We start from the raw sequence: 56287 nt of genomic DNA on the forward strand, positions 1-56287 counted from the left end.
GCCGCGATCGCGGCGGCGGCGTGGTCCTGCGTCGAGAAGATGTTGCACGAGGCCCAGCGAACCGTCGCGCCCAGCGCCTGCAACGTCTCGATCAGGACGGCGGTCTGGATCGTCATGTGGAGCGAACCGGCAATGCGCGCGCCCGTGAGCGGCTTGTCGGTGCCGAACTCCTCGCGGCAGCTCATCAGGCCGGGCATTTCGGTTTCGGCGATGTCGAGTTCCTTGCGGCCCCAGTCGGCCAGCGAAAGGTCCTTCACGACATAATCAACGGCTGCGCTCATGCCTCGTTCTCCTTCAGGGAGCGGGCGGCGTTGCGCCCCGCTCGCGGAACATCGGGCCGCAGCAGGGCGACCTCGGCTCGCCATGGCTGTAGCAGCCTCGGCGACAAAAGGATATAACGAATTGCTTATATGATTATCTGAACCCTGACGCGCGGCGTAGCGAGGGGGGCGCGCATCGCTTGCGGGCGGAGTGCGCGCGACGATTGCGCGACGAGGGGAGAGACCGGTCTTGCTCGAAGGGAGGGGCGTGTGCTGTCCGAGCCCCCGGTACGAGAGGGGGGCTTAAGGAGCAAACGGCTGCTAAGAGCCGTATCCGACGGGTGAGACGAAACTGGACGTAACCGCCGTTTCAGCGGCCTGTCAGCATTCCTCGCCGAAGCGATTGGCGACGAGATCGGCGATGGCCTGCATGGCCGCTTCCGCCTCGCGCCCTTCGGCGCTCACGTCGATCGTCGTGCCTTGTCCGGCCGCCAGCATCATCAGCCCCATGATCGACTGGCCGCCGACCGACATGCCGTCGCGCGAGATGGTGATCTCGGCGTCGAAGCTCTCGGCCAGTTGCACGAACTTGGCGGAGGCGCGGGCATGGAGTCCCTTACGATTGACGATGGTCAGGGTTCGGGCTGTCGTCACGGAGGTCTCGTTTGCTCGCGCCGCATTCGCCATGGCTTGTGTCTCCGCGCCGCCTGAATCCTGATCGCGATAGGTCATGTCACTTATTGCCCGCTCAGGATGCGACTGGCGACGGCGATATATTTGCGCCCCGCGTCCTGCGCCGCGACCAGCGCCAAGTCCATCGGCTTTTCGCCGCGCACGCTGGCGAGCTTGATCAGCATGGGCAGGTTCACGCCCGCCAGAACGTCGATCTGCCCCTCGTCCATCACGGAAATGGCGAGGTTGGATGGCGTTCCCCCGAACATGTCGGTGAGAATGATCACGCCCTTGCCGCGATCGGCATCCCGAACAGCCTGAACGATGTCCAGGCGGCGCTTTTCCATATCATCGTCGGGTCCGATGCAGATCGTCTCGAACGCCTCCTGCTGACCCACCACATGCTCCACGGCGAGTTTGAATTCGCGTGCGAGCTGGCCGTGTGTCACCAGCACAAGTCCTATCATCCGTTGTCCGCTCCGGGCTCCGTCGCCACATTCGTGGGCATACAATTGTGCGCCTGCTGCCGGTCCCCCGCAAGGCAGCAAGAGGCCTTCCTTGTTGGAATTCTAAGGCTAAAAAGTGAACATCGGTCTCGCTGGGCCCTCCCAAGCAGGCTTTGGAGGCCTGCCGCACCTCTGAGCAGCCGATGCGGCAGGATTGGGCAATCTCTTCGGCCCGCTTTCGCGTCCCGTCGAGAATCATTCAAATTCCCGTGAGACGGTTGGGGAGGGGCTGCTACGACGTCAGTCCATTCCCTGCATCGCCATTCGGGCGAAGGCGCTCAGAATGGCGCGCTCCTCGGCACCGAAGAGATAGTACGGCTGATGGTGACAGACGCTGACGGCCCCGATCGCCTCACCGGAGCGCGGGTCGATCATCGGCGCGGCGGCATAGAAGCGCGCGCCCCGATCGCAGGTCACGAAGGGATTCTGCGCAAAGCGCGGGTCGATGGACAAATCCGCGACCACCATCGGCTCCTGGGCTTGAACCGCATATCGGCAGAAAGACGCGTCCTTGGAGCTGGTAGCCAGCGTGATGTTGTGGCGGCCGACAAGTTCGACTTCGTTTCGATCGTAGAGCGAGATGAAACCGACCGGCATCTTCAGGAGATCGGCCACATGTTTGGCGAGCGTGTCGAGTTCTTCACGCCCATTGGCGAGCTTGAGCACGCGAAAGCGCTCGACTGCTTCGCGCTGCGGATAGTCGGTCGGCGCAGCGGGAAGGGGCTGCGCCTTGCGCAGGATCAACCGGCTGGCGACGCGATTGCGGCCCGTCCGCTTGGCTTCGTAAAGCATTTGATCGGCTTCGCCGATCAGCGGTTCCAGCACGTCGGCTTGGCAGGGGCGCTCGGCGCAGCCGATGCTGAGCGTCACGATCGCGCCATTCGTCTCGTTGCCGGCATGGGGAATGGCGAGCGCCTCGACCGTCGCGCGAATGCGCTCGGCCACGATCTGAGCTTGCGCCAGCGTGCGGCCGGGCAGGATGAGGGCCATCTCCTCACCGCCGATTCGCGCGGGCACGGCGTTCTCGCTTTCCATCGCAGTCCGCATGGCGCCGGCCACCGCGCGCAGGCAGCGGTCCCCTTCGGGGTGGCCATAGGTGTCGTTGAACAGCTTGAACCGATCGATATCCATCATCAGAAGGCTGACCGGCGCGCCGTCGCCCTTCGCCGCGAGGTCCAAAAGCATCTCGTCGAAATGGCGACGATTGGACAGGCCGGTGAGCGGGTCTGTGTTGACGAGCGCCGTCAACTCGGCATGGGCAGCCGCGAGCTTGGCTTCCACCATTCGGCGCTTGGTGATGTCGCGCAAGACGGCGATGAACCCACCGTCGCTCGGCACGTAGCTGTAGCGGCCTTCCACCCAGATGTAGCTGCCGTCTCGGCGGCGAAGGCGATAGCAGTCTTCCGTTCCACCCACCGCCTGACGCGCGTTGTCCGCAATGCGCAGCACGATGGGCCAGTCATCGGAATGGATCAGCGTTCGCGCGTTCTGGTCCAGCATCTCGTCCGGCTCGTATCCGAGAAAGCGCAGGGCCGCCGGAGACACGTAGCGCCGGTTCATTTCCGCATCGAGGCGAATGATGAGGTCGGTCGAATGGTCCGCCAGAAGCCGGTATTGTTCTTCGCTGCTGCGAAGCGTGTTTTCCGTCTCGATGCGTCGGCGAAACTCGCGCCGAATCTGGAAAGCCAGGAACAGCGTCATACCGGCGAGAAGGCAGAGAACCAGTCCGATCGTCTGCGCTCGTCGGTTCCAGGAGGCGAAGATATCGTCTTCCGACAGCCCGACGCTGAGCAGCAGCGGCATGTCGCGCAGATGGACCGCGCTGAAGATCCGTTGGATATGGTCGAACTGGGAGCGGGAGGTGAAGCCCTCCGGCGGTGCGCTCAGAAAGAGCGAGGCGTCGGGCACCGACGAGACGTCTCGTCCCACGATGCCCGGAAGCGAGGGGGACCGCGCCAGAAAGATCCCATCTTCCGAAACCAGATTGACCACGTCGTTCGGACCCAGTGTGGCTCCGCTCATGATGTGTTCGAAAAGATCCAGTCGCACCAGCGCGGTCACCAAGCCGTCGAAGGATCCGTCTCGCGTTTCCAGGCCGCGGCTGATGGCGACGACCATATCCGGCGCACGGCCATGCAGCACCAAAGGGCGACTGATCAGAAGACCATTGCGGATGGCTGCACGCTGCGCCTGAAAATAGGGTGTGTCGGAGATGTTCGTCTCCGCGCCGACGCCACCTCGTCGGCTCCAGCGGACCCGGCCAGTGGCATCGGCGACGATGATATCGGCCAGCGCGGAATCCACCAACGCCCCATCGAACAGGACGGCCTGCTGCGAGATCCAGTCGATCTGCGTGAAGGCATCGTCGCCTGCGGCTTGGGCGATGGAGCGCAGCACGCTGTCATAGATCTGGAAGCGGCGTGAAATTTCGAGCGATTGGGCCAACGCCAGGCTGCGAGCGCTGTTGGCGGCGCGCTGCCACGTGTCGTTGCGCAACTCCACCAGCGTCATGATGGAGACCGTGCAGAAGGACAGAAGCAAGGCCACCAGCGCCGCCCAGAAGATGAAGGCGCGCTGACGGTGCGCCGGCCAGCGCGAAGCGGAACGGCTTTCGGTCGCAGGAGCGGCTGCGGCAAGGCTCATACGCGGAGGTCGCCATAGGAAGCGACCGGGCGAGGTCGCGAGGTTTAAAGACGGCGGACAGGCCTGTCCTCACCGACTTTAACAATGCCCCGATTGAAGAATGGGTGAACCGCGCAATGGCTTAGTTCGGTCGTGAAACCTTACGATCGTCAAGCTTAACGAATGTTGAAGGGGCTCGCCTGCTCCAAGGCGAGGCGCTGTCTCCATCAGGCCCTGCCGTATCGCGCCACGGCGAGATCGCGCGCGTCGATGTCCGCTGTTCGGCCGCTAACGAGATCGGCGAGGAGCCGGCCCGATCCCGACGACATGGTCCAGCCCAGCGTTCCATGGCCGGTGTTGAGGAACAGGCCGGCGATCTTGGTGGGGCCGATCACGGGGGTTCCGTCCGGGGTCATCGGCCTCAGACCCGACCAGAAGCTCGCCTGTTTCACGTCGCCGCCGGGGAAGAGGTCGGTGACCGAATGCTCCAGCGTGCGTCGGCGCGCTTCGGCGAGATCGTTGGTGAAGCCGGAAATCTCGGCCATGCCGCCGACGCGGATACGGTTGCCGAGGCGCGTGATGGCGATCTTGTAGCTTTCGTCCATCACGGTGGATTCGGGCGCGCGGGCCTCGTCGACGATCGGGATGGTCAGCGAATAGCCCTTCACGGGATAAACGGGCAGATCGATGCCGAAGGGTTTCACCAGAAGCGGCGAGTAGGAACCGAGCGCGACGACGACGGCATCGGCCGCCTCGAAGCCCCGATCCGTCTCGACGCCAAGGCACCGCCCGCCCTCGACGCGAAGCCCCTGGATCGTGCGCCCATAGGCAAAGCGTACGCCGCGCGCTTCGGCCCGCTCGGCGAGGCCATTGGTGAACTTGAAACAGTCGCCCGTCTCGTCATTGGGCGTCAGCAGCCCGCCGACGATCTTCTCGCGCGCATGGGCGAGCGCCGGCTCCATGCGGATGCAGCCTTCGGGGTCGAGCACCTCATAGGCGATGCCGTCCTCTTTCAACGCCTTCTGGTCCTTCAGCGAGGCGTCGAGCTGTTCGCGCGTGCGGAAGAGCTGGAGCGTGCCCTTCATGCGCTGGTCGTATTCGATATTGGTGTCGCGGCGCAGCTCGGCGAGACTCGTGCGGCTGTAATCGGCGAGTCGCAGCATCCGGCTCTTGTTGATGGCGTAGCGCTCGGCCGTGCAATTGCGCAGCATCCGCGTCAGCCAGCGCAGCATGGCCGCGTCCATCTTCGGCCGCAGGATCAGCGGCGCGTGCTCCATCATGAGCCACTTGATCGCCTTTTTCGGAATGCCGGGCGCAGCCCAGGGCGAGCAATAGCCGAAGGAGACCTCGCCCGCATTGGCGAAGCTCGTTTCCAGCGCCGGCCCCGCCTGCCGGTCGATGACGGTGACCTCGTGCCCGGCCTTGGCGAGATACCACGCCGACGTGACGCCGATGACGCCCGCGCCCAGAACCGCGATCTTCATGCCAGCGCTCCTTCAGCATAGCGCCGCTCGAATCTCTGGCCGAGGGCGGTGAGGATTTCATAAGGGATGGTGCCGGCCGTGGCGGCCACTTCGCCCAAGCTCTGATGCGGGCCGATCAGTTCCACGAGATCGCCGGGCTTGAGAGCCGCCGAGCCGATATCGAGAATGACGGAATCCATGGAGACGCGGCCGGCCGCGCCGAGCGGCTGCCCGCCATGATAGGCGCCGAGCCGATTGCTCAACGATCGCGGCCAGCCATCGGCATAGCCAATGCCGATGGTCGCAAGGCGCATGGCGCCGGGGGTGACGAGGCTCCAGCCATAGCCGACGCCCGCGCCCGCCGGCACCTCGCGAATCTGGATGACGCGCGCGTCGAGCCGGGCGACGGCGCGCATCGGGTTCTCCGGCCCCTCGAAGGGCTGGCCGCCGTAAAGCGCGATGCCGGGGCGGCAGAGGTCGAAATGGAAGTCCGGGCCGAGAAACACGCCGGCGGAATTGGCGAGCGAGCGCCTCGCCTCCGGCAGGCGGGCTGCGAGCGCTTTGAAGGCTTCGAGCTGCGCGCGGTTGGCCGGGTGCTCCGGTTCGTCGGCGCAGGCGAGATGGCTCATCACCAGGGTCACGTCGACCCCGGCAAGATGCGCCGGGTCGGCCGCGATCGCCGCGACCTCCTCGGGCGCAAGGCCGAGCCGCGCCATGCCGCTGTCCACCTGTAGAGCGGCGGGAAGCGGGCGGCCGAGCGTCTGAGCCAGCGCGCCCCAAGCGGAGAGTTGCGTGCCGGAATTGATGACGGGCGTCACATGGGCCTCCGCGCAGCGGCGCTCGTCGCCGGGCGCGAGCCCATTCAGAACGAAGATTTCCGCCTCAGAAGGCAAAGCCGGGCGCAGCGCCAAGGCTTCGGAAAGATGCGCCACGAAGAAGCTGCGGCAGCCTTCGCTCCAAAGGGCGGGCGCGACGCGCTCGGCCCCGAGCCCATAGGCGTCGGCCTTCACGACGCCAGCGACCCGCGCGCCGCCGGCCTCGCGGCAGAGGCGGCGATAATTGGCACGCAGCGCCGACAGATCGATCGTCAGAACGGCGCCGGCGCTGACAGCGCCTGCCGCTGAAATGGGCAGAACGGGGGATGAAGCGGACGAGATCACGAGCATGCGCGCCTCCAATCGGAACTCCCCGAATTGTGGCGCAATCATTCTTGAATGTACGGCCGATCTCACGCACAAAATTCGAAAGATAGCTCCTCAATGCCATTTTCTTCGAAGGCTGCGCCATTTCATGCCGGACCTCGACAACACCGACCGCAAGATCATCCGCGCCCTTCGCCGCGACGGACGGATGACGAATGTTGCTTTGGCGGGCGAGGTCGGTTTGTCACCATCGGCCTGCCTGCGGCGTGTGCAGATTCTGGAGGAAAGCGGCGTCATCCGGGGATACACCGCCATCGTCGCCGGGGCCGAGGGGCGCGAAGGTCATGTGGTGATCGTGCGCATCAGCCTGGAGCGGCAGACCGAGGATGTGCTGCGCCGCTTCGAAGCGGAGGTTCTGAAACATCCCGAAATCCGCGAATGCTATCTCATGACTGGCGAAGAGGATTATCTCCTTCGACTCGAAGCCGCCGGCGCGGGAGATTACGAGCGCATCCACAAGGAGGTGCTTTCGCGCCTGCCGGGCGTCCAGCGGATCAATTCGAGCTTCGCCATCCGCAGCGTTCTCTGAAAACCAAAAAAGCCCGCCGCTCGGGATCGAGCGACGGGCTTTTCGAATGCCGAACAGGTGGTCGGCTTATTCGCCCGAGGTGTCACCGGCCGCGACGGCGCGGCTTTCCTGCGTCTTCAACTCGTCCAGCGCGGGCATGGACATGATGTTGTAGCCGGCATCCACGTAGTGGATTTCGCCCGTCACGCCCTTGGACAGGTCCGACAGGAGATAGAGCGTCGAGTTGCCGACTTCCTCATGCGTCACGTTGCGGCGCATGGGCGCGTTGCGGCGCTGATAGTTCAGCATCAGGCGCGCGTCGGAGACACCCGCGCCCGCCAGCGTGCGCAAGGGGCCGGCCGACACGGCGTTGACGCGGATGTCGCGTGGGCCGAAATCGGCCGCGAGATAGCGCACGGAGGCTTCCAGCGCCGCCTTGGCAACGCCCATCACGTTGTAGTTCGGCATGACGCGCATCGAGCCGCCATAGGTCAGCGTCACCATGGAGCCGCCCTCGTTCATCATCGCAGCCGCGCGCTTGGCGACTTCGGTGAAGGAGAAGCAGGAGATCACCATGGTGCGCGAGAAGTTCTCGCGCGTCGTGTCGGCGTAGAGGCCCTTCAGCTCGTTCTTGTCGGAAAAGCCGATCGCGTGTACCAAGAAGTCGATCTGGCCCCATTCCGCTTTCAGCGTCTCGAACAGGGCGTCCACCGAGGCGATGTCCTCGACGTCGCAATCCACGAGCAGGGTCGAGCCGATTTCGGCCGCCAGCGGGCGCAGGCGCTTGCCGAAGGCTTCGCCCTGATAGCTGAAGGCGATCTCGGCGCCCTGGGCCGCCATGGCCTTGGCCGCGCCCCAGGCAATGGAATTGTGGTTCGCGACGCCCATCACGAGGCCGCGTTTGCCCTTCATCAGATCATTCATCGAAAGGGCTTTCTCAGTTGGGTACGCGCTGGAAGACCAGCGTGGCATTGGTGCCGCCGAAGCCGAAGGAATTGGACAGGGCGATGTCGATCTTGGCATCGTCGATGCGCTGGCGCACGATCGGAACGCCCTCGAATTCCGGGTCGAGCTCCTGAATATGGGCGCTTTCGCCCACGAAGCCCGCCTGCATCATCAGAAGCGAATAGATGGCTTCCTGCACGCCAGCCGCGCCCAGCGAATGGCCGGTGAGCGATTTGGTGGACTGGATATGCGGGATGGCGTCGCCAAACACTTCGCGGATCGCGCCGATCTCCTTGGAATCGCCGACCGGCGTCGAGGTGCCGTGCGTGTTCACGTAATCGACCTTACCGTTCACCGTGGCAAGCGCCTGACGCATGCAGCGGATGGCGCCTTCGCCCGAAGGGGCCACCATGTCGTAGCCGTCCGAGGTCGCGCCGTAGCCGACGAGTTCGGCATAGATCTTGGCGCCGCGCGCCTTCGCCCGCTCGTATTCCTCCAGAACCACGACGCCCGCGCCGCCCGCGATCACGAACCCGTCGCGGTTCTTATCATAGGCGCGCGAGGCCGAGGCCGGCTGGTCGTTGAAGTTGGAGGACATGGCGCCCATGGCGTCGAAGAGGTTCGACATGGTCCAGTCGAGGTCTTCGTGGCCGCCGGCGAACATCACGTCCTGCTTGCCCCACTGGATCATCTCCGCCGCATTGCCGATGCAATGGGCCGAGGTCGAGCAGGCCGAGGAGATCGAGTAGTTGACGCCGTGGATCTTGAACCAGGTCGCCAGCGTCGCCGAGGCTGTGGACGACATGGCCTTGGGCACCGCGAAGGGGCCGATGCGCTTGGGGCTGTTGTTCTTGCGCGTGATGTCGGCGGCCTCGATCAGCGTGCGCGTCGAGGGGCCGCCCGAGCCCATGATGATGCCGGTGCGCTCGTTGTTCGAGATGTCCTTCTCGTCCAACCCGGAATCGGCGATCGCCTGCTTCATGGCGACATGGTTCCAGGCGCCGCCCTGGCTGAGGAAGCGCATGGCGCGACGGTCCACGAGGTCGGTCACGTCGAGATTGGGTTTGCCCCAGACGCGGCACTTGAAGCCGTTCTCGGCGAAATCCTCGGAGAAGCTGATGCCGGACTTCGCCTCGCGCAGTGAGGCCGTGACCTCACTGAGATCGTTGCCGATCGAGGACACGATGCCCATTCCGGTCACGACGACCCGCCTCATGGCCTAACTCCTTCTTGGGGTCCGCTGGGACCGCCTATAATCTGTCAGTGTTTGCGCTCAGCCGCCGACCGAGGCATCCGCTTCGCCGTCCTTGAACAGGCCGACGCGCAGGTTGCTGGCGCGGTAGATGACCTCGCCATCGGCCTTCATCCACCCTTCCGCGATGCCGAGCTTGAGCTTGGAGCGCATGACGCGGCGGAACTCGACGCCGTATTCCACGAGCTTGACCTTCGGCGTCACCTGGCCGGAGAACTTCACCTCGCCGACGCCGAGCGCGCGCCCGCGCCCTTCCTCGCCCAGCCAGCCGAGATAGAAGCCGGTGAGCTGCCAGAGCGCGTCGAGGCCGAGGCACCCCGGCATGACCGGATCGCCCTTGAAGTGGCAGTCGAAGAACCAGAGATCGGGCGAGACGTCGAACTCGGCACGGATCGAGCCCTTGCCGAACTCGCCGCCATCCGTCGTCACCTCGGTGATGCGATCGAACATGAGCATGGGCGGCAGCGGCAATTGCGCGTTGCCCGCACCGAACAGTTCGCCCCGGCCGCAGGCCAGAAGATCGTCCTTGTCGAAGTGGGTCTTGCCTGTCGTCATTACCTTGCCCGTTTCCTCACGGCACTCTCGAAGGCCGCGTTCGTCGCGAAGCCCTTAGCACGGGTGCGTTCAAGGGCAAATGCGTCAGCTCTCGCTTGGATTCAACGTTTCTTCAATCTTTCCTCTCGCCTTTCTTGCGCCCATCTCCCCGCGTCATGCAGGCAGATGCCCGGCGGACAGGGCGAAACGAGGGGGGAGATGGATGGCGTATCAGGGGTTTGCGGCCGGGGCGGCGCTGATGCTGGCGCTGACGCTGGCTGGCGCTGCGCGCGCGCAGGAATGGCGCGGCGAGACGGCTGGCGGATCGGTGCGCGCCGCCTATACGCAAAAGGGGCGGCCAGCGGGCGTGCAGTTCGAATGCGAAGCGCCGGGGCGGCTTCGCACCATCGTCTCGGGCACCGGCGCGCGCTTCCCGGAAGGCCGCCCGGCGACGCTGGTCTTCAGCGTCGACGGCGTGGCGACCCTGCTGCCCGCCAAGGCCGAGGCCGAGCCGCACGGGCCGGGCTCGCGCTTCGTGCGCTCCGACAAGGCGGCCGAGATGAAGCCGCTCTTCGATCGGCTGAAGCGGGGCAAGGAACTGGAACTTTCCAGCCCGGCGGGGTCCTTTCGCCTGCCGCTCAAGGGCTCGGGCAAGGCTCTCGCGCTTCTTGCGGAGCGGTGCAGCTGATGCGCGCGAGGCGCAATTGTTCTTTTAGGCCGAGGGGATTATGCTGTCACGAGAACGCGGTCTTGCGGTGCAGCGCACGGGGCCGTAAAAGCGGAATATAAGACTCAACATTACGGCGAAGCATCATGGACAATCGGGCCAAGCCCTCGCAGGACACATCACGGGACGCCCATCGGGCATCGTCGTTTTGTGTGTTCGAACGTCTGCGCTCCGCCGGCCTGCGGCCGACGCGCCAGCGCGTGGCCCTGTGCAATCTGATTTTCGGCGCAGGCGATCGGCATCTGTCGGCCGAAGAGTTGCACGAGGAGGCACACCGCGCCGGTGAGCCCGTCTCGCTCGCCACCGTCTACAACACCCTGCACCAGTTCACCGATGCCGGCCTTGTGCGTCCGCTCTCGGCGGAAGGCCAGCGCACCTATTTCGACACGAACACGTCGGACCATTTCCACTTCTTCGTGGAATCCGACAACACGATGATCGACATTCCCGACGGCGCGATCAGCGTCGAAAACATTCCCGCGCCGCCCGAGGGCATGGAGATCGTCAATATCGACGTGGTGGTGCGCGTGCGCCGCAAGCGCGAGAAGACCAGTCTCTCCTGATGGCGAAAGGCGGCATCGGCTGCCTTTTTCATGTTCTCGCGAGGATCGCATGAAAAAAGGCCGGGCCCATGGGGCGCCGGCCTTTTTCCGTTCGGGCATTCCCGCCGTCGGTTCAGAACCGCTCGTCGGGATACACACCCCACATTTCGTTCTGCGAGACGAAGCCGCGACGCCCGCCCGCTTCCACTTCGCACCAGCTGAAGGAGCACTCGCGCACCTTGGCAACGACACCCGGCTCCATTTCGGCCACCACGGAGGAATCGGCGGCGGCCGAGCGGTGCACCGTGACCAGCGCGCCCTTCTTGCTCTTCAGCCAGGGAGCGGCCAAAGCGGTGCGTTCGCCCGACAGAAGCGAGTGATAGACCCAGCCTTCCGTCCCGTCCGCATCGCGGATACGCCGCCAGAGGTCGTATTCCTGGATGATCTCGACCGGCAGGCCGGGCTTGGTGAAAAGCCAGGACACCGCGTAGTCCTTGCCGGGGCCGACGCGCAGGTTCACGCGGGCCGACTTCAGCGACACGAAACGGGGCAGGGGCAGCTTCCGGCTCATGTCCGGGTCCTGTCCTTCTTCCGCGGCGGCGGGCATGGCCGACTCGGGCCGCGTCGCGGCGGCGGCGGGCGTCTGAGCTTGCGCATGCGAGGCGAGCGTCAAAAGGGCGAGGGCGGGCAGGAGCGAGCGACGGAGCGAAACGGAGGGGAACATCAAGGCTTTATGAACTCCGGCAGGAACCTCTCCACCATCGCTCATCGCGGTTAACGAACCCTTCCCGAAGCTGATCTTCTTTTCGTGAACCTGAGCATCAGGAATAAGACTCCGCTAACGCTGCCGCGCGCCGGGTCTCAGCCTACAAGAGATTCTCAACTCGAAAAGGTTGTAATGCCTCACTTACGTTCGAAGGGGCAGGTCATGCGGTTTACGATCAGGCAGAAACTCGCGGGCGGTTTCGCGATTGTTTTGGTGGCCATGGCGGCGGTTGGCTTCATTGGGATCGACAGCCTCGGCCGGTCCAATGATCGATTCATGAACTTCCACGACCGGCCCTTCGCGCAGAGCCTTCGGCTCGCCGACATCCGCGCCGATCTGTTGGACGCCGGGCGCGTCGTCAATCGCTCGCTTCTCGTCACCGACCCGGCCCGTCACAGCGAGATGGATCGGACCATCGATGCGGCGCTGGCAAGGGCGAAAGCCGGTATCGACACCTATCGTTCCCACACCCGCCTTGCGGTCGATCAGGTGGACACGCTACGCGATGCCGTCGCGCGCTATGAGGCGGCGACAACCCACGCGCGCAAGCTGCGTGGAACGCCGGAAGCGCTTGGGATCATCGAACGCGAGGCGGTGCCCGCTATGAAGGTCATTCTGAACAGCGTCGGCGCGCTTTCGCAACTGCAACAGCAGACCGCGGCCGAGGAGACCCAGCGTTCGGAAAGCGCCTATTACTCAACCCGCAACATTCTCGTCGCGATCGTCACCGCTGCCGTTCTCCTCGGCCTTGGCGCAGCCGTCTGGCTGAGCCTTCTCGTCAACCAAGGGCTTTCCGTCGCCATCGCACAAACCGAGCGGCTCGGCAGGGGCGAGATCGCCGAGGCCATTCGCCATGGGCGCCGCGACGAGATCGGCACGCTGCTCGACCGGTTGGAAGAGACGCGCGCCCGCCTGCGGGACATCTTGTCCGAGGTGCGCGCGTCGGCCGATCAGGTGGCCGCAGGCTCCAGCCAATCGGCCGTCGCGGCCGAGCAATTGTCGTCGGGCGCGACGGAACAGGCCGCCGCCTCCGAACAGGCCTCGGCCGCGGTGGAGGAGATGACCGCCAATCTGCGCCAAAGCGCCGAGAACGCCGGGCAGACCGAGGCGATCGCGCGGCGCGCCTCGCAATCGGCCCGCGAGACGAGCGAGGCGATGATCGGCTCCGTTCAGGCGATCCACACGATCTACGAGCACATCCGCATCGTGCAGGACATCGCGCGCCAGACCGATCTCCTGGCCCTGAACGCCGCGATCGAGGCGGCACGCGCCGGTCAGCACGGCAAGGGTTTCGCTGTGGTCGCCTCCGAGGTGCGCAAACTCGCCGAGCGTTCGCAGCACGCGGCGAGCGAGATCGCAACGCTGTCGGACTCGACGCGCCGTGCGTCCGACGAGGCGGGCCGCAAGCTCGCCGAAATGGTGCCCGACATCGAGCGGACGGCCGAACTCGTCATGGAGATTTCCGCTGCCGCGCGAGAACAGTCGGTCGGCGTCAGCCAGATCAACCAGGCGATCCAGCAGCTCGATCAGGTCACGCAGTCGAACGCCGGGGCGTCCAACGAATTGTCCGCGACGGCCGTGCAACTGGCCAGCGAGGCGTCCCGCCTCAACGAGCGAGCCAGCTATTTCCAGATCCATGCCAAGGACGACGCGCCGGCAGACATCGCTAAACGCGGGGCCGCCGGCAGGGCGTCGCCTGAAACCGTCACGGCATCGCGGGACGATAACCTGCTCCCGGACGCCGACGAGCGGCCTGTCGCCCTGCGCCGCCGCGCATGAGCATCCGTGGGTGCGGCAGCGCTAGACCCGGACCCTTTTAATGCCTCAGCCCTTCGCCTTCGGGCGACGATAGCGGATTTCCTCGAAGCGCATCCGCAGCGTATCCACCAGAAGCAGGCGGCCGATCAGCGGCTCGCCCGCGCCGGTCGCCAGCTTGATCGCCTCGCAAGCGGCAAGCGTGCCGAGAATGCCGGTGACGACGCCCAGAATGCCGGCCTCCGCGCAGGTCGGGACGAGACCGGCGGGAGGCGGCTCGGGGAAAAGGTCGCGGTAGCGCGGATGAAGCTGGCCTTCGCCATTTTCTCGAAAGGGCACGAGCACGGTGAGCGAGCCGGAGAAGCGCTGCACGGCCGCCGTCACCAGCGGCTTCTCCAGCTGCTCGCAGAGATCGGCCAGCGCATAGCGCGTCGCAAAATTATCCGAGCCGTCGATCACGATGTCGTAACCGGCGATGATGGCCGCTCCGTTCTCGCCGTCCAGCCTGGTTGCGTGGGGCTCGACGGTGACATGCGGGTTCAGGCGCGCCAGCGCATCCCGCGCGCTGTCGAGCTTCGGGCGTCCGATATCGGGCGTGCCATGCAGGATCTGGCGCTGGAGGTTGGAGAGCGACACGGTGTCGTCGTCCACGATCCCCAGCGTGCCGACGCCCGCCGCCACCAGATACAAGGCGACCGGCGAGCCGAGACCGCCCGCGCCGAGAACCAGAATCCGCGCCCGCTTCAGCTTCTGCTGGCCCGGCCCGCCGATATCGGCCAGCACGAGATGCCGGGCGTAGCGTTGCAACTCGTCGCCCGAAAGGGGAGGGGCATCCGTCATAGGGCGGCTCCGTTGCGGATTTCGACCATTTGTGCGCGGCCGGCCAGCGCGTCGAACAGGCCTGCGTCCGTGCCGGTCAGGAAGGCCTGAACGCCGAGATCGTCCAGAATGTCGAACAGGGCGGCGCGGCGGCCGGGGTCGAGATGGGCGGCGATTTCGTCCAGAAGCAGAAGCGGCGTCATGCCGCTGGAGGCTTCCACGAGGCGCGCATGGGCGATCACCAGACCGACGAGAAGGGCCTTCTGCTCGCCCGTGGAAGACAGCGCGGCCGGCATGGATTTGGCGCGGTGAATGACGTCCAGATCGCCGCGATGGGGCCCTTCCAGCGTGCGCCCGGCCGCGCGGTCGAGCCCGCGCCGGGCGCGCAGGCGCGCGCCGATCCGGTCTTCGAGGTCCACCGCCGCGCCCTGAAGATCCAGCTCTTCGTAGCCGGATTGAAGATGCAGATCGGCAACCGGAAAAGGCGAGCCGCCGATGCTTTCGATCGAGCCGCGCAGCCGCTCCACGAGATCGGCGCGGGCGAGCGCGATGGCAAGGCCCAGCTCGGCCATCTGCGCTTCGATGCCCGAGAGCCAGCCATCGTCCATCCGGTCCTCGGACAGGAGACGGTTGCGCCCGCGCATGGCCTTCTCGTAGTCGAGCGCGCGCCTTCCATGGCCGGGATCGACGGTCAGAACCATGCGGTCCAGAAAGCGGCGGCGCTCGGCGGCGGGGCCGGTGAAGAGCCCGTCCATGGCCGGCGTCAGCCAGACCACGCGCAGATGATCGAGAAGCTCGTCGCCCGTGCGCGCCTGCGCGCCGTCGATGCGCAGGATGCGGTTCGCGCCATTCTCCTCGTCCGGGCGAACCAGCGTCAGGAGATCCCTGACATCGCCATCTTCTTCCCGCAGGCGGGCGCGCACGGAAAAGCCGCCCGAGCCGCGCGCGCGCGCGATCTCGCCATAGCTCGCCCGGCGCAGGCCACGCCCGGGAGAGAGAAGCGACAGCGCCTCCAGAAGATTGGTCTTCCCCGCGCCGTTGTCGCCATGGAACACGACGAAGCGCGAGCTCAGGTTGAGGCTGAGGGTCGGGTAGTTGCGGAAGTCCACGAGGCCGAGCCCGGCCACGCGAATGCGCGCATCGGGGCCGGGCGCTGGATCGGATGGCATGGATTGAAGGTCGGGGGCCGGCCTCAAACGCGCATGGGCATCAGAACATAGAGCGTGCGCTCGTCGCCCCCGTCCTTGATCAGCGTCGGCGAGCCGGGATCGGCCATCATGAAGACGGCCGATTCGCCCGACAGCTGCCCGGTGATGTCGAGGAGATATTTGGCGTTGAAGCCGATCTCCAGCTCGTCGGAATCATAGCCGACGGCCAGTTCCTCGGTCGCGGTGCCGGCATCGGGCGAATTGACGGTGAGCACGAGCTGGCTGGCCGAGACCGCGAGCTTCACCGCCCGGCCGCGCTCGGACGAGATGGTCGAGACGCGGTCCACCGCATGGGCGAAGCTCTGGCGATCCAGCGTCAGCGCCTTGTCGTTGCCGGTGGGGATGACGCGCTGATAATCGGGGAAGGTGCCGTCGATCAGCTTGGAGGTCATGACGACCGGGCCGATCGTGAAGCGGATCTTGGAATCGGACAGTTCCACCTCCACCATCTCGGCGCCTTCGCCGAGCAGCTTCTGGATTTCCGACACGGCCTTGCGCGGCACGATGATGCCCGGCATCCCTTCGGAGCCCGCCGGCGCGTCGGTTTCGGCGCGGGCGAGGCGATGCCCGTCGGTCGCGACCGAGCGAAGCTGCAGCGCGCCGCCCGACTCCAGCGTGTGGAAGAAGATGCCGTTCAGATAATAGCGCGTCTCTTCCGTCGAGATCGCGAATTGCGTGCGTTCGATGAGGCGCGCGAGATCGCCGGTCTTCAGCTTGAAGGCATGGGTGAAGGTGCCGGCCGTGATGTCCGGAAAGTCGGCTTCCGGCAGGCACTGAAGGCGGAAGTTCGAGCGGCCCGAGGTCACGGTCATCTGCCCGCCGTTTCCGTCGGTCTGGAGCATGACCTCCGAGCCGTCGGGCAGCTTGCGCACGATGTCGTAGAGGAGATGGGCGGGCACGGTGGTCGCGCCCGGCTGCTCGCTCATGGCCGGCACGGTTTCGGTGATCTCGATGTCGAGATCGGTCGCCTTCAGGCGCATGCCCCCGTCTTCCGTCTTCAAGAGGACGTTGGACAGGATCGGGATCGTGTTGCGCCGCTCCACCACGCGCTGCACATGGCTCAGCGACTTGAGGAGGTTCGACCGCTCGATGAGAATACGCATGGCGAAAAGACCGTTCGGGAACTTGAGGATGCGCCGAGAACCGGCACCCGCGCAAAGGTCCGAACCTTGTAGAATAGGACCAAGGGCGGGCGCAAAAGAAAAAGCGCCTGCGGGCCGGCCTTGCGCGGAAGCGGGCGGGCCAGGGGCAAGCGCCGAAGCGGGCTGCGCGGGCGGCCCGCCCATGCGGCCGAAAGACCGGCGAAGGGAAGGTCCGGCGCGCTGATGCCCGGACCTTCATCGCTGGCGTTTCGCCTGCGCTTATTCCTCGATCATGCGGCGGATGACGTCGAGCTCTTCGGCGAGCTTCTGGTCGCTCGCGCGCTCGGCCTCGATCTTGCGCACGGCGTGAAGCACGGTCGTATGATCGCGCCCGCCGAATCTCCGGCCGATTTCGGGCAGCGAGCGCGGCGTCATGGTCTTGGCGAGATACATGGCGATCTGGCGCGGGCGCACGATGGTGCGCGTGCGCCGGGCCGAGAGGATGTCCGTGCGCGACACGTTGTAATGGCGCGAGACGAATTTCAGGATGTCCTCGATCCGCACCCGCTTTTCGCCGCCCGCGCGGGTCAGCTGGTTCAGGAGGTCGTCGAGATGCTGGTTCGAAAGCGGCTGGCCGACCGAGTGCCGGAAGGCGATCTGGTTGAACGCGCCTTCGAGGTCGCGGCCCGAGCCGGTCACGCGCCGGGCGATCGTGTCGAGCACGCCCTCGTTGATCGCAAAGCTTGGATCTGCGGCCTTCATGGCATCGACGCGCGCGGCGATGATGCCCTTGCGCATGTCGAAGTCGGGCGAGACGATCTCGATGGCGACGCCACCGGCGAGGCGCGAGCGCACGCGGCTGTCGAGCGATTCCAGCTCGAAGGCCGGCCGGTCCGCCGCCACGATGACCTGCCGCGCGGAATCGATCAGCGCGTTGAGAAGATGGCAGAATTCCTGCTGGATCGACTTGCCCTGCAGGAACTGCATGTCGTCGATGATCAGGATGTCGATACCGCGCAGGTTTTCCTTGAAGTCGAGCGCCTGGTTGTCGCGGATCGCGGTGGCGAAGCGCCACATGAAATATTCGGCCGTGAGATAGACGACGCGCGGGCGATCCTCACGCTCCAGCGCCGCATTGGCGATGGCTTGGAGGAGATGCGTCTTGCCCAGGCCCACCGAGGCATGGAGGAAGAGCGGGTTGAAGCGCACCGACTGCGGCCCGTTTTCGGCGATCGAACGCGCGGCGGCGAGCGCCACGCGATTGGACGCGCCTTCCACGAAGCTCTCGAAGACATAGCGCGGGTCGAGCGGCGAGCCGAAATCGCTCTGCGGGCGAACGGTTTCGACGCCGGCCGTGCGCTCGGCTGTCGCCGCGCGGGGCGTCGGCGCGGGCAGGGCTTGGGCGGCGGGCGTGAGAGCCGGGGCCGCTTCGGCGCGGCGCTGCGCCGGGGCCGGCGCGCCCGAGCCGCGCACGGCGGAGCGAACCGCGATGTCCACCTTCAGCGTGCCTGGAATCTCTTCGGAGAAGATCTGGAGCAGGAGGTCCTTGTAATGACCGTTGATCCAGGTGCGCAGGAAGGCGGTCGGCACGGAGAGCTGCACCACGCCCTTGCCGGCCTGTTCGAGCTTCATGCGCGTGAACCAGGAGGCGAAGACATCCGGGCCGAGATGGGCCTTGAGGCGCGCGTTCACGCGGTCGATGATCTCGGCTTCACCGTGGGCGGGGCTCATGGCGGGCTCGTTTGGCTGGATGCGGGCTGCGACTGCGGCGGTGATGGGAACCGCGCGGGAGGCGGGGGCGCGCAGCGGAGCGCGCGGCGCCTTGGGCGGCGTGGCGGTCGAGAGGCCGGCCATTATTTCTGCCTCCAGGGAAGACCCGCGGCCTTCCAGCCGGCGATCTGGCCGCGATGGCCCTCCTCGTCGGGCGGGCCTTCGAACCCGTCCAGGACGTTGAAGCAGTTGGCAAAGCCGAGATCGGTCAGCGCGCTGGCGCTCGCCATGGACCGGGCGCCCGAGCGGCACAGGAAGAAGACGGGTGAGGTCTCGCTGCCGCCCGATGCCTTGATGGCCTCGGCGACGCGGGGCGCGAAGCTGCCGTCGATCGACATGGAAGGATAGGTCTGCCATTCCGCGAAAAGCGGCTGCGGCCGGCCGGCCGGCGCCAGCGGAAAGCCCACGAAGTTCCATTCCGCGCTGGTGCGCACGTCCACGAGAAAGGCGGGTTCGTCGCTGTCGAGCGCGGACCAGCACTCGGCCGGTGTCACGTCGCCCTTGTAGGAACGGCTCATGGGGAACTCCAGACTGACCGGCGCTCGGAGAGGCCGGCAAAACGCAGGAACAACCGACCTTGGCCCCGAGCTACAAGGAGTTGCGGGGACGCGATCGGACAGAATGAAAGAGATCAGCGAGAACGGCGGGTCGCGTTCCAGATGGGGTTCATCGTGCGCATTTCTTATGGAAAACGCATCTTGTCCCCATCCTTCGGCTGCCATGGCTCTTGTCGTGAGGGAAAAGCTACGCAATCCGACCAGCCCGGAGCAAGCTTTGAATCGCGATTCTGCCTGGCTCTGGGCCCAGCATCGGGCGCGTTCATGGCGCTGTCGCAAAGTGGCCCAAACTTAATCGTCTGATTCACTTGCGGATTCCGCTCGGGGCTGACGAAGGTGGTGGATTGAGGCGGGAATACGAGTTTTTTTTGTCGCATCCCGATTGACTCACGGTGGCGTCCCCTTGCGCGCACCAAGACTCGGGGTCTCGTCAGCGACCTCCTTCAAGTTATTGTTTTTGATGGTCTTTTTCGAGCGACAAGGAATCGGCGGGATTCCGGGGATTCTGAAAAATCAAGCTGGAAAATCGGGAACCGATAGGCAGCCTGAGCATTGTGCCGAGTCGTCCACAATGACAGTTCGATGACAGACCGATCGCGCGATTTGACGGAAGCGTGACGCTTTCGTGACGGGTGGAAAGGTTCCCTGATCCTTGGCCGCGCCCGCAAAAAGACCTATCCGCGTGGGCATTGCACAACGAAAAAGGCCCGAGGCGTGCGCCTCGGGCCTTCATCACATCGAAACCGTTCGAGCGAGCTCGATCAGGCGGCGCCGACGGCCTTCACGCGGCTCGACAGACGCGAGATCTTGCGCGACGCGGTGTTCTTGTGGATCACGCCCTTGGCAGCGGCGCGGGCCAGTTCGGGCTCGGCAACCTTGAAGGCGGCGCGGGCAGCTTCGTGGTCGCCCGACAGGATCGCTTCCTCGACCTTGCGCAGGAAGGTGCGCACGCGCGAGCGGCGCGTCTTGTTGATCAGCGTGCGGCGGGCGATCTTGCGTGCGGCCTTCTTGGCCGACGGCGTATTGGCCATGTGTCGTTTCTCTCGTGTTCGTATGTGGACCCGGGCGACCGACAGGGCCGACCAGCATCCGACGCGAAGGGGTCGATCGCCGAGGGGCGCCCTGACAGGATGTCCTGATGCTGGGTGCGCCACGGCATAACAGGCCGCATCCGAGGATGCCGCCGGAAATCTGCGCGCCTTATAGGCCGATCACCATGTCGCGTCAACCGAACGCAGGAGCCTCCGGCGGACCGGGCAGACAGGGGACGCAAGAGCGCTCTGTCGGATTTCTCCCGGCTTTCGCACGCGCGCGGCGCGTCGTTAACTCTTAGAGCGTCTACCAAAACCTCGGGGGTCGGCTGGCCGGCTCTTTTCGCCAACCACTTTGTCGCGAATGCTCGCCGATGCCGCCAGCATCGACTGCGCTTCGCTCCGCGTGGACTGACGAAAATCCCTCGCCCCGCCTCCGCCCGGAGGTTTTGTTAGGCGCTCTTGAGGAACGGAGCGGGCCGCCCGTCTCCGAAGCGGGAGGGAAGCTGCGATGCGCGTAGGGGCTTTTGCACTGGCGGCCTTGGCCGTTTTTTGGCCCGATCTGGTGGAAGCGAAGGCGCCCGCGCCGCCGAGCCCGCCCGAGATCACCTGGGACTGGTACAAGGCGGGCGAGACCTATCTGCGCTATAAGGTGCCCAATCCAGCCCTGTCCACGCGCTATTTCCGCAAGGCGGCGGAGCGCGGCAACACGTCGGCGCAATACAAGCTCGGGGAGCATTACGAAAACGGCGTCGGCGTGACCAAGAACTATCGCGAGGCCTATCGCTGGTATCGGCGCGCCGCCGACTCGGGCGATCGCTATGCCGCGTTCAAGGTCGGCTGGTTTCTCCAGAAGGGCATGGGCGTGCGCCATTCCTCGCGCGAGGCGGCGCGCTGGTATCAACGGGCGGCCGACCAGAACAATCCCTGGGGCTACCATATGCTGGGCTTCATGCTGGCCGATGGCGAGGGCGTGCGCCGCGACCCGGCCAAGGCGCGCCGCTATCTCGAAATCTCCGTGCGCGAGACCGGCGATCAATGGGCCAAATGGAAGCTCGCCCAACTCCTGCAAACCAGAGACCCGGAGCGGGCGCGCAAGCTTTATGCGGAAGCCGCCGCGCAAGGAAACGGCGAAGCGCGGCGCGAACTCGCCGCCATGCGCTGACGCTCGGAGCGATGGAGGGCGATGGAGGGGCGGGAGGCGGGAGGCGATAGACCCGCGCGACGACGAGACGGCCTGGGGCGGCGCGGCCATCTCGCGCCCGCGCCCGCCGCTGGCCATCCGCTCAACCGGCGCGCGCTTCTGCTTCTGGGGGTGAGCGGCTTCGTGCTGGCCTCGGCCGAGCCCTCCAGCGCGCCCGAGCGCCCGTCCTTGCGGCAGGCCGCCGCGCGCACCGGCCGGCGCTTCGGCGCGGCGGTGCGTATCGAACAGATCGTGGCCGAGCCCGATCTCCGGGATGCGGTGCTCGCCGACTGCGACGCGCTGACGCCCGAAATCGCGATGAAATGGGATGCGATCGAGCCCGAGCCCGGCCGGCGCGATTTTTCGCGCGCGGACGGGCTGGTCCGTTTCGCGCAAGACAACGGCCGCGCGCTGCATGGCCACACGCTGCTCTGGCACCGCAGCGTGCCCGCCTGGGCGGAAGCGGCGCTGCGCGAGACGCCTGATTGGGGGCTGATCTCGGCGCATTTCGAATCCGTCCTGGCGCGCTACGGCGCGGATATCACGACATGGGATGTCGTGAACGAGCCGATCGACACCGGCCAGCGCATGGACGGATTGCGCACCAGCGTCTTCCTCGCCGCCTTCGGGGAGGACTATATCGAGCGCGCCTTCGTGGAAGCGCGGGCGCACGCGCCGCAGGCGGTCCTGTTCCTCAACGAATACGGGCTCGACTACGACATTCCCGTCGAGACCGACCGGCGCTATCTCCTCCTGAAGCTGATCGAGAAGCTGAAGGTGCGAGGCGCGCCGCTCGGCGGCATTGGGCTCCAGGCGCATCTGGACCTGCGCAAGGGGCCCTTCTCCGAGCCCGTTCTCGCCCGCTTTCTGGGGGAGATCCGGGGCTTCGGGCTCGACATCCACATCACCGAACTCGATGTGCGCGAGCGCGATCTGACGGCCCCGCCCGCCCTGCGCGACCGGCTCGTGGCCGAGATCGCTAAGCGCTATCTCGACGTGGCGCTGGACTGCCCGAGCGTTTCGGCCGTCTCGACTTGGGGCCTGTCCACCCGCCATTCCTGGCTCGCGATCGAGCCGGAGGATCTCGACTTCTACTGGCGTCTCGTCGGCAACCAAGGCCCAGGCCCCGGCTTCAACCGGGGCCTGCCCTATGATTCCGACATGCGCCCCGCGCCGATGCGCGAGGCGATCCTGGCGGCCTTCGAAAGGCGGCCATTGTCTCTCTAAAGGTCAGACCACGAGCCGCGAGCCCTGCAATTCGCCCAGGCAGGTCTGCGCCCGGTCCACCGGGCGGCGGGCGCGGGAAACCCATTCGATCAGCTCGCCCATACCTTCCTCGAAGCCGCGCCGGGGCGTGAGGCCGAAATCGCGCTCCAGCTTGGAAATGTCGGCGAAGCAATGCCGGATATCGCCGACGCGATGCTGGCCAAGAATCTCCGGGCCGATATTCTTGTGCAGGAGACGGGCGAGCACGGCGGCGATCTCGCGCACCGTGATCGAGCGCCCGGAGCCGACATTGTAATAGTCCCAGACGGACATGTCGCTGTCGAGCACGGTGGCGAAGGCGCGCGCGACGTCATGCACATGCACGAAGTCGCGCCGCTGCGACCCGTCCTCGAAAACGAGCGGGGGCTGGTCGTTCAGAAGGCGCGAGATGAAGATGGCGGCCACCCCCGTATAGGGGTTCGACAGTGCCTGGCGCGAGCCATAGGCGTTGAACAGGCGCAGCGCCACGGTCGGGATGCCGAGCGCGCGGCCGACCGAAAGAAACATCTCCTCATGGTCGCGCTTGTTGACGGCATAGATCGAGGCGGGCTGAAGCAGCTTGTCCTCGGCCGTCGGTACGGGAACGAGCGGGCTGCCGTCCTCGTCCGCCAGCTCCCATTCATGGGCGGCGAGCTGTTCGTGCGGGCGAAGGGCGGGGGCGACGGTGCCGCAGCGCCCGCTATAGGCCCCTTCGCCATAGATCGACATGGAGGAGGCGACCGCGATGCGCTGCACCTTGTGCGGCCGGCGCGACAGCGTTTCGAGCATGATCGCCGCCGTCATGACATTGTTGCGGCAGTAATCGACGATATTCGTCATGGACTGGCCGACGCCCACCGAGGCGGCGAGATGGGCCAGATGCGTAACGCCCGTGAGCGCGCTTTCGAACACGCCGTCGTCCAGAATATCGCCCCGGATGCGTCGGGCGCGGCGGTCGAGATAGACGGGCCAGCCATCGGCATCGACCTCCGCATCGGCATGGACCTGGGGTTTCAGGCAGTCGAGCACGCTCACCTCGAAATCGCGTTCGAGAAGCTGGTCGATGAGATGCGAGCCGATGAAGCCGGCGCCGCCCGTGACGAGAACATGACCTTTGGACATGGGTGTCTTCCTTGGGAAACGAGGGATCAGAGGGCGAGGCCGCCGGCGGAGGCCTGCGGTTCGCCGGTGAGATTGCGATTGGCGGGAATGGGGATCGGCAGGTCTGCGCCCAGGCGCACCACGGCCGGCTGCGAGCCGGCGACGGTGCGCACCAGCTCGTGATTGGCGTCGATCTTCACCGTGCGCTCCCAGACGAGCCCGCGATCACGCAGGAACATCCAGAAGCCGATGGCGAGCGGCACCAGCCAGATGAGCCACCAGAGAACGAGCGAGGCCGGGTTGACGCGCAGGAGATAGCGCAGCCGGTCCACCCGCTGCGGCAGGATGAGCTTCGCCCGCCGCCAGACCGAGAGATAGATCGCCCCCAGCGTCACCGCGAAGGTGGCGATGTTGAAGGCGGCGAGCGCCAGCGACCAGTCCGGCACGGGACTGACCCCCGCCTTCCATTCGGCCAGCGCCCAAAGGCCGAGCGGCAGGCCGATCGCGTTGGCTGACAGCGACAGGCAGGGGCCGAAGTTCAGCCGCGCCCGGAAGCGCTGCCAGGGCGTCATGCCCATGTCCTTCAAGGGCTGGGCGAGGCTCTGGAAGAAGCCGCAGACCCAGCGCTTGCGCTGCGTGATGCCGTGGCCGAGCGTCGAGGGCACTTCCTCGATCAAGGGGTTCTGGATGATGCCGATGCGCTTGCCATGGGTCCAGAAGCGCATCCCGACTTCCGGGTCCTCGATCGTGATCCAGGGGTGGAAGCCGCCGAGCGCCAGGAGATCGGACGCGCGGAAGAACAGGCCCTTGCCGAGCACCCAGAAGGGCTGCCGGCCACGGGCCGAGAGATGGGGATAGAGAAACCCGTCCCAGGCCATATGGTCGAAGGCGTGCCAGGAGGCAGGCAGGGTGGAGAGGAGATTGCCGGCGATGTTCTGGGCCTGCAGGACATCGTAATGGCGCATCCCGGCCGAGGCCGCGAGGAAATGGTCCGGCGGCGGGCAGGAATCGGCGTCGATATAATTGACGAGGAAATCCTCGCCGCCCGCCATCTCCTCGGCCAGGGTGTAAAAGGCATAGACGAGCTGACGCGTCTTCTTCGGGGGCAGGGCGCGAACGCCCGCCCGCTTGCCCTTGTGCCACCAATAGGCCTTCGGGTTCTCGTCCCAGCTGCGCCAGACCACCTGCCAGGACGGATCGGTCGTGGCGGGCACCTCGACGATCTGCAGGAAGGCGAATTCCTGCGCGAGCCGCCGCAGGCTTTCCACGGTCGCCGTGTCGTTGGCATTGGGAATGGCGACGACACGGTAGCGCGCGGCGGGATAGTCGATGCGGGCGAGCGATAGAAAGGTCGTCCGCATCGTGGATTCGAGTTCGCGCAGCACGGGGTAGAAGAGCACGATATAGGGGTGCTCCTCCGGCTGGCGGCCCTCCGCCTCGCTTGGGTTCACCCAGTCCACCGGCAGACGCAGGAAGAACAGGCCGAGCCCCAGCGAGAGGGCATAGAGGATCTGGGACAGGAGGAAGGCGGACACGAGAATCGTGTCCGCGCCTCCCGCCATGGCGAGCGAGGACATGGCTTTGTGTCTCCCCTCGCGTCAGGTGGCGTGGCCGTTGAGGCCGGTCTTGGCCGCCTTCGCCGCCGCGACGAGCTCCAGCGGCGGCAGGTCGGCCGGCGACAGCGCCGGCATGGCCTCGCTCGGCCGCACCGCCGGGACGGGCGGCAAGGGTACGGGGAGAGGCGCGGGCATGGCCAGCTTTTCGCGCCGCCCGATGCCGAAGGCGCGCAGGCCGGCGGCGCGAAGGCGCTCGGGCGAGAGCATGTTGCGCAGGTCCACGAATACGTCGCCGCGCATCGAGGCCTTGACGCGGGCGAGGTCGAGCGCGGCGAATTCCGGCCAGTCGGTCAGAAGCAGGGCCGCGTCCGCCCCGTCCAGGCACTCGTAGGCGCTTCGCGTATAGTCCGCCTCCGGCAGGAGCGAGCGGGCATGGGCCATGCCTTCTGGATCGAAGATGCGCAGCCTTGCCCCCGCCGCCCGAAGCGCGGCGAGAATCGGCAGCGAAGGGGCCTGGCGCATGTCGTCCGTGCCCGCCTTGAAGGTGACGCCGAGCACGGCGATCGTTCGCCCGTGCGCTTCGCCGAGCGCGCGGATGACGCGCCGGCCCATGGCCCGCTTGCGCCCCTCGTTGGCCGCCACCGTGCTTTCCACGAGGCGCAACTGGACGCCATGCCCTTGGGCGGCGGCGAGCAGGGCCTCCGTGTCCTTGGGAAAGCACGAGCCGCCATAGCCCGGCCCCGGCCGCAGGAAGGCGGCCCCGATGCGCCGGTCCAGCCCCATGCCGAGCGAGACTTCCTCGACATCGGCATCCGCCGCCTCGCAGAGATCGGCGATCTCGTTGATGAAGGCGATCTTGGCGGCCAGAAAAGCGTTGGCGGCATATTTGATCATCTCCGCCGAGGCGCGCTCGGTGAAGACGAGAGGCGCGCCCCGCTCCGTCAGCGGGCGGTAGATATCGGCCAGGAGACGGCGCGCCGGTTTGGCGCTTGTGCCCACCACGATCCGATCCGGCGCGCGGAAATCGGCCAGCGCCGAGCCCTCGCGCAGGAATTCGGGATTGGACACGACATCGAAGGCGATGCCGGGTCTGACATCGCGCAGGATACGCTCCACCGCCTCGCCCGTGCCGACCGGGACGGTGGACTTCACGATCACGGCGAGCGGGCGCACCGCCGCGCGGCCGATCGCCTCGGCCACGGCATGGACGGCCGACAGATCGGCCGAATGGTCGATCGCCGAGGGCGGCGTGCCGACAGCGACGAAGACGGCGCGCACGCGCCGGTCGAGCGGCAGCGCGCCCGACGCAAAGCTCAGGCGCCCCGCCGCGACCTCGCTCTTGACCAACTCTTCGAGCCCCGGCTCGAAGATCGGCATCTCGCCGCGCTGGAGACGGGCGATCTTGCCCGCATCCGTGTCATAGCAGGTGATGTCGTGGCCGAGTTCGGCGAGGCACGCGCCGGTGACGAGGCCGACATAGCCGGTTCCGATGACGACGATCCTCATGACACCAGCACTCCCTCGGCTTGCGGGCGGGCCGCTTGAGGGCGGGCCGCCGTAGCGAGGAAGCCTGGCAGGAGGCGCATTGGCGGCTCGGCCGCGATACGGCCGGCGAAATAGTCGATCGTGCGGGTCAACCCCGCGCGCAGCGAAACCTTGGGCTCCCAGTTCAGAAGGGCCCTCGCCTTGGCGATGTCGGGCCTGCGGCGGCGCGGATCGTCCACCGGAAGCGGGCGGCGCACGATGCGCGAGCGCGAGCCGGTGAGGTCCACCACCAGCTCGGCCAGTTCGTCCATCCGTGTTTCCACCGGATTGCCGAGATTGACCGGGCCGGATGGATCGCCGTCCAGCGCCATCAGCGCGAGGAAGCCGGCGATCAGATCGTCGGCATAGCAGAAAGAGCGCGTCTGCGATCCGTCGCCATAGACGGTGATGTCCTCGCCGCGCAGCGCCTGCACCACGAAGTTGGAGACGACGCGCCCGTCGTCCGGGTGCATGAAGGGGCCGTAGGTGTTGAAGATGCGCGCCATGCGCAGCTCCAGCCCGGCGCGTGCGCAGCCATCGGTGAACACGGCTTCGGCGAAGCGCTTGCCCTCGTCGTAGCAGGCGCGGGGGCCGACCGGATTCACATGGCCGGCATAGGTTTCGGGCTGGGGGTGGATGTCCGGGTCGCCGTAGACCTCCGAGGTCGAGGCGTGGAAAATCCGCGCCCCATCCTCGGCCGCGCGCTCCAGAACGCGCCGCGCCCCGTCCGCGCAGATGAAGAGCGTGCGTACGGGGTCGCGCTGGTAATGCGGCGGGGAGGCCGGGCAGGCGAGGTTCCAAATCTCGTCGAAGCGCGGCAGGCCGGCCGGGAAGGGCTCGACCACGTCATGCTCGATGAGGGTGAGGCGATTTGTCGCCACGAGCGGGCGCAGGTTCTCCCGGCTGCCCGTGGCGTAATTGTCGAGGGACACGACATGGTGCCCGCGTGCGAGCAGGGCTTCGCACAGATGCGTGCCGAGAAATCCGGCGCCGCCTGTCACGGCGACGACTTTGCCGGAAGATGATCGCGGCAAGGAACGAGCCGGGCGAGCCGGCCGATGCTGAATTTTCATGATGAACCGCCGACGTTTCGAGGAAGGATTGTCGGGATATTCCCGACATGAACTCCAATGAATGCCGATTCTGGGATATGGAATCAGAGAAAAGGCAGTCGAACGCCGCAATCGTCTTCCGATTACTTACACAGCCGATGGAGGGGTGCAAGCCTCGCACAAGGCCAGCGATTCGCAGTCCACCAACAGAAGTCTGTTGACGGCGCTTTCAGCGCGGCCTGTTGTAACCTCCGGTTTATCGCGTTGCGAAGCGCAGGACGACGGCGAGACCATCGACACGAGCCGGATCCTTCTCTTCGAGATTGTGTCTGGAGACCTGTCCCTGCCATTCCAACAATTGCCGCCGACGCAGTGGGCGGCCCTCAAAGGTCAGAGCGGCAAGCCGACGGGAAGTATTACCCTCGCAGGTCGTATCCTCGGAACTAACCCAAATGGGTGAGACATTCTGTGCGCTGCAAATGGAAAGCGATCAAGACTGTGGACCTGAACGCATATACACCCCGCATGGGCATTGAAGATGCTTGATTTTTCCGCAACGTAATATCTTTATGTAAGCAGTCTTCGGGCTTGTCCGAATATACGCTTTGGGAATGTAAGGTGGGGATTTTCCTGACGCAATAAAAACCCACGATCGGGGGTGTTATGTGTAACGTCTTACTGGTGACGGACGAGCCGTGTTTTGCCGCTGGTTTCGTGAGCGTGCTGGAGCGGCAGGACTTCGCCGAACTGCGGGTTGCAACCTGCGTGACCGACCTGTCCGAAGCCATGGAAACCGTGCGCGCCACGCAGGCGGATGTGGTGGCACTGGATGTCGCCATGGCGGGGTTCGACGCCGATGCGCTGGCGGCTTTCCATCGCGCCTTGAATGCGCGTTCAGGGCTTCTTGTTCTGGAACAGGCGCGCCAGCGCGAGTCGGTGGAGGCTGCCTTCTCGGCCGGGGCGCGGGGCTATATCCTGAAATCGGCGGGCGAGGCCGACCTGTTCGACGCCGTGCGCCGCGTGGCGCGGGGCGAAACCTATCTCGATCCGCGTCTGGTGCCCGTCATGATGGCGCCCCAGATCAACCGGAACGACCATGCCGCCGTTTTGACCCGACTCGACACGACCTGCGGACGCGTTTCGGCGCGCGAATTGTCGGTCCTGCGGCGCACGGCCTATGGCTACAGCGCCAAGGAGATCGCCAGGGATCTCGACATCAGCCAGAAGTCGGTCGAGACCTACAAGGCGCGCGCCATCGCCAAGCTCGGCCTCGCCTCTCGCTCCGACATCATCCGCTATGCCCATCGCGCCGGCTGGTTCAACTCGATCCTCGAGTTCGATGGCGGCGAGGAGCGCCGCCCCCACTGATACAAGAGGACGTGGGCTCGGCCACCGCAGCGATGATCGGGTCTTCGGCGCTTGAGGGAACCTCGCTTTCGAGGTTCCCTCAAGCGCTTGTCATGCGCCCGGCCGAGGCCCGCGCGCCTCCACCGTCCTGAGATGGGCTTCGAGGCCCGGCAGGAAGCGCCAGAGATCGCGGTTCAACTCGTTCATCGCCTGGATCTCATGGCGGATCGCCTCGATCCGCGCGCCGTCCATGGGCTTGGCCGCGCCGAAGCGCAGCCCCTTGGCCCGTTCCTCCAGTCGCATCGCATGGGTCTGCGTGATCTCGCCCGCCTCGTTCACCGTGAACATGGCGTGCAGGAGATCGTTGCGCAGGCGCGTGCCCGATTCGAACCGCGCCATCAGCCGCTTCAGCTCGCCCGACAGGGCGCGATCGGCGAGCTTCACGCGCGCCAGACGCTGCACCAGGTCCACCCGCGCCCGGCTGGTGTTCAGTGTGCCGAAGACGATCAGCGCCGAGGCGCGGTCGCATCGCAGAAGCAGCATGATGAAGTAAACCAGCAGGCTTTCGTTGTTGGACCAACTGTAGGACATCTGGCCGATCAGGGTGAAGACGTCGCCCCGCGCGGCCGTGGCGGCCGCGTCGCGCGCCGCCGTTTCGATCGCGTCGAAATCGGGCGTGGGCGGTAGTTGGCTGGTCGGCGACATGCCCGTCTCCTCGGATTTCTCAACGTTTGGGCCTCGTGTGAGGCAGCATCTCACCGCCTGCTCGGCCTGTCCTGACGGAAAACCCCCGACAGGGTGAAGGATTCTTCCCCGCAAGACAAAGCGACTGGCATCGGCAATGTTAACGAAGTCTTAACGAGCCCGGAAGGTTCGAAAGACCTCAGGGGAAACCAAGTAAACCCTCTGAAAGACAGCCTGAGCGGCGCTGAGCCGCACAGTCTATCTGTTGCGTCATCTTTCTACCGACGTCCCGGGTCGCCGCAATCGTATCGGGTCGGCGGGTCAGAAAGACCAAAGAAGACTTCTTCGAAAACACAAGGCCGGATGTCCGTCTCCCGCAGAAGAGGAGCGACGGCGGCCCTTTCATCTCAAAGGGAGATTACAATGAGCGTCGATCGCAACGCCACCGCTTTGGCCGGCTCCGTCGCGGAAGCCTATGTCAATTCGCCGAGCTTCGAGAACCAGGGCAACGACCAGTCGGCCGATGGCTCGAACGTCCATAGCGACCTGTCGGACAACAGCGTCACCGACTCCGGCAATGACAGCTCGAACAATTCGAACCAAGGCAACAACTACAGCGACAACTCGGATTCCAGCACGAACGACTCGGGCAACGACAACTCGACCAACCTCGATGTCGGCGGCGTGTCGGATGTCGCCAACGACAAGAGCACGAACGACTCGGGCAACGACAATTCCGACAACACGAACCAGAACAACGACTACAGCCAGGTCGCGGATTCCAACAACGACAACTCGACCAATCTGGATGTCGGCGGCGTGTCGGATGTCGCCAACGACAAGAGCACGAACGACTCGGGCAACGACAATTCCAACAACTCGAACCAGAACAATGATTCGAGCAACAGCAGCACCAACGACTCCTACAACGACAACAGCCATTACAGTTCGGATGCGAGCAACACCAACTCGCACAACGACAGCAGCCTGAACGTCTCGTTGCAGGACTCGCTGAACGACTACAGCACGTCGATCTCGGACTCGTTCAACTCCGACGACGACCTGATCGACGTAGCAGGCCTGTGCAACAAGCTCGACGGCATCATCGGAACGATCGGTGGCGACGCGCTGAACGCGGAAGGCGGGCAGGCGCTGCTCGGAGACGGCAACGTCTTCTCCATCCAGCAGATCGCGACGCTCAACGACGGCGACTGGCTCAACCAGCCGAGCACCAGCCTCCAGATGCAGGGCGGCAGCGGCGACTTCTCGATGAACGCATCCGATCTGCATGGTGGCACGGCCAATGCCAGCCATGACGGTTCGCTCTCGGCCGGCGCCAGCTCGACCCTCTCGGCCGGCAATAGCGCCGCGGCGGGCATTTCGGGCGGCCATTCGGCCCTCAACATGGACATCGCGATGGGCGCCAACGTCCAGTACACCAGCGTCGACATGGCCGTGGTCGGCGGTGACGCCGGCGGTGCCGACTTCGGCGACGCCTGACGCAGACCGGAGCGCCCGTCAAACCCTCACGGGCGCTCCGTTTCCTAGGCTCGCGTCGTCTCGCCGGTTGTCCCTGACAGGCCAGCGAGCGGCGTGAGCCTTTTCTTCTTCGAAATCATGGTTTCGACAGGAGCGGAGCGATGCTCATTCTCGAGGCCCAGGAGACCATCGCCCGCTTCATCGGGCTGTTCCGTGTCGATACGGTCGATCCCGGAATCCACGCCCGCCTGGCCACCGGCACGCCGCATCTCTCGCATGTCGCGCCTCGCTCGCATGGCGCGGAGGACCTCGACCCGCGAAGCGCCGGCCTGTCCTCCCACGCCTACGACCCGCATATCCGCCTCGCCAATGATCGGTTCGAGATCGAAGAGGCGGCGAGCCGGCGTCTCGCCCCACCCCATGTCGAGGTCACGCTCCACCCGCTGCATCCCGCCCTTGGCCACGGCCCCGCCCATGCCAGCCTGCCGGACAGCTCGATGGGCCTGGAGACGATGGGCGTGCGAAGTTTCGAGGCCGATATTCTCTATCGCCACGTCCCCTCGGACTCGCTCTTCGCCATTCAGGATCAGGTCGGCCTGATCGACGATCGCGACACGCTGATCCTCGATCCCGACGCCGACCCGCTCGCCGTGGTGGATCATGTCACCCAGCAGTTCGAGGCCATGCTGGACGCCGCCGCGAGCTTCCGCTCGCTTCCCGGCATTCCTCATACGCCCGCCGATCTGAAGGGGCTCCTTGTCACCAACGCGACGCAGGAGGGCACCGAGCCCTCCGCCGCCGGTGCGCCGACGGGCCATGAGGGCATCTTCATCAATGGCGAACGGGCCGACAGCGCTCCCGACATCGCCAAGCTCATTGAGGACACGCGCTCAGGCCCCGGCTTAAGCGGAGACCAGCCCCTGCTTCAGACGGGCGGCAACCTGTCGGCCAATCAGGCCGGGCTTCTCAATGTCGGGCATCTCGGCGCGGTCACGGTGGTGAAAGGCGACTGGACCGAGGTCAACTCCATCCGCCAACTCAACATCCATGCCGATCAAGACTCGGTCGAAGGTCTGGGCGAGGCGGTGAATGTCGCGATCGCCGACACGACGAAGAGCTACAATATCGCGAGCTTCGAGCGCATCGACGCCACGCCGAACGGCCGCCCCGCCTTCGACCCGCGCGACAGCCTGCCGGCGCATTACAAGGTGGATGTGATCGAGGGCAATCTGGAGATCGCCAATTTCCTGCGACAGGTGAAGCTGACCCTGGACGGCGATCAGGTCGTTCTCTCGGCGATGGAGTCCACCGTGCGCGCCACGACCGGCGGCAACGAGAGCTTCAACATCGCCTCCCTCTCCAAGCTGCTCGGCTCCTACGATCTCGTGATCGTCGGCGGCAGCGTCTACGAGGGCAACCTCATCCAGCAGATCAACATCCTGAACGACAGCGACCGGATCGTGTCCGATGCGGTCGGCACGGGCGGATCGCTCTCGACCTCGGGCAATCTTCTCGTCAACCACGCGTCCATCGTGAATGTCGGCGGCCTGTCCGACTTCACCGGCTTCTCGGCCGAGATGCGCGATCTCGTCTCGGCCTTCGAGAAGGGCCAAGGGCATGGCGACCCGAACCTCGGCGCCGATCTCGCCTTTCTGGCCGGGCGCAACATCAAGGTTCTCTACATCTCGGGCGACGTGATCGAGACCAACGTCATCTCGCAGATCAACATTCTGGACGATGCCGACACGGTGCGCATGGCCGACGGCACGCTGGCGCGCCTCGCCAATGTGCTGGCCCCCGAGGCGCAATGGACGGTGACGACGGGCGGCAACGCGCTCCTCAACGAGGCGAAGATCGTCGATCTCGACGATGCCGGCCATGTCCGCTTTCTCGGCGGCGAATATTACTCGGGCTCCATGCTGCTTCAGGCCGATCTCGTGGCGAGCGGCCCGGACATCCAGACCTTCGACACGGGCACGCTCGTGCCCGAACTGATCGCCTTCGTCTCCGACATTCAGGGCGACGGCGCCAACCACTTGTCCGACACGCTGTCCCATTCCGCTTCGAGCCTTGGCCATGACGCGCCGGCCGATGGCGTGGCGGGTATCCTGTCGTGAGAGCCTGTTTGGCAACTCGTCGGCTAAGGAGCGGCGAGGAATTTTTTGGCCCCGCGAGGCGCCAAACGCAGTCGATGCCGGCGGCATCGGCGAGGATTGGCAACGCAGTGGGGGCGGAAAAGGCCCGCCGGGCCGACCCGATCGAGTTGTCAAACAGGCTCCGCCGGCAGGACCAAAAAACAGAACCAGAAGAAGACGACATGAGGGGAAAGACGCCATGAACGAGGACAAGCCGGGCCCGCGCCTCAGCGACCCCGAACGGGACGCGCGCGAGCGGGACATCTTCGCCTCCATGCAGGCGGCCGTCAGCGCCCTGCGGGCCGAAGGGGAGGGGGCGGCAGCCCCTGCGACAGCAGCCCCTGCACCATCAGCACCCGAGCCCATGACGGCGACCGCGCCTGCCATGGCCCTCCGGCCGGCCGAGCCGCCGCCCCGCGCGCCCGCCGCCGCGCCTTCGATCGAGATGCAAATTCCCGAACGCGCGGCTCCACAAGCCGCCCCGATCCCTCAAGCCCCCATGCCGCAACCTGCCATGGCGCAAGCCGCCCCCGCGCCTCAGGCGAGCGTCGCCAACGAGCCCGGCCGCGTCGCTCCCTCGCTGCGCGGCACTGTGATTGAGGGCGAGGCGGGCGGCCCGCTTCTGCCGGAAGGGCGCGCGGCGGCCAACGACGCGGGCTCGCAGATCACCCGCAAGAGCCCGCAGGTGAATTTCCGCGTCGCGCTGGAGCAGACCAAGGCCCGCGTGCGGCGAAACCTCGCCTGGATTTTCGCCTTCACCATTCTCATCAACGTTCTCGTGCTGGCGGTGCCGATCTACCTCTTCCAGATCTCGGACCGCGTGCTCACCTCCCGCTCGCTCGACACGCTGGTCATGCTGACGCTGATCGTGGTCGGGGCCATTATCGGGCAGGTGGCGCTCGATCTCATCCGCCGCTCCATCCTGATGCGCACGGCGGTCGAGGTCGAAACGCGGCTCGGCTCGCCCATTCTTTCGGCGGCTTCGCGCTCGGCCCTGTCGGGCTCGGGTAAGGACTATCAGATCCTGGCCGACCTCCAGCATATCCGCGCCTTTCTGACGGGCTCGACGCTCTTGGCCATGCTGGACGCGCCGCTCGCCCCGCTTTTCATCGTCGCGGTCTGGCTGGTGCACCCGCATCTGGGCGCCATCGTCGTCACCTCGGTCGTGGTGCTTCTTACCGTCGCCTTCTTCAACAAGCGCGCGACGGCGATTCACTTCGCCGAGGCCAACGGCCACAATGCGCGCTCGAATCTGACGCTCGACGCGCTGTCGCGCAACGCGCAGATCATCAACGCGCTCGGCATGATCCCCGAGGCCGTGCGCCTTTGGGGCAAGGACAATGCCGCCTCGCTTCGCAGCCAGGTGGCCGCGCAGGATCGCAACGTCTTCTTCTCCTCCATTTCCAAGGCCCTGCGCCTCTTCGCGCAGGTCGGGATGCTCGGCTGGGGCGCCTATCTCTCGCTCGAAGGCCAGCTGACGGGCGGCATGGTGATCGCCTCCTCCATCATCGCCAGCCGCGCGCTGGCCCCGGTGGAAGGCACGATCGAGGGCTGGCGCTCCTATATCCAGTCCCGCGCCGCCTATGGGCGCATCTCGCAGCTTCTCCTCAATTCGCCGCTCAATGTGGAGCGCCTGCGCCTGCCCCGGCCGCAGGGGCGGCTCGACGTGGACCGCGTGCTCTATGTGCCGCCGCCCAACAAGAAGGTCATCCTCAACGGCATTTCCTTCTCGCTGAAGCCCGGCGAGGCGCTCGGCATCATCGGCTCGTCCGGCGCGGGCAAATCCACGATCGGGCGGATGCTGGTCGGCTCCATCATGCCGACGGCCGGCAATGTCCGGCTCGATCTGATGGACCTCAAGAACTGGGACCCGCGCCAGCTCGGCGAGAGCATCGGCTATCTCCCGCAGGACGTGCAGCTCTTCCCCGCCTCTATCAAGGTCAATATCGCGCGGATGCGCGAGGACGCGCTCGACGAAGACGTGTTCGAGGCGGCCATGCTGGCCGACATTCACGAACTCGTCGCCTCCTTTCCGCAGGGCTACGAGACGGTGATCGCCGCCGATGGCGCGCCGCTCTCGGGCGGGCAGAAGCAGCGCATCGGCTTGGCGCGCGCCTTTTTCGGCAACCCGCGCCTCGTGGTGCTGGACGAGCCCAATTCCAATCTCGACACGGACGGCGAAAAGGCGCTGGCGCTCGCCATGACGCGGGCGAAGGCCAATGGCACCACCGTCGTCGCCATCACGCAGCGCCATTCGCTCCTGCGCTGCGTCGATCGCATCATGGTCATGGACAAGGGCGCGATCTCGGCCATCGGCGAACGCAACCAGATCCTGGCGATGATCTCCGGTCAGACGGCCGGTGAAAGCAACGTTCCCGTGCAGAGGAGAGTCCCATGAGCTCCCGTCACGGCGCGATGCATTCGGGCGAGGCGATCGAGGAATGGTATGTCGGCGTGCCCCGCTCCATCCGGGGCATGGTGGTGGGCGGGCTCTGCCTGTCCGTGGTGATCTTTGGCGGTTTCGGTACCTGGGCGAGCACGGCCCCGCTCGCCGCCGCCGTGGTCTCGCACGGCACCTTCGTCGCCACCGGCAAGAACAAGCAGGTGCAGCATTTCGAGGGCGGCATCATCCGCGCCATTCTGGTGCAGGAGGGCGACCGGGTGGAAAAGGGCCAGCCGCTTGTTCTTCTGGACGAGACGGCTGCACGCACCAATGTGCGACGGCTCCTCCTGCGCCTCGCCAGCTACGAGGCGCGCGCCAGCCGGCTTCAGGCCATGATCTCGGGCCGCGAGACGCTCGACTTCGGCACGATCGAGGTAGACGAGGAAGACCGCAAGGAGGCCGACCGCATTTTCGAGGGGCAGCGAAACGTCTTCGCCGCCGCGCGCCGGGCGCTGGAGGGGCAGGTCGCCGTGCTCTCGCGCAATCAGGATTCCCTGCGCCGGCGCATGGAGGGCTCGCAGGCCCAGCGCCAGGCGGTGGAGCGACAAAGCGGGCTGATCCGGCAGGAACTCGCCGCCAAGACCATTCTCTTCAAGCAGGGGCTCTATCGCCGCTCCGATCTCTTCACGGTGGAGCGCGCGGCCGCCGAGGCCGAAGGCGCGCTCGGGCGTATCGAAGGCGAGCTGGGGGACATGCGCTCGCAGATCGCCCGGCTCGACGGGCAGATCGCGCAGGCGCGCCAGGAATATCAGCAGGGCGCGACGCAGGAGCTTCAGAGCGTCGAGGCCGATATGGACGACATGCGCGAGCAGCTTCTGGCCGCCCGCAGCGTGCTCGGCCGCACGGAGGTTCGCGCGCCCGTCTCCGGCACGCTCGTCAAGCTCAACTATCATACGGCCGGCGGCGTCGTGGAAAGCGGGCGGCAGATCGCCGAAATCCTGCCGCGCGACGAGAAGTTGATGATCGAGACGCTGGTGAATCCGACCGACATCAATGGCGTGCGCGCGGGCCAGCCGGCGGGCGTGCGCCTCACCAGCTTCAACCAGCGCACGACGCCCCAGATGCGCGGCCTCGTCACCTATGTTTCGGCCGACACGGTGCCCGACCCCCGGCCGGGCCGGGCGGGCGATGTCTATGTCGTGCGCGTCACCTTGGCCGAGCACGAGGTGGAGCGCGTGCCGGGCCTGCGCATCAGTCCGGGGATGCCGGCCGACATCTTCATCGAGACCTCGCACCGCACCTTCCTGAACTATCTCGTGAAGCCGGTGCAGGACAGCATGAACCGCGCCTTTCTGGAGCGGTAAACGGCCTCAGCCCCGCGCGTCGGCCGACGGCGCGCGGGCGGTCCAGAGACCGAAGCTCAGGAGATAGGCATAGGCGCCGAACTCCATCGTCTCCTCCATCTCCTGATGCATCCAATGCTCGGCGGCTTCGGCCAGACCCAGAAGCAGCGCGGCGATGCCGACCGGCCAGACCCAGGCGAGATTGCGCCAGTCGAGGAAGCTGCGCCAGCGCGGTTGCTTGAGGAGGGCAAGCATGCCAGCGCCCAGGAAGACCGCGCCCGCGAAGGGGAGCTTCATCGTGCGGTGCAGGCACAGGCCGCTGTCGTAGAAGGCGCTTTCGCAGGCCGGAATTTCCCGCTGCAAGGCCAGAAGCGAGAGCGCGGCCATGGAGACGCAGAACAACGCCCGCGCATCGCCCGCGCGCCGATAAGCTATCAGAAATACGCCCGCCGCCGCCACGAGAAGCCAGGCTTGCGCGCTTTCGATCGCGCCGTTCTCGGCGAAGAGGGACGAGGATAGCGCCAGAAGACCGCGGCCCAGAAGCGGGGACAGAAGGCCGATCAGGCAGGCGGAACTCAACCAGGGAAGCGGCGCGGGGCGAGGCGTTCCGGGCCATGAGGGCAGGACGCTTCGGGCAAGAGACATAAGCGGGCACTCTGATGCGATGCCGCGCCGAGACGATACGCCTCGACGTGATCCAGCGCACTTAGTATGTCAGCCTAACTATCTCGTCCAGACGCCGCTTCTTAGCCGGGAGACGTTTTGGGGAGCAGCGCCGTCCAAGGCACCTCTCTCGAAGGCGTCCGACTGCCGCCGAGTATTTCGGGCGGGCGAGCCCATGCTCGCTCTCCAACCTCGATCTTGCCCTCGCGCGATCATGCTCTCCGCCGCTTTGGAACCTCGGCTTCCTAACGCGAGGCCACGCGGAGCAGGGCCAACTCGCGGCTTTGTCGGCTGAGCCTGACGATCACGCCCTCGGCGCGCGGCAGCGAACGCAGACGCGCGAAACCCGGCGACTTTCACGCTCGCCCGTGCATATTGAGGCGCATCGGGGACGATGCGGGGGCGCAGATGAGCGAGGGGGAGGCCGTGGGCGATCCGGCCCGCGACGAGGAAGCGAGTCGGCAGGGCGCGCCGACCTTGAGCGATGTGGCGCGTGCCGCCGGCGTCAGCCTCGCCACGGCCGACCGTGTTCTCAATCGCCGGCCGGGCGTGCGCCTCGCCACCGTCGAGAAGGTCGAGGCGGCCATGGCGGCGCTGCGTTTCGAGCGCCATCCGGGCGCGGCTGCCCTGGCGCGGCGGGCGCGCTTTCGCGTGGCGGCGCTTCTGCCGCGCGGCGGCAATCCGTTCATCCGCTGCCTCCGGGAGGAGTTGGAGCGCGCCGCGCGCCGGCCCGCCAACCGCGCGCTGGCGCTGGAGCCGGCCGATGTCGATACGTTCGACGCCCATGGCTTTGCCGGCGAGATCGCCCGCGCCAGCCAAAGCCATGACGCGATCCTCGCCGTCGGCCTCGACGATCCGGCCGTGGGGGAGGCCATCGACGCGGCCACGGCGCGCGGCGTGCCGGTCGTCACGCTCGTTTCCGACGTGCCGGGTTCCAGCCGCGCGCGCTATGTCGGCATCGACAATCGCGCCGCCGGCCGCGTCGCCGCCGCGCTCACCGGGCGCTTCGCGGGGCCGGAGCCGCGCTCGGTCGCCGTTCTACTCGGCTCGCGTGCGCTGCGGGATCATCACGACCGGCTGGACGGGTTTCAGGAAACGCTCGCCGCCCGCTTTCCCGCACTGACCCTTTCGGCCGTCCTGGAAGGGCAGGACGACCCCGACGCGGTGCACGCCGCCATGCGCCGCTTCTTGGGCCGCTCGCCCCCGCCCGCCGCCGTCTATAGCGCCGGGGCGGGCAATGCGGGGCTGGTCGCGGCCCTGTCGGACTTCGACCTGCGCCCGCTCGTGATTGCCCATGAGCTGACGGCCGAAACCCGCCCCTTGATCGAAAGCGACGCGATCGACGCCTTGATCGTGCAGGACCCCGGCCACGAGGCGCGCTCGGCGCTGCGCGCGCTCTCGGCGGCCTTGACCGGCACGAGGCTGGACGAGGCGCAGGAGCGCATCCGCATCGAAATCCTGCTCAAGGACAATCTGCCCTGACCCACCCAAAGCGATTGCGCTCGCGCCCAGAACTGAGGTACGTAGCTCAGCCATGGGGCGCGGCCTTTTGCCGACGCCGGAGGTGAGGACCGCCATGACCCAGGGCAACGGTTTCTTCGGGCTTGATTCCAGCGTGCGTTTCGAAGGGGAGGGGAGCACCAATCCTCTGGCCTTCCGCTTCTACGACAAGAACCGTCAGGTGATGGGCCGGTCCATGGAAGACCAGCTCCGCTTCGCGATCTGCTACTGGCACTCCTTCACCTGGCCGGGCGGCGATCCGTTCGGCGGCGAGACCTTCAACCGCCCCTGGATGCGCCAGGGCGGCGATCCGCTGGCCAAAGCCAAGGAAAAGGCCGAGGTCGCCTTCGAGCTGTTCCGCATTCTCGACGCGCCCTTCTTCTCCTTCCATGACGTGGACGTGGCGCCCGAGGGCGAGACGCTGGCCGAGTCCATCAAGAATCTCAACGAGATCGCCGACATCTTCGAAGAGAAGATGAAGACGCATCGCACGCGCCTTCTCTGGGGCACGGCGAACCTCTTCTCGAACCGCCGCTACATGGCGGGCGCGGCGACGAACCCCGACCCGGATGTCTTCGCCTATGCCTGCGGTCAGGTGAAGGCGGCGATCGACGTCACGCATCGTCTGGGCGGCGAGAACTATGTCTGCTGGGGCGGGCGCGAAGGCTACGAGACGCTCCTCAACACCGACATGAAGCGCGAGTTGGACCAGCTCGGCCGCTTCCTCTCCATGCTGGTCGAGTACAAGCACAAGATCGGCTTCAAGGGCCCGATCCTGATCGAGCCCAAGCCCAAGGAGCCCTCGAAGCACCAGTACGATTTCGACACGGCGACCGTGTTCGGCTTCCTTCAGAAGTACGATCTCGTGAAGGACGTGAAGCTCAATCTGGAGCAGAACCACGCGATCCTGGCCGGCCATTCCTTCGACCACGAAGTGAAGCTCGCCTATGCCAACGATCTGTTCGGCTCGCTCGACATCAATCGCGGCGACGATCTCCTGGGCTGGGATACCGACCAGTTCGCGATGGACGTCAAGGAAATGACGCTCGTCTTCCATGAGATGCTGAAGCATGGCGGCTTCTCGACGGGCGGCCTCAACTTCGACGCCAAGATCCGCCGCCAGTCGATCGACCCGCAGGATCTCGTGATCGCGCATGTCGCCTCGATGGACGCCTGCGCCCGCGCGCTTCTGTCGGCCGAGCGGATGCTCACCGACGGCGCGCTGGAGAAGCCGCTGGCGGATCGCTATGCCGGCTGGGACAAGGCCGAGAACCAAGCGATCCTCGCCGGGCAGTCGAGCTTCGAGGCGGTGGCCGAGCGCGGCCTCGGCCTTCAGCCGCAGCCCCGTTCGGGCCGCCAGGAATATCTCGAAGGCGTGGTGAACCGCTACGTCTACTGATCCCGCCTTCGGGTGAGCGTACCGGGCCGGGCGGACTTTCCGCCCGGCCTTTTCGCGTTTGGAAGGCGCGGCCATGCGCGGCTTGACGATGGCGGCGGACCGGGCCCACATCGAAGCCAACCCAGCGCGACGGACCCTCATGGCTCGAATCGGATATGCCCGTGTCAGCACCGCCGATCAGGACCTGACGCTTCAGGTCGAGCGGCTGAAGGCGGCCGGCTGCATGATCATCCGGTCGGAAAAGCAGTCCGGCAAATCCCGAACCGGGCGCGACGAGCTGGAAACGATCCTCCAGTTCCTGCGCGAGGGCGATGAGCTGGTCGTGGTGCGTCTCGACCGGCTGGGCCGATCGACGCGGGACGTGCTCAACATCGTCCACGATCTCGACCAGGCCGGCGCGTCCCTGCGCGTGCTCGACCCCGAACTCACCACGAGCGGCGATCTCGGCCGGCTGGTGGTCACCGTGCTCGGCATGGTGGCCGAGATGGAGCATCGCTTCATTCTGGAGCGCCAGCGGGCGGGCATTGAGGCGGCCAAGGGGCGCGGCGTCTACAAGGGCCGCCCGCGTACCGCGCCCAACGAGGAAATCCGCCGCCGCCGCGCCACCGGCATGGGCGTGACCGAGATCGCCCGCGCGCTGAAGGTCTCGCGCATGACGGTCTATCGTGCGCTGTCGCCGGGCGACGGGGCAGAGGCGTCTGCCACTGATCCGACTGAAAAGCCCGCGATTGCCGCGCCAAAATCGGGCAAGCCGAAGGCTGAGGTTCCGAGCGCCAAGGCCAAACCCGAGACCGCCGAGCCCCGCGCGGCGGGCAAGCCAGCCACCCGAGGCATGCGCCGGCCTGCGTCGCGATCGTCGAAATAGGCGCGGTCTCGCAGACCTCGCGCAGTTTGCCGTTGATGGTGCTACAAAAAGGCCGGTGCGCATCCGCGCTTTCTGCTAGAGGGCGCGTCAGGCGAGCGGAGCCCCGACCGCCTGAAGAGCGCCTGATGGTACGAACCCCGGAACATCCGGCCGTCCGCAGCTTTCTTCTCTCCAGCGAACCCAAGGAGACGCGACCATGCTGACCGAAGCCAAGACCGACGAAATCTCCGAAAAGATCGCCGCGATCTTTCAGGGGATGGAACTGGACGATGTGGCCGGCATCCTGAAGATCCAGCTCGCGATGCTGGTAACGCAGGGCACCGACGACGCCGACGCCGCCATGGAATTCCTCGACGAAATCTATGAGGACGTCGAGCAGATGGTCGAGTCCTTCCCCTTCGGCGAAGAAGGGGACGAGGATGAGGAAGACGAAGAAGACGAAGACGACGACAAGGACGGCAAGCCTTCGGCCAACTGAGGCCGCGCGCCGCCCGACGCGCTCGCCGGAGGCCGGACTGCGCGGCCCTGGCGGCGAAGCGTCGAGTTCTTTCGAGCCATGAGATTTCAAACGGGGCGGCCCATAGAGCCGTCCCGTTTTGCGTTTAGGCCAAGCCTCAGCGAAACGGATGCGGAAGGCTTGCAGCCGCGCGAGGGAACCGGCGCGCCGAGTGCGGGCTTTTGCTTCATGCTCTCGGGAGGATGGACGCGATGTACGAGGTTCGGCTCGACCACCCCGCCGATTTCGATGGCTGGCGCGAAGCCGCCCGCCGCGCCCTGGCGCTGAATGTCCCGCCCGAAGAGTTGAGCTTCACGGTGGGCGAGGGGCCGGCCGGCCTTTTCGCCGAGCCCTTGCCCGACGCGCCCGCCGATGCGCCGGGTTTCTCCGTGCCCCGCAGCTTCCCCGATCTGGCAGTGAAGCTCGTCTGCCATGCCGACCCGGAGCGCTTCGCATTCGCCTATCGCCTGCTCTGGCGTCTGCAACGCGAGAAGGGGCTTCTGGAGATCGCTGCCGACCCCGACATCGCCCGCGCGCACGAGATGGAAAAGGCCGTGCGCCGCGACAGCCACAAGATGAAGGCCTTCCTGCGCTTTCGCGAGGTCGGAACCGAAGAGGGGAGGCCTGTCTATATTGCCTGGTTCGAGCCCTTCCATCATGTGGTGGAACTGACCGCGCCCTTCTTCATGCGCCGCTTCCCCGGCATGATCTGGACCATCCTGACACCCCAGCGCTCGGTGCATTGGGATGGCGCGGAAATGACCTTCGCGCCCGGCGCGGACCCCTCGCAGAAGCCGGCCGAGGATGCGGTGGAGGCGCTCTGGCTCACCTATTACCGCTCGATCTTCAACCCCGCGCGGCTGAAGGTGAAGGCGATGCAGGCCGAGATGCCGAAGAAATACTGGCACAACCTGCCCGAGGCCGTCTTGATCGAACCCTTGATCCGGGGCGCGGAAGAGGCATCGCGCCGCATGATCGAAACCGCGCCGACCCTGCCGAGTTTGCGTCACGAGAGAGCGATGGAGCGTGGCGAGATGGCAAGAACAGCGAAGGTGCCCGCCTTCAACGGCTTCAACAAGCCGCCGGAGGATCTGGACGAAGCGCGCGAACAGGCGCGCCATTGCAAGGCCTGCCCGCTCTGGGAGCCCGCGACGCAAACCGTTTTCGGCATGGGGCCGGCCGATGCGCCCGTCATCTTCGTCGGCGAACAGCCGGGCGATCAGGAGGATCTGGCGGGCGAGCCCTTCATCGGCCCGGCCGGCAAGGTCTTCGACGCCGCGCTGGCCGCTGCCGGCATCGACCGGGCCCAAGCCTACGTCACCAATGCCGTGAAGCATTTCAAGTTCGAGCCGCGCGGCAAGCGGCGCATCCACGCCAAACCGAACATGGGTGAGATCAAGGTCTGCCGCTGGTGGCTGGAGCAGGAGCGCGAGCTGATCCGCCCCCGGCTGATCGTGGCGCTCGGCGCGACCGCGGCGGCCTCCGTGCTCGGCCATAGCGTGACGATCCGCGACACGCGCTCGCGCCTCATCGACCTGCCCGATGGCGCGACGAAACTGCTCGTCACCGTCCACCCCGCCTATATCCTGCGCCTGCCGGACCCCGAGGCGCAACGCCGCGAAACGCTGGCTTTCGAGGAGGATATGGGGCGCGTGAAGGCCGAGGTTCCGGAAATCGCCCTCGGCTGAGAGGCGTCCCCCAACGAAACGCGGCGGACGATCGCTCGCCCGCCGCGTTTCGTGTTCCGCTCGTCTGGCCGCGCGAGGCTGAGTGTCAGCCGCTCATCCGCTCGAAGCTGGAGTCGAGTTCGAGGTTGAAGCCTTCCTTCGTCGGAGCCTGGGGGGCGGCGGCGGGAGCGGCCTTGACCGTGGCGGGCGAGGTGAAGCCCTGCGCCATGGCCTGAAGCTCCCGCACATTGGCCTTGGCGCGAGCCGGAGCCTTGGCGCGCGGCTGGATGGCGGGTTGGTCGGCGCGGGGCGCGGCCGGGTGCGCGGCGATGCGGAAGAAACTGGCCCGCTCGGCCAGTCGGCGCGCCTCGCCCGACAGCTGCTCGGCCGTCACGGACATTTCGTTGGCCGCGCCGCTGGAAGCCTGCGTCACCTCGTCGAGCTGCGTCACGGCCGCGACCGTCTGCTGCGTCACCTGGTCGAGCTGCGTGATCGCTTGGTTGATCTGTTCCGCGCCGATATTCTGCTCGCGGCAGGCGGCGGAGATTTCGGCGACGAGTTCGGCCGTGCGCCGGATATCGGGCACGAGATTGCCCAGCATCGTGCCCGCTTCCTCGGCAACGCCCAGCGTGTCGCCGGACAAAGTGCCGATCTCCTGCGCGGCCAGCTGCGAGCGCTCGGCGAGCTTGCGCACTTCCGAAGCGACCACGGCGAACCCTTTGCCGTGCTGTCCGGCGCGGGCCGCCTCGATGGCCGCGTTCAAGGCCAGAAGATCGGTCTGGCGGGCGATTTCCTGCACCACGGAAATCTTCGCCGCGATGGTGCGCATGGCCACGACCGACTTCTGCACGGCCTCGCCGCTGCGCGCGGCATTGGTGGCCGCCATGGTGGCGATCTTCTCGGTCTGCGTGGCGTTCTCGGCGTTCTGGCGAATATTGGCGGCCATCTCTTCCATGGCGGCCGAAGCCTGTTCGGTGGCGGCGGCCTGCTCGCTGGCCCCCGACGACAGGCGCTGCGTGGTCGCGGCCTGCTGGGTGGAGCCGGCCGAAAGCTGCTCGGCCGTGACGGCGGCCTGGGTCGAGCCGGCGGCCACCTGCGCGGCGGAATTGTTCACGTCGGACGCGATCTCGGAGAGGTTCTCCACCATCTGGCCCATGGCGCGCTGGAGATCGGCGATCTCGTCCGTTCCCTTGGGATCGAGACGCTGCGTCAGGTCGCCCTGCGCGATGGCGTTGGCGAGCGTGACGGATCGACCAAGACCGCGCGAGATGGAGACCGCGATCCAGGTCGCGGCGGCCGCGCCGATCAGAATCGCGCCCACCAGCATCGAAAGGAGCCAGAAGCTCGTCGTGCTGTAAGAGGTCTTGGCTTCGGCCAAGGAGTCCTGCGTGATCCGATTGGCCTGCTCCACAGCCTTGTCGAGGCGCGCCAACAAGACATCGGCGACCGGCACCATCTCGTTCACCGTCATATCCTGGCTCTTCTGCATCCAGTTCTGCAGGCCGAGATCAGCTTGCTGGCGCAGCACCTGCGCCAGGTTCCTCCATTGCGCGCGCATGTCCTCCACATCGGGCGCAAGCGAAGCGGGCAGGGCGGTCGCCAGATCGCGTGACAGCCGTTCGAAGTCAGCGCCAGCCGCATTCAGGGCGCCGCTCGACGCGTCCATCGCCGCATCTTGGGTGAGGGCGACGGTCTGTAGGGCTTCAAGCTGCGCCGTTTTCGCGGCCAGCTTCACGGCATCGAGGGTCTCGCGCGCCGTTTCGTCCGCGCTCACGGCCTTCATACGAGCCTGCAGCGTTGCGAAGGAGCGTTCGAGGGAGGCCGCAAGAGGCTGGTAGGCGTTGACGGCCTTCGAGGCCAAAGCGACATCCGCATTCCCCGAAATCGGAAAGAGCTTCTGCGTGATGGTGCGGAACTTCTGCAGATCCGGTTCGACGGTCTGGAAAGACTGCCGATCCTGCGGCTGCATGGAAGCCAGCAGACGCTGCTGCGCCTCGTTCAACTTGTCCCAATTTCCGTCGAACAGCGTCTTCATCTTATCCACGAAGGCGGGGTCGCTGCTGTCCATCAACTGGCGCATGTTCAACGAGATGTCCGCCAAGGCGGCTTTGAAGTCTTTCGCGGCGCTGACCTGCACGAAAGGTCCATTGACGAAGTCGCCAAGCGTTTGATTGGATCGCTCGAGGCTGGCAAGCCCGAAGTAACCAATGCCGCCCGTCAAGACGAGGACAGCTCCAAAGCTTGCTGCAAGCTTTGTCTTAACGGAGATGCGCATAGACAATCGACCTCAGAAGTTAAATTTATATAAGACTTCAATACATAGTCGCATTGGTCCATTAATGTGCGGTGAATGCGCGCATGTTTGTGTAGCTATAATGGAATGCAATGAATTCTTAAGCATGGAATTTTTTATATTTGGTCGTCTATCTCGAGGCTTGAATCTCTCGACCGTCGAGGCCGTCCGGTGATGGGCGGAGCGGTTTCGATCATGTCCATGAAAACATTGTGGACGAGCGCGCCGGTGCGCTTTGAAAGCCCATCCCGATCCGCTAGATAAAATGATCCTGACAGGGTTGGGCTTTTCTGATCGTGGCGTGCCGCGCTCCTGACCCGTTTGCCGCAGAGGTTTAGCTTTGACCAAGGTCGCGGTCGATCTCGGAACCACCGCCACGGGCGAGCCGGCGGAGATGGATCTGGAGGAGCTTCTCTCGACCCGCCTTCTGGTGCAGGGCAATTCGGGCTCCGGCAAGTCGCATCTCTTTCGCCGCATTCTGGAGCAGAGCGCGGGCTGGGTGCAGCAGGCGATCATCGATCCCGAGGGGGACTTCGTGTCCTTCTCCGATCGCTTCGGCCATGTCGTGGTGGATGCCGATCGCACGCCGTCCGAGCTGGGGCGCATCGCCGCGCGCATTCGCCAGCACCGCGCCTCCGTGGTTCTCAATCTGGAAGGGCTCGACGCCGAGGTGCAGATGAGCTGCGCCGCCGCCTTCCTGAACGGGCTGTTCGACGCCGACCGGCATCATTGGTTTCCCATGCTGATCGCCGTGGACGAGGCGCAGATCTTCGCGCCCTCCATGGCGGGCGAAGTGGCCGACGAGGCGCGGCGCATCTCGCTCGGCGCCATGACCAATCTCATGTGCCGTGGCCGCAAGCGCGGTCTGGCGGGCATGATCGCGACCCAGCGACTCGCCAAGCTCGCCAAGAACGTCGCCGCCGAAGCGTCGAACTTCCTGATGGGGCGCACCTTTCTCGACATCGACATGGCGCGCGCGGCCGATCTTCTGGGGCTCGACCGCCGGCAGGCCGAGCGCTTCCGCGATCTGGAGCCCGGCCATTTCGTGGCGCTGGGGCCGGCCTTGTCGCGCAAGCCGATCCCCGTGCGCATCGGCCCGGTCGAGACCGCCGGCCGGTCGGGGCGGCCGGTCCTGATGGCGCTTCCCGAGGCCAGCCCCGAGGCCATGGCGGACCTGATCTTCACGGCGGGCGAGAACGAGCCCGACATCCTGCCCGCGCCCGTCCGGCGCGAGCCGCTGCCGACGCGCGAGCTTCTGGAGCGTGTGGCGGCCAACCGCGCGAGCGCGCCCGCGCCCCTGCGCGAGGAAGAGGTGGCCGAGCCCGATCCGGTGGCCGAGGCCGAGCGGCAGGCTGTGGTGGATGCGATCTTCGCCGATCTGATGGCCGATCCCGAGGCCGCCTTCCGCCCCGTCCAGATGCTGTATCAGGACTTCATCACCCATTGCCGGCTGAAGCGCGTGGGCGATGGCGGGCTCGACATGGCGGGTTTTCGCCGTCGTCTGGCGCTGGCGCGCGCTGGTGTCGGCTCGGGCGGCGAGGACGAGGGCTGGGCCGAGGTCGTGCGCCGCTCCGAAGAACTGCCTGAGGATATGCAGGGCGTCTATCTCCTGCTCGCCAAGGCGGCGCGCGACGGCGAGCCCTGCCCGAGCGACGAGGTACTGGCGCGCGCCTATGGCAGCCATTCGCCCTCGCGGGGGCGTTTTCTGCTGACCTATATGTCGGAGCGCTTCTATATCGCCGCCGAGACGGATTTTCGCGGCAACCGCGTCGTCTCCATCGCCGGCACGGACTGGCGCACGGGGGCGGGTCTGTCGGGCAAGCGCGTGCCGGGCACGACGCCGCGCATGCGCCGGGCCTAGGGCCTCTCGCAGAGCTTGGAGGGGTGGCTGGTGGTCTTTGTCTCCGGCCAAGAACTGAGCGGTGAGAGCACCGGACAAAACCTCGTGCGGTCGGCTGGTCGGGTCTTCCCGCCATCCATGGGCGAGCCACTGATCTCGCCCATCCTTCGGACTGCGGCGAATGCTCGCCGATGCTGACTAGCATCGACTGTGCGTCGCTCCGCGCGGAGTGACGAAAATCCCTCGACCAGCCTCCGTCCGGCGGTCTTGGTAGGCGCTCTTCTTCCCCTTGGGCACTGTGAAACCACCTGATGTCTGTCGCGCCACGACGGGGCATGTTCTGCTTCCCTGACGATAAGGCCCCCCTGGCCGGGCAATCTGCTCAGTTTAAAAGCTTCATGCTCGAGAACTTGGCAGTCTTTGTAGGCGTGCTGGCCGAATCGGATGGTTTCTCTCCCCTGTGCCCATGTCTTGTGGCCAATAGTTTCGCAAGTATCGAGAACGCTGGCGGCGATCAGCGCTGATATAGTGCGGGAAGCCGGCTCCTCGTCGCGCGAACGTGAGGTCAACTGACGGTTAAGTTTACGCTTCAGCAATAACTTATTGGAGTTCGATTCAATTGGACCTATTCCAACAAGCCGGTTTTGACGCGTGGGGTGCATAGTCCTCCCATGCCGCGAAAGAGAGCGCGGCGAGGGGAAAAGGGACCAGCCTATGACGATCGATCGCCGCCGTGACATGCAGGAAAAGCTCTTCGTCGCTCGTGAGCGCCGCTCCTTCGAGGACCGCGCCCGTGCCGACCGGATCGTCGGCCTTTGGGCGGCCGAGCAGCTGGGTCTCAAGGGGCAGGCCATCGATGCCTATACGGGTTCGGTGATCGGCGCGGGCGTCGCCCGTCCGGGTGGTCGCGGCGGGTTCGACAAGGTCGCAGCCGATCTGGTGGCCCTCGGCATCTCGGCCGACACGGTGCGCGCCCGCTACGCCATGGCCATGGACGAGGGCGTCATGATCGGTCGCTCGGTCGCGATCGCCAACGCCAATCCGCTTTACGCCTAGACCCTCCTTTAGACCGAGACGCCGAGAAGGCGCAGGCTCCCCAGGATGAAGCCGTCGTTGATCGCAAACGCGACGGCTCCCTCCAAGGCGAGAGCGGTGATAAGGGCGAGCGGAGCAGGAAGCCCGCGCGCCAGAAGGAAGCCCACGGCGACGAACAGCGTGTCGCCGAAGGCATTGAGAATGCTGTCGCCCTCGTAGCTGGGCGTGCCCGGTGCATTGCCGAACAGGGCGATGATGACAGGCGTGTTCTCCATCGCCTCCCAGATCGCGCTGGACGCGAGGGTCGCGAGAACCATCCAGCTGAGCGGCCAATGCGGCGCCATGCGCCCGATGAAGACCGCCAGACCCATTCCGAACATGACATGCAGCGCGGAATACCAATCCGCGAATTGCTGCGAGGCGCCCGGTGAATACGGGTCGCCGTCCCAAAGCGCCAGCGTGCCGCAGGTGCAGGTGAGTGGCCGGCCCATCCAGCCGAGCCAGGCCGCCATCGCGGTCAGGATCGCGAGCCCGATCGCCACCTGCACGGGAAGGCTCGTCGGCCCCGCGAGTCCGCTCCGTGAGCGGTCGTGATGGATCATGTCACTCATCGTCGGGCATCCCATGGGCCGATCGTCTGGGTCGTCCGGCCCACTGTGCCTCGCCATGCGCAGCGTTCCTCGCCTGGATGAAACGTTGCGTTCGGTCGCGAAGTTGCACGGCCGCCCGCGCGACGGGGCGACGCAAGGTGGGCTCGGAAGAGCTGCTGGACGATGGGTCGGGCGTCAGAATTCGTTCCGATTGCCGATGGAACACACGCGTCGACGCGCCATATGGTCGGGCAAGGTCCCGGTCTTCGCGGGCCGCTCCCGCCCGCGATGCTCGATGACCCGCTTTCTTCTCGTGACCCCGCCGCTTCTCAGCCATGTCCGCGCCTTCGAAGCGCTGGGCGAGGCGCTGGTCGCGCGTGGGCACAGGGCGGCGATTCTCCTCAATGCCGGTGGCACGGCGCTGGTGCGCTCGCCTGATATCGAGCCACTCGAAGTCGGCCCCGGCGCGGGACCGGCGCAGCTGACCGACCGACCGACCGGGCTCTTCGGCATCCTGCGCACGGTGCGCGAGGGGGCGTGGCGCACAGAGGCGCTGGTCACCGAGGGCCCGCGCCTGGCCGCCCGCTGGGGCGCCGAGGCGGTTCTGGTCGATCAGATGGAACCGGCCGGCGCGCTTCTGGCCGAGCATCTGGAACTGCCCTTTCTTTCGGTCGCCGCCGCCTTGCCGATCGACCCCGATCCCGCCATTCCCGCGCCCTATCTCGGCTGGCCCTATGATCCGAGTCCCGAGGGGCTGAAGCGCAACCGAGGCGGCGAGCGCGTCGCCCGGCTGCTTCTGCGCCGCCAGCGCGAGACGATTCGCGCGGCGTGCTCTCGCCTCGGACTGCCGCTCCGCGAGCGGATGGAGGATTGTCTGTCGCCGCTGGCCAGTCTGTCGCAGACCGTGGCCGGCTTCGACTATCCACGCGCGCCCGCCGCGCGCATCGCCGCGCTCGGCCCCTTTCGCAGCACCAAGGACAATGTGGGCGTCTCGCCGCTGCGAAGCGACGGAATCCGGCCCCTCGTCTTTGCCTCGCTCGGCACCTTGCAAGGGCACAGGCTCGGCCTGTTCCAGACGATCGCCCGCGCCTGCCGGCAGGTCGGCGCGCGGCTGGCGATCGCCCATTGCGGGCGTTTGTCGCCGGCCGAGGCAGCAACGCTCGACGCCGAACTCGTGACCGACTTCCTGCCCCAGCGCGCGATTCTGGCAGAGGCCGATCTCTGCATCTGCCACGCGGGCCTCAACACGGTGCTGGATGCGCTGGAAGCCGGCGTTCCCGTGTTGGCCTTGCCGATCGCTTATGATCAGCCGGGCGTTGCGGCGCGTCTCGTCCATCAGGGCGCGGGCCTCAGCCTCTCCCATCGCCTCCTGTCGCCGTCCGACCTCGCCCGCGCGCTGCAACGCCTGACGCGGGAACCCGGCTTTCGGCGCGAGGCCGAGCGTCTCGGCCGCGAGATCGCCTCGGCCGGCGGCGCGGCGCGGGGCGCTGAATTGGCCGAGCGCCTCGTCGCCGAGACGCTCGATGGCATCAGCCGGTCCCGCCGTCTCAAACAGCCCGAGCCCGCATGAGCACAGAAACCTATGATCTGATTCTCGCCGGCGGCGGTCTCGCCAACGGGCTGATCGCCCATCGCCTGCTGGAACGCCGGCCCGAGCTTCGGCTTCTCGTGGTGGAGGCCGCGCCGCGCTTAGGGGGCAACCACACCTGGAGCTTTCACGACGGCGATCTCTCCTATGTCGAGCATCAATGGATCGACCCGTTCGTCGCGCGCCGGTGGCCCGGCTATGACGTGCACTTTCCTCGCCGCGCACGCCCGGTCGACACCGGCTATGCCTCCGTCTCGTCCGAACGCTTCGCCGATATCCTGACGCCAGCGCTCGGCGAGCGGCTTCTCATGGGCACGCCGATCCGCGCTCTGACGGCGCAAAGTGTCACGCTGGAGGACGGGCGAGTGCTTCAGGCGCGCGCCGTGATCGACGGGCGCGGCCAGCGCCGGAGCGCGCATCTGACGCTCGGCTTCCAGAAGTTTCTGGGGCAGGAATGGGAAACGGACGGCCCGCACGGCCTGACGCAGCCCATCGTCATGGACGCGACCGTGCCGCAGGCGGACGGCTATCGCTTCGTCTATGTCCTGCCCTTCTCGCCGACGCGGCTCCTGATCGAGGACACCTATTACGCCGATGGCGCGGCGCTGGAGCGCGAGGTCCTGCGCCGCGAGATCGCAGCCTATGCGAACCGACGCGGCTGGCGGCTGAAGACGCTGGTGCGCGAGGAGGACGGCATCCTGCCCATCGCCCTCGGCGGAGACATGGGGCGGCTGATCGAGGAAGCGCAGGGCGTGCCGACCGTCGGCCTCGCCCGCGCGCTGTTTCACCCGACCACCGGCTATTCGCTGCCCGACGCCGTGCATGTGGCCGATCTCGTGTCCGCCGCGCCCGAGCTTTCGGCCGGGGCGCTGGAGCGCATCCTCTCGCAGCATGCGCGCAATCTCTGGAGCGACCGGGCCTATTTCCGCATGCTCAACCGACTGCTCTTCGGCGCGGGCGAGCCGACCGAGCGCTATCGCATCCTGGAGCATTTCTACCGGCTGCCCGATCCGCTCGTGGCGCGGTTCTACGCCGCACGTCTGGAATTTTCCGACAAGTTGCGCATCTTCGTCGGCAAACCACCCGTCTCGGTGCGCGGCGCGCTTCGCATTCTGGCCGCGCCCACCCGTCTCAAGGACAGTGCATGATCGCTCCCACACCCGTCGCCCTGTCCGGCTCCCGGCCGCAAACGGCCATCGTGATCGGATCGGGCTTCGGAGGGCTGTCGCTGGCCATCCGCCTGCAGGCGGCCGGTATCCAGACGACGCTTCTGGAGAAGCGCGACAAGCCGGGCGGGCGCGCCTATGTCTATGAGGATCAGGGCTTTGTCTTCGACGCGGGGCCGACCGTCATCACCGATCCGAGCGCGCTTCAGGAGCTTTGGGCGGCAGCCGGGCGGCGGATGGAAGACTATGTGACGCTTCTGCCCGTCAGCCCCTTCTACCGGCTCTGCTGGGAGGACGGATACCAGTTCGACTATGCCAACGATCAGGCCGAACTGGACCGGCAGATCGCGGCCAAGAACCCGGCGGATGTCGAGGGCTATCGCCGCTTTCTGGCCTATTCGCGGGCCGTGTTCGAGGAAGGCTATCTCAAGCTCGGCACCGTGCCCTTCCTGCATTTTCGCGACATGATCCGCGCCGGGCCGCAACTCGCCAAGCTTCAGGCGTGGCGCTCGGTCTATGCCAAAGTGTCCGAGTTCATCACGGACGAGCAGTTGCGGCAGGCCTTCTCCTTCCATTCGCTTCTGGTCGGCGGCAACCCGTTCGCGACCTCCTCCATTTATGCGCTGATCCACGCGCTGGAGCGCGAATGGGGCGTGTGGTTCCCCAAGGGTGGGACGGGCGCGCTGGTACGCGGCATGGTCAAGCTGTTCGAGGATATCGGCGGGCGCACCGAGCTTTCGGCCGAGGCGGAGCGGATCGAGACGGAAGGGGCGCGCGCGACGGGCGTCGTCCTGAAAGACGGCCGACGCTTTACAGCCGATCTCGTCGCCTCCAACGCCGATGTCGTGCACACCTATGCTGGGCTGCTCGGCCACACGCCGCGCGGCGAAAAGGAGGGCAAGCGCCTCAAGGGCAAGCGCTTCTCCATGTCGCTCTTCGTCCTCTATTTCGGCCTCAAGCGGCACCAGCCGCAGCTTCAGCACCATACGGTCCTGTTCGGCCCGCGCTATCGCCCGCTGATCAACGAGATCTTCAAGGCGAACACGCTGGCCACCGACTTCTCGCTCTATCTGCACAGCCCCTGCGCGACCGACCCTTCGCTCGCGCCTGATGGTGCGGGCAGCTATTACGTGCTCTCGCCCGTGCCCCATCTCGGCAATGCGCCGCTCGACTGGAGCGTGGAAGGGCCGCGCTATGCCGACCGCATTCTCGACTATCTGGAAGCGCGCTACATGCCGGGCCTGCGCGCCGATCTCGTGACGCAGCGCATCTTCACGCCGAACGATTTCCAGAGCGAGCTGAACGCTCATCACGGCTCGGCCTTCTCGCTCGACCCCGTGCTGACGCAATCGGCCTATTTCCGCGCCCACAATCAGGACGATGCGATCCGCAATCTCTTCTTCGTGGGCGCGGGCACGCATCCGGGCGCGGGCGTTCCGGGCGTCGTCGGCTCGGCCAAGGCGACGGCCGGCCTGATCCTGAACCAGGCGGCATGAGCACAGGCGAGGGGGGCGAACTCGATCGGTTCGCCGAAGCGTCGATCGCTCAAGGGTCGAAGAGCTTCGCCGCCGCCGCGCGCCTGTTCGACGGGGCGACGCGGCGCGATGTCATGCGCCTTTACAGCTGGTGCCGCCATTGCGACGACGTGGTGGACGGGCAGGAGGGCGGGCAGGGTCATGTCGCCTCGCCCGAGCCGCCCGAAGCCCGCATTGCCGGGCTCCGGCGCGACACCGCGCGCGCTCTGGCGGGCGAGGCGAACGGCCTTCCGTTGAGCTTTCGTGCGCTGGGCGCGGTCGCACGGCGCCACGCCATGCCCGCTAGCCTCTTCGAGGAGCACCTGAACGGCTTCGCGCTCGACGTGGAGGGACGACGCTACGAGACGCTGCACGAGCTTCTCACCTATTGCTGGCATGTGGCGGGCGTCGTCGGCGTCATGATGGCGCGTGTCATGGGCGCGAGGGACGAGGCCGTGCTCGACCGCGCGGCCGATCTCGGCCTCGCCTTTCAGCTCACCAATATCGCGCGGGATGTGGTGGCCGATGCCGGCGAGGGACGCGTCTACCTGCCGCTCTCCTGGCTGCGCGAAGAAGGGCTTTCGCCGGACGATTTGCTCGATCCCGCCAAGGCGGATGCGGTCGCTCGGCTGCGCGCCCGGCTCGTCTCGGCCGCCGAGCCCTATTACGCCTCGGCCCGCATCGGCATCGACCATTTGCCCCGCCGCTCGGCCTGGGCCATCGCGACGGCCGCGCTCGTGTATCGCCGTATCGGGCTGAAGCTCGTCGCGCGGGGCCCGGCCGCGCATGGTATCAGAATCTCCACGAGCGGGCCGGAGAAGCTCGCAGCCATCGTTTCAGGCGCGCGCATCGCCTTCGCCCCGCGCCGCCCCGGCGGACCGGCCCGCGACAGGGCGCTCTGGCAGCGGCCCACTATGAGCCTGCATTCCGCTGCAATGTGATCGGCCTTTTCCATGACAGACGAGGCTCTTAAGCCTCGCTGAGCCAGTGGAGAGGGAAGCGGCATGTCGCGAATGATTCAGGAAGCGGATCAAGAGACGGTCTGGGCGGAGGTCGATGCCTATCTCGGCCGGGAACTGCACCTGACCGACCCCGTGCTGGAGGCGGTTCTCGTGGCCAATGCCGCAGCTGGGCTGCCGGCCATCGACGTATCGCCCGCGCAAGGGCAGATGCTCGCTCTCTTCGTCGCGATGGCGAAGGCCGAGCGCATCTTGGAAATCGGCACGCTCGGCGGTTTCAGCACGATCTGTATGGCCCGCGCCCTGCCGGAAACGGGTCGTATCGTCACGATCGAGCGGGAGTCGGTCCATGCCGAAGTCGCCCGCGCCAATTTCGAACGCGCCGGGCTACAGGACCGAATCGACCTGCGGGTCGGCGCGGCGCTGGACGTGCTGCCGGATCTCGAAGGGCCGTTCGATCTCGTCTTCATCGACGCCGACAAGCCCAGCAATCCCTTCTATTTCGAATGGGCCATGCGCCTGTCGACGCCCGGCACGGTGATCATCTTCGACAATGTGATCCGCAAGGGCGCGGTGGTGGACGAGGCCAGTCTCGACGCGAATGTTCAGGGCGCGCGGGCGGCCATCCGGCTCTTGGGCAGCGATCCGCGCCTCAAGGCGACGGCCCTGCAAACGGTTGGCTCCAAGGGCTGGGACGGGTTCGCGCTGGCGGTGGTCGCCTGACCCGCTGCGCCCTCAGACCGCGCCGAGTTCCAGTTCGCGTCGCGTCTCGGCTTCCACAAGATGGCGCGGGCCGACGGATCGGTCGAACACCTGCACGAGAAGGGCTTCCAGTCGCGAGGCGGGGCCGAGCGCGCTGACGAGACAGGCGCGCGCTTCGTCCACATGCCGGTCGATTCGCCGTCCCACCTGCTCGGGGCCGATGATGGAAACGATGGTGGACTTCAACGAGTCCTTGCCCGTGTCCTTGCCGATCACGACGGCGCTGGGGCCGGCGGCATCCAGAAGATCGTCCAGGAGCTGGAAGGCGAGGCCCAGCTCGCGGGCGAAGCCCTGCAGGGCGGCTCGGACCTCGGGTTTGGCGCGGCAGAGAACGGCACCCAGTTCCACGGCGGCGGTGAAGAGCGAGCCGGTCTTGAGGCCGTTGGCCGCATCGATCTCGCTGACCGGACGCGGGCCGCGCCCGCCGCGCAAATCCTGATACTGGCCGGCGACGAGCCCGCGCGCGCCCACCGCATCGGCCAGAACCGCGACGCATTCGCCCCGCTGCGCGCTGTCGGCGCCTTCCAGCCGGGCCAGCGTGCCATAGGCCTGCGAAAGAATGGCGATGGCGCAGAGAACCGCGACATCCTCGCCATGGGCGCGGTGCAGGGTCGGGCGTCCGCGCCGGAGCTCGGCATCGTCCATGCAGGGCAGATCGTCGAGGATCAGGGAGGCGGCGTGCACCATTTCCAGCGCG

At 66.3% G+C, this 56287-nt stretch carries 49 protein-coding genes (1 of these 49 cut by a window edge); 24 read left to right on the plus strand and 25 right to left on the minus strand.

The genetic code is table 11. The features are described 5' to 3' along the window. The 6 genes from NS365_RS08840 to alr form a co-directional block, all read right to left on the minus strand. A partial coding sequence (locus NS365_RS08840; RefSeq protein ID WP_193753417.1) for an adenosylhomocysteinase occupies positions 1–281 on the minus strand: 281 nt, incomplete at its 3' end. 360 nt (positions 282–641) lie between these two features. Beyond that, the gene (locus NS365_RS08845; RefSeq protein WP_058600072.1) at positions 642–947 is read right to left on the minus strand and encodes an HPr family phosphocarrier protein; all 306 of its coding nucleotides are present in this window, start codon (positions 945–947) and stop codon (positions 642–644) included. A 50-nt stretch (positions 948–997) separates the two neighbouring features. Beyond that, positions 998–1399: a PTS sugar transporter subunit IIA gene (locus NS365_RS08850; RefSeq protein WP_058599925.1), complete on the minus strand. Its 402-nt coding sequence runs from the start codon at positions 1397–1399 to the stop codon at positions 998–1000. A gap of 279 nt (positions 1400–1678) precedes the next feature. Then, the gene (locus NS365_RS08855) at positions 1679–4081 is read right to left on the minus strand and encodes a diguanylate cyclase domain-containing protein (RefSeq protein ID WP_058599926.1); all 2403 of its coding nucleotides are present in this window, start codon (positions 4079–4081) and stop codon (positions 1679–1681) included. Positions 4082–4287: 206 nt separating this feature from the next. Beyond that, positions 4288–5544, minus strand: a complete 1257-nt coding sequence (locus NS365_RS08860) for a D-amino acid dehydrogenase (RefSeq protein ID WP_058599927.1) — start codon at positions 5542–5544, stop codon at positions 4288–4290. After that, positions 5541–6689, minus strand: a complete 1149-nt coding sequence (gene alr, locus NS365_RS08865) for an alanine racemase (protein WP_058599928.1) — start codon at positions 6687–6689, stop codon at positions 5541–5543. Before alr ends, NS365_RS08860 begins: the two co-directional genes overlap by 4 nt. Before the next feature lie 124 nt (positions 6690–6813). Here alr and NS365_RS08870 point away from each other — a divergent pair, with 124 nt between their 5' ends. Continuing rightward, a complete protein-coding gene (locus NS365_RS08870; RefSeq protein ID WP_019995972.1) occupies positions 6814–7254 on the plus strand; it encodes an Lrp/AsnC family transcriptional regulator in 441 nt (146 codons plus the stop codon). A 66-nt stretch (positions 7255–7320) separates the two neighbouring features. Here the strand turns inward: NS365_RS08870 and fabI are convergent, their stop codons facing one another. The 3 genes from fabI to fabA are packed head-to-tail and all read right to left on the minus strand — an operon-like array spanning position 7321 to position 9985. Next, entirely contained in the window at positions 7321–8157 is an 837-nt protein-coding gene (gene fabI, locus NS365_RS08875; protein WP_058599929.1) for an enoyl-ACP reductase FabI, read from the minus strand. A 13-nt stretch (positions 8158–8170) separates the two neighbouring features. After that, positions 8171–9394 carry a beta-ketoacyl-ACP synthase I gene (gene fabB / locus NS365_RS08880; RefSeq protein ID WP_058599930.1) on the minus strand — a complete coding sequence of 408 codons (1224 nt, stop codon included), beginning with the start codon at positions 9392–9394 and terminating at the stop codon, positions 8171–8173. 57 nt (positions 9395–9451) lie between these two features. Next, on the minus strand, positions 9452–9985 hold the full coding sequence (fabA, locus tag NS365_RS08885) for a 3-hydroxyacyl-[acyl-carrier-protein] dehydratase FabA (protein ID WP_058599931.1): 534 nt from the start codon (positions 9983–9985) through the stop codon (positions 9452–9454). Between the two features lie 202 nt (positions 9986–10187). Here fabA and NS365_RS08890 point away from each other — a divergent pair, with 202 nt between their 5' ends. Both NS365_RS08890 and irrA read left to right on the plus strand, forming a co-directional pair. Next, the gene (locus NS365_RS08890) at positions 10188–10652 is read left to right on the plus strand and encodes a hypothetical protein (RefSeq protein ID WP_058599932.1); all 465 of its coding nucleotides are present in this window, start codon (positions 10188–10190) and stop codon (positions 10650–10652) included. Positions 10653–10777: 125 nt separating this feature from the next. Continuing rightward, positions 10778–11254, plus strand: coding sequence for an iron response transcriptional regulator IrrA (gene irrA, locus NS365_RS08895; RefSeq protein WP_082640212.1), 477 nt, complete (start codon positions 10778–10780; stop codon positions 11252–11254). Between the two features lie 112 nt (positions 11255–11366). Here irrA and NS365_RS08900 read toward each other — a convergent pair whose 3' ends face one another. After that, positions 11367–11840, minus strand: coding sequence for an SH3 domain-containing protein (locus NS365_RS08900; RefSeq protein WP_244493394.1), 474 nt, complete (start codon positions 11838–11840; stop codon positions 11367–11369). A 321-nt stretch (positions 11841–12161) separates the two neighbouring features. Between NS365_RS08900 and NS365_RS08905 the strand changes: the two genes are divergently transcribed. Further along, positions 12162–13778: a methyl-accepting chemotaxis protein gene (locus NS365_RS08905; protein WP_058599934.1), complete on the plus strand. Its 1617-nt coding sequence runs from the start codon at positions 12162–12164 to the stop codon at positions 13776–13778. Positions 13779–13823: 45 nt separating this feature from the next. Here NS365_RS08905 and NS365_RS08910 read toward each other — a convergent pair whose 3' ends face one another. From NS365_RS08910 to rpsT, 6 genes are all read right to left on the minus strand, one after another. Then, positions 13824–14594: a molybdopterin-synthase adenylyltransferase MoeB gene (locus tag NS365_RS08910; RefSeq protein ID WP_058599935.1), complete on the minus strand. Its 771-nt coding sequence runs from the start codon at positions 14592–14594 to the stop codon at positions 13824–13826. Further along, positions 14591–15742, minus strand: a complete 1152-nt coding sequence (gene recF / locus NS365_RS08915) for a DNA replication/repair protein RecF (RefSeq protein WP_058599936.1) — start codon at positions 15740–15742, stop codon at positions 14591–14593. Before recF ends, NS365_RS08910 begins: the two co-directional genes overlap by 4 nt. Before the next feature lie 23 nt (positions 15743–15765). Next, on the minus strand, positions 15766–16884 hold the full coding sequence (gene dnaN / locus NS365_RS08920; RefSeq protein WP_058599937.1) for a DNA polymerase III subunit beta: 1119 nt from the start codon (positions 16882–16884) through the stop codon (positions 15766–15768). Positions 16885–17142: 258 nt separating this feature from the next. Beyond that, positions 17143–18594, minus strand: a complete 1452-nt coding sequence (dnaA, locus tag NS365_RS08925) for a chromosomal replication initiator protein DnaA (RefSeq protein WP_244496547.1) — start codon at positions 18592–18594, stop codon at positions 17143–17145. Positions 18595–18716: 122 nt separating this feature from the next. Continuing rightward, positions 18717–19151 (minus strand): rhodanese-like domain-containing protein, encoded by a 435-nt coding sequence (locus NS365_RS08930; protein ID WP_058599939.1) that lies wholly within the window; start codon positions 19149–19151, stop codon positions 18717–18719. 800 nt (positions 19152–19951) lie between these two features. Then, positions 19952–20221, minus strand: a complete 270-nt coding sequence (gene rpsT / locus NS365_RS08935; RefSeq protein WP_058599940.1) for a 30S ribosomal protein S20 — start codon at positions 20219–20221, stop codon at positions 19952–19954. 511 nt (positions 20222–20732) lie between these two features. On the opposite strand from rpsT, the gene NS365_RS08940 reads away from it, so the two are divergent. Continuing rightward, complete coding sequence (locus NS365_RS08940) at positions 20733–21386, plus strand: tetratricopeptide repeat protein (RefSeq protein ID WP_058599941.1); 654 nt, start codon at positions 20733–20735, stop codon at positions 21384–21386. Positions 21387–21407: 21 nt separating this feature from the next. Then, positions 21408–22631 carry an endo-1,4-beta-xylanase gene (locus tag NS365_RS08945; RefSeq protein WP_058599942.1) on the plus strand — a complete coding sequence of 408 codons (1224 nt, stop codon included), beginning with the start codon at positions 21408–21410 and terminating at the stop codon, positions 22629–22631. Between the two features lie 3 nt (positions 22632–22634). Here the strand turns inward: NS365_RS08945 and NS365_RS08950 are convergent, their stop codons facing one another. From NS365_RS08950 to NS365_RS08965, 4 genes are read right to left on the minus strand one after another with little or no spacing between them, the layout of a single operon-like run. After that, positions 22635–23771, minus strand: coding sequence for an NAD-dependent epimerase/dehydratase family protein (locus NS365_RS08950; RefSeq protein WP_058599943.1), 1137 nt, complete (start codon positions 23769–23771; stop codon positions 22635–22637). Positions 23772–23797: 26 nt separating this feature from the next. Further along, positions 23798–25327: a glycosyltransferase family 2 protein gene (locus tag NS365_RS08955; protein WP_058599944.1), complete on the minus strand. Its 1530-nt coding sequence runs from the start codon at positions 25325–25327 to the stop codon at positions 23798–23800. A gap of 21 nt (positions 25328–25348) precedes the next feature. Next, entirely contained in the window at positions 25349–26812 is a 1464-nt protein-coding gene (locus NS365_RS08960; protein ID WP_058599945.1) for a UDP-glucose dehydrogenase family protein, read from the minus strand. Beyond that, positions 26809–27903 carry a UDP-glucuronic acid decarboxylase family protein gene (locus NS365_RS08965; protein WP_058599946.1) on the minus strand — a complete coding sequence of 365 codons (1095 nt, stop codon included), beginning with the start codon at positions 27901–27903 and terminating at the stop codon, positions 26809–26811. The genes NS365_RS08960 and NS365_RS08965 overlap by 4 nt, the downstream gene beginning before the upstream one ends. A gap of 61 nt (positions 27904–27964) precedes the next feature. On the opposite strand from NS365_RS08965, the gene NS365_RS24065 reads away from it, so the two are divergent. Beyond that, positions 27965–28342: a hypothetical protein gene (locus NS365_RS24065; RefSeq protein WP_153003708.1), complete on the plus strand. Its 378-nt coding sequence runs from the start codon at positions 27965–27967 to the stop codon at positions 28340–28342. Positions 28343–28563: 221 nt separating this feature from the next. Continuing rightward, entirely contained in the window at positions 28564–29250 is a 687-nt protein-coding gene (locus NS365_RS08970) for a LuxR C-terminal-related transcriptional regulator (protein WP_193753418.1), read from the plus strand. Positions 29251–29340: 90 nt separating this feature from the next. On the opposite strand, the gene NS365_RS08975 is transcribed toward NS365_RS08970, so the two are convergent. Continuing rightward, complete coding sequence (locus NS365_RS08975; protein WP_058599948.1) at positions 29341–29934, minus strand: hypothetical protein; 594 nt, start codon at positions 29932–29934, stop codon at positions 29341–29343. A 402-nt stretch (positions 29935–30336) separates the two neighbouring features. Here NS365_RS08975 and NS365_RS08980 point away from each other — a divergent pair, with 402 nt between their 5' ends. The 4 genes from NS365_RS08980 (at position 30337) to NS365_RS08995 (ending at position 37274) form a co-directional block, all read left to right on the plus strand. Next, entirely contained in the window at positions 30337–31413 is a 1077-nt protein-coding gene (locus NS365_RS08980; RefSeq protein WP_058599949.1) for a hypothetical protein, read from the plus strand. 140 nt (positions 31414–31553) lie between these two features. Next, entirely contained in the window at positions 31554–33509 is a 1956-nt protein-coding gene (locus NS365_RS08985; RefSeq protein WP_058599950.1) for a hypothetical protein, read from the plus strand. A 532-nt stretch (positions 33510–34041) separates the two neighbouring features. Then, the gene (locus NS365_RS08990; RefSeq protein WP_058600074.1) at positions 34042–35925 is read left to right on the plus strand and encodes a type I secretion system permease/ATPase; all 1884 of its coding nucleotides are present in this window, start codon (positions 34042–34044) and stop codon (positions 35923–35925) included. Next, a complete protein-coding gene (locus tag NS365_RS08995; protein WP_058599951.1) occupies positions 35922–37274 on the plus strand; it encodes an HlyD family type I secretion periplasmic adaptor subunit in 1353 nt (450 codons plus the stop codon). Before NS365_RS08990 ends, NS365_RS08995 begins: the two co-directional genes overlap by 4 nt. Before the next feature lie 6 nt (positions 37275–37280). Here the strand turns inward: NS365_RS08995 and NS365_RS09000 are convergent, their stop codons facing one another. Next, positions 37281–37832: a hypothetical protein gene (locus NS365_RS09000; protein WP_058599952.1), complete on the minus strand. Its 552-nt coding sequence runs from the start codon at positions 37830–37832 to the stop codon at positions 37281–37283. A gap of 492 nt (positions 37833–38324) precedes the next feature. Between NS365_RS09000 and NS365_RS09005 the strand changes: the two genes are divergently transcribed. The 5 genes from NS365_RS09005 (at position 38325) to NS365_RS09025 (ending at position 43864) form a co-directional block, all read left to right on the plus strand. Further along, positions 38325–39398: a LacI family DNA-binding transcriptional regulator gene (locus NS365_RS09005; RefSeq protein ID WP_058599953.1), complete on the plus strand. Its 1074-nt coding sequence runs from the start codon at positions 38325–38327 to the stop codon at positions 39396–39398. Between the two features lie 94 nt (positions 39399–39492). Beyond that, the gene (xylA, locus tag NS365_RS09010; protein WP_058599954.1) at positions 39493–40815 is read left to right on the plus strand and encodes a xylose isomerase; all 1323 of its coding nucleotides are present in this window, start codon (positions 39493–39495) and stop codon (positions 40813–40815) included. A 139-nt stretch (positions 40816–40954) separates the two neighbouring features. After that, the gene (locus tag NS365_RS09015; protein ID WP_082684525.1) at positions 40955–41680 is read left to right on the plus strand and encodes a recombinase family protein; all 726 of its coding nucleotides are present in this window, start codon (positions 40955–40957) and stop codon (positions 41678–41680) included. A 196-nt stretch (positions 41681–41876) separates the two neighbouring features. After that, the gene (locus NS365_RS24480) at positions 41877–42158 is read left to right on the plus strand and encodes a hypothetical protein (protein WP_058599955.1); all 282 of its coding nucleotides are present in this window, start codon (positions 41877–41879) and stop codon (positions 42156–42158) included. Positions 42159–42388: 230 nt separating this feature from the next. Beyond that, positions 42389–43864, plus strand: coding sequence for a UdgX family uracil-DNA binding protein (locus NS365_RS09025; RefSeq protein ID WP_058599956.1), 1476 nt, complete (start codon positions 42389–42391; stop codon positions 43862–43864). A gap of 85 nt (positions 43865–43949) precedes the next feature. On the opposite strand, the gene NS365_RS09030 is transcribed toward NS365_RS09025, so the two are convergent. Beyond that, positions 43950–46118 (minus strand): HAMP domain-containing methyl-accepting chemotaxis protein, encoded by a 2169-nt coding sequence (locus NS365_RS09030; RefSeq protein ID WP_193753419.1) that lies wholly within the window; start codon positions 46116–46118, stop codon positions 43950–43952. 358 nt (positions 46119–46476) lie between these two features. Here NS365_RS09030 and NS365_RS09035 point away from each other — a divergent pair, with 358 nt between their 5' ends. Together NS365_RS09035 and NS365_RS09045 are read left to right on the plus strand one after the other, a co-directional pair. Beyond that, positions 46477–47997: an ATP-binding protein gene (locus NS365_RS09035; protein WP_082684517.1), complete on the plus strand. Its 1521-nt coding sequence runs from the start codon at positions 46477–46479 to the stop codon at positions 47995–47997. 693 nt (positions 47998–48690) lie between these two features. Then, positions 48691–49032 (plus strand): ATPase inhibitor subunit zeta, encoded by a 342-nt coding sequence (locus tag NS365_RS09045; RefSeq protein WP_058599959.1) that lies wholly within the window; start codon positions 48691–48693, stop codon positions 49030–49032. 8 nt (positions 49033–49040) lie between these two features. Here NS365_RS09045 and NS365_RS09050 read toward each other — a convergent pair whose 3' ends face one another. Next, positions 49041–49622: a DUF2585 family protein gene (locus NS365_RS09050; RefSeq protein WP_193753420.1), complete on the minus strand. Its 582-nt coding sequence runs from the start codon at positions 49620–49622 to the stop codon at positions 49041–49043. 274 nt (positions 49623–49896) lie between these two features. Here NS365_RS09050 and NS365_RS09055 point away from each other — a divergent pair, with 274 nt between their 5' ends. The 5 genes from NS365_RS09055 (at position 49897) to NS365_RS09075 (ending at position 55551) form a co-directional block, all read left to right on the plus strand. Then, the gene (locus NS365_RS09055; protein ID WP_058600076.1) at positions 49897–51171 is read left to right on the plus strand and encodes a glycosyltransferase; all 1275 of its coding nucleotides are present in this window, start codon (positions 49897–49899) and stop codon (positions 51169–51171) included. Further along, positions 51168–52337 (plus strand): lycopene beta-cyclase CrtY, encoded by a 1170-nt coding sequence (gene crtY / locus NS365_RS09060; protein ID WP_058599961.1) that lies wholly within the window; start codon positions 51168–51170, stop codon positions 52335–52337. The genes NS365_RS09055 and crtY overlap by 4 nt, the downstream gene beginning before the upstream one ends. Next, positions 52334–53851 carry a phytoene desaturase gene (locus NS365_RS09065; protein WP_058599962.1) on the plus strand — a complete coding sequence of 506 codons (1518 nt, stop codon included), beginning with the start codon at positions 52334–52336 and terminating at the stop codon, positions 53849–53851. The genes crtY and NS365_RS09065 overlap by 4 nt, the downstream gene beginning before the upstream one ends. Further along, on the plus strand, positions 53848–54810 hold the full coding sequence (locus NS365_RS09070) for a phytoene/squalene synthase family protein (protein ID WP_058599963.1): 963 nt from the start codon (positions 53848–53850) through the stop codon (positions 54808–54810). The genes NS365_RS09065 and NS365_RS09070 overlap by 4 nt, the downstream gene beginning before the upstream one ends. 72 nt (positions 54811–54882) lie before the next feature. Then, positions 54883–55551, plus strand: coding sequence for an O-methyltransferase (locus NS365_RS09075; RefSeq protein WP_206612125.1), 669 nt, complete (start codon positions 54883–54885; stop codon positions 55549–55551). Positions 55552–55563: 12 nt separating this feature from the next. Here the strand turns inward: NS365_RS09075 and NS365_RS09080 are convergent, their stop codons facing one another. Continuing rightward, a protein-coding gene (locus tag NS365_RS09080) for a polyprenyl synthetase family protein (RefSeq protein ID WP_058599965.1) crosses the window boundary here: on the minus strand, positions 55564–56287 show its 3' portion. It continues 215 nt past the right edge of the window; only the last 724 of its 939 coding nucleotides appear in the window; its start codon lies off the right edge, out of view; it ends in the stop codon at positions 55564–55566.

Origin of the sequence: Aureimonas ureilytica, from assembly GCF_001475935.1 — a bacterium.
Taxonomy (GTDB): Bacteria; Pseudomonadota; Alphaproteobacteria; order Rhizobiales; family Rhizobiaceae; genus Aureimonas; species Aureimonas ureilytica_A.

What these genes read in the sequence shown, in the direction of transcription:
- NS365_RS08980 (WP_058599949.1), top strand. Translation starts at nt 30,337, where the DNA reads ATGAGCGTCGATCGCAACGCCACCGCTTTGGCCGGCTCCGTCGCGGAA.
- NS365_RS08890 (WP_058599932.1), top strand. Translation starts at nt 10,188, where the DNA reads ATGGCGTATCAGGGGTTTGCGGCCGGGGCGGCGCTGATGCTGGCGCTG.
- NS365_RS08965 (WP_058599946.1), bottom strand. Translation starts at nt 27,903, where the DNA reads ATGAAAATTCAGCATCGGCCGGCTCGCCCGGCTCGTTCCTTGCCGCGA.
- NS365_RS08975 (WP_058599948.1), bottom strand. Translation starts at nt 29,934, where the DNA reads ATGTCGCCGACCAGCCAACTACCGCCCACGCCCGATTTCGACGCGATC.
- NS365_RS09005 (WP_058599953.1), top strand. Translation starts at nt 38,325, where the DNA reads ATGAGCGAGGGGGAGGCCGTGGGCGATCCGGCCCGCGACGAGGAAGCG.
- NS365_RS08900 (WP_244493394.1), bottom strand. Translation starts at nt 11,840, where the DNA reads ATGCCCGCCGCCGCGGAAGAAGGACAGGACCCGGACATGAGCCGGAAG.
- alr (WP_058599928.1), bottom strand. Translation starts at nt 6,689, where the DNA reads ATGCTCGTGATCTCGTCCGCTTCATCCCCCGTTCTGCCCATTTCAGCG.
- xylA (WP_058599954.1), top strand. Translation starts at nt 39,493, where the DNA reads ATGACCCAGGGCAACGGTTTCTTCGGGCTTGATTCCAGCGTGCGTTTC.
- NS365_RS09050 (WP_193753420.1), bottom strand. Translation starts at nt 49,622, where the DNA reads ATGAGTGACATGATCCATCACGACCGCTCACGGAGCGGACTCGCGGGG.
- NS365_RS09065 (WP_058599962.1), top strand. Translation starts at nt 52,334, where the DNA reads ATGATCGCTCCCACACCCGTCGCCCTGTCCGGCTCCCGGCCGCAAACG.
- dnaN (WP_058599937.1), bottom strand. Translation starts at nt 16,884, where the DNA reads ATGCGTATTCTCATCGAGCGGTCGAACCTCCTCAAGTCGCTGAGCCAT.
- NS365_RS08905 (WP_058599934.1), top strand. Translation starts at nt 12,162, where the DNA reads ATGCGGTTTACGATCAGGCAGAAACTCGCGGGCGGTTTCGCGATTGTT.
- crtY (WP_058599961.1), top strand. Translation starts at nt 51,168, where the DNA reads ATGAGCACAGAAACCTATGATCTGATTCTCGCCGGCGGCGGTCTCGCC.
- NS365_RS09045 (WP_058599959.1), top strand. Translation starts at nt 48,691, where the DNA reads ATGACGATCGATCGCCGCCGTGACATGCAGGAAAAGCTCTTCGTCGCT.
- NS365_RS08955 (WP_058599944.1), bottom strand. Translation starts at nt 25,327, where the DNA reads ATGTCCTCGCTCGCCATGGCGGGAGGCGCGGACACGATTCTCGTGTCC.
- fabB (WP_058599930.1), bottom strand. Translation starts at nt 9,394, where the DNA reads ATGAGGCGGGTCGTCGTGACCGGAATGGGCATCGTGTCCTCGATCGGC.
- NS365_RS09075 (WP_206612125.1), top strand. Translation starts at nt 54,883, where the DNA reads ATGATTCAGGAAGCGGATCAAGAGACGGTCTGGGCGGAGGTCGATGCC.
- NS365_RS08930 (WP_058599939.1), bottom strand. Translation starts at nt 19,151, where the DNA reads ATGAGCCGTTCCTACAAGGGCGACGTGACACCGGCCGAGTGCTGGTCC.
- recF (WP_058599936.1), bottom strand. Translation starts at nt 15,742, where the DNA reads ATGCCATCCGATCCAGCGCCCGGCCCCGATGCGCGCATTCGCGTGGCC.
- NS365_RS24480 (WP_058599955.1), top strand. Translation starts at nt 41,877, where the DNA reads ATGCTGACCGAAGCCAAGACCGACGAAATCTCCGAAAAGATCGCCGCG.
- NS365_RS08940 (WP_058599941.1), top strand. Translation starts at nt 20,733, where the DNA reads ATGCGCGTAGGGGCTTTTGCACTGGCGGCCTTGGCCGTTTTTTGGCCC.
- NS365_RS09015 (WP_082684525.1), top strand. Translation starts at nt 40,955, where the DNA reads ATGGCTCGAATCGGATATGCCCGTGTCAGCACCGCCGATCAGGACCTG.
- NS365_RS09055 (WP_058600076.1), top strand. Translation starts at nt 49,897, where the DNA reads ATGACCCGCTTTCTTCTCGTGACCCCGCCGCTTCTCAGCCATGTCCGC.
- dnaA (WP_244496547.1), bottom strand. Translation starts at nt 18,594, where the DNA reads ATGAGCCCCGCCCACGGTGAAGCCGAGATCATCGACCGCGTGAACGCG.
- NS365_RS08950 (WP_058599943.1), bottom strand. Translation starts at nt 23,771, where the DNA reads ATGTCCAAAGGTCATGTTCTCGTCACGGGCGGCGCCGGCTTCATCGGC.
- NS365_RS08945 (WP_058599942.1), top strand. Translation starts at nt 21,408, where the DNA reads ATGGAGGGGCGGGAGGCGGGAGGCGATAGACCCGCGCGACGACGAGAC.
- irrA (WP_082640212.1), top strand. Translation starts at nt 10,778, where the DNA reads ATGGACAATCGGGCCAAGCCCTCGCAGGACACATCACGGGACGCCCAT.
- NS365_RS08985 (WP_058599950.1), top strand. Translation starts at nt 31,554, where the DNA reads ATGCTCATTCTCGAGGCCCAGGAGACCATCGCCCGCTTCATCGGGCTG.
- NS365_RS08850 (WP_058599925.1), bottom strand. Translation starts at nt 1,399, where the DNA reads ATGATAGGACTTGTGCTGGTGACACACGGCCAGCTCGCACGCGAATTC.
- NS365_RS08845 (WP_058600072.1), bottom strand. Translation starts at nt 947, where the DNA reads ATGGCGAATGCGGCGCGAGCAAACGAGACCTCCGTGACGACAGCCCGA.
- NS365_RS09070 (WP_058599963.1), top strand. Translation starts at nt 53,848, where the DNA reads ATGAGCACAGGCGAGGGGGGCGAACTCGATCGGTTCGCCGAAGCGTCG.
- NS365_RS08860 (WP_058599927.1), bottom strand. Translation starts at nt 5,544, where the DNA reads ATGAAGATCGCGGTTCTGGGCGCGGGCGTCATCGGCGTCACGTCGGCG.
- NS365_RS08990 (WP_058600074.1), top strand. Translation starts at nt 34,042, where the DNA reads ATGGCGCAAGCCGCCCCCGCGCCTCAGGCGAGCGTCGCCAACGAGCCC.
- NS365_RS08870 (WP_019995972.1), top strand. Translation starts at nt 6,814, where the DNA reads ATGCCGGACCTCGACAACACCGACCGCAAGATCATCCGCGCCCTTCGC.
- NS365_RS08855 (WP_058599926.1), bottom strand. Translation starts at nt 4,081, where the DNA reads ATGAGCCTTGCCGCAGCCGCTCCTGCGACCGAAAGCCGTTCCGCTTCG.
- NS365_RS24065 (WP_153003708.1), top strand. Translation starts at nt 27,965, where the DNA reads ATGCCGATTCTGGGATATGGAATCAGAGAAAAGGCAGTCGAACGCCGC.
- NS365_RS09025 (WP_058599956.1), top strand. Translation starts at nt 42,389, where the DNA reads ATGTACGAGGTTCGGCTCGACCACCCCGCCGATTTCGATGGCTGGCGC.
- fabA (WP_058599931.1), bottom strand. Translation starts at nt 9,985, where the DNA reads ATGACGACAGGCAAGACCCACTTCGACAAGGACGATCTTCTGGCCTGC.
- fabI (WP_058599929.1), bottom strand. Translation starts at nt 8,157, where the DNA reads ATGAATGATCTGATGAAGGGCAAACGCGGCCTCGTGATGGGCGTCGCG.
- NS365_RS08995 (WP_058599951.1), top strand. Translation starts at nt 35,922, where the DNA reads ATGAGCTCCCGTCACGGCGCGATGCATTCGGGCGAGGCGATCGAGGAA.
- rpsT (WP_058599940.1), bottom strand. Translation starts at nt 20,221, where the DNA reads ATGGCCAATACGCCGTCGGCCAAGAAGGCCGCACGCAAGATCGCCCGC.
- NS365_RS08910 (WP_058599935.1), bottom strand. Translation starts at nt 14,594, where the DNA reads ATGACGGATGCCCCTCCCCTTTCGGGCGACGAGTTGCAACGCTACGCC.
- NS365_RS09030 (WP_193753419.1), bottom strand. Translation starts at nt 46,118, where the DNA reads ATGCGCATCTCCGTTAAGACAAAGCTTGCAGCAAGCTTTGGAGCTGTC.
- NS365_RS08960 (WP_058599945.1), bottom strand. Translation starts at nt 26,812, where the DNA reads ATGAGGATCGTCGTCATCGGAACCGGCTATGTCGGCCTCGTCACCGGC.